This is a genomic window from Thermocrinis jamiesonii (assembly GCF_000702425.1).
GTDB classification, from domain to species: Bacteria; Aquificota; Aquificia; order Aquificales; family Aquificaceae; genus Thermocrinis; species Thermocrinis jamiesonii.
The window spans coordinates 224,167-280,725 of the sequence record NZ_JNIE01000002.1 but is presented as its reverse complement, the minus strand read 5'-3'; the positions used below and the strand labels follow the sequence as shown (position 1 = coordinate 280,725).

Below are 56,559 nucleotides of genomic sequence, written 5' to 3'. Positions count from 1 at the left end.
CGGAGGTAACCAGTATAATCCTTTTACATTTTAACCTTTGGCAAAGGGCTTTTACCTCCATCGCATTTTCCTCCGTATCCCTACTGTTTACCTCTGAATGTATGGCACCTTTGTCTACCCCCAAACTAACAAGCACAGACTTCATTATCTCTGCCTCTGGAAGAACGCTCACAGAGGTGCCACCAGAGAGGATTAGAGGCAGTCCGGTTTGCTTGTGAAGTGTAAAACCTGTAAGAAGTCTTTTCGTAGAATCCTCTTTAAGAATACCAGTCCTATACGCTCCGCCCCCCAGAATTACTATGGCATCTCCCTTTAGTTCCGAAGGTATAGCATAGGCAGTTTCCAAGGGCCTATAGAGCAGATCCTTTGTTGGCTCTATAGAAAGAATATAGATAAAAAGAGCAGAGCTTAGAGACAAGATCTTAACGGGTTTGTTCTTTTTACTTAAGATGGCTATTACCAAAAAGACTATCAGAAATATCCCAGGTGGAAGGATAAAGTAGGATAAGAGCTTTTTAAAGAAAAACATCAGAGCCTTTTTCTCGTTGCTATAAGCACTTCCTGAACTTCCTGAGCTTTTGCTGTGTCTATAAGCTGGACCACAAACTTATGGAGAGTTTCCTCATCCGCCTGTATGACCAACCTCTCTGGCTTTTTGTCTTTCAAAACCTGCACTATCTCTTCCAAGCTCTTTTTTTGACCCTCTACTAAGTAATCTCCATTTTTTAATACCTGAACAGTAAAAACTTTAGAAGTTTCCTTTCTTTCTCCCTCTTTTGCAAGGGGAAGTTTAACTGCAAGTAAAGTTATGGGAGATTGAAAGGCAAGCACTGCAAGGAAGAGAAAAACCGCCAAAAGTGTATCCACAAGTGGCACCACATCTATGTATGCCCTTTCGTCAAAGCTAAGCCTTCTTCTTCTCACGGAAGACCCCTTACAAATTCAATTGCTTCCTCTTCTAACTTGTTTATTATGCTATTGCCCCATATTCTAAATACCCAATAGAAGAAAAGAGCTGGAATAGCAACCGCCAGACCTGTGGCCGCTGCCACCAGTGCTTCCCCTATACCAGCAGAAAGAAGGTTTAGTGCGGTTTCTGACTGACTTAAGGAGAAGGATCTAAATACCTTTATAAGACCCGTAATTGTGCCAAAAAGACCTATTAAAGGAGATAAACTGGCAATTGTGGATAGTATGGCTAAGTTCTTTTCTACCTTTGACACCAAAAGGTCTATTTCTGACCTTACCAACTCCATAAGTTCCTTTTTTGATAATCCATGCTTTACATGGTTTTCCAGTAACCTTTGGAGGATTTTGCCAAGGAGCGTATGATCTAAGGAAAGAATCTTGTAGGCACTATCTAAATCCCCGTTTAGTATTAGATTTTTAATGTCTTTGAGGTTTTTTGGTATAAAGTTAGAGCTTCGCAGGTTTATAAGCCTTTCAACCACAATAGTCCAAGAAACTATGGATAAAAGCAAAAGGGGATACATGGCAAAACCGCCTGCCTTCAAAAGAAGAACAATCTCTTCCATCATCTCACCTCACACTTTGGAAGGCTCTCCCTCAAATGCTCAATCTTAATCCTTTCTTCTTCAGAAGAGCTTTTTAAATCAAACCTCTCCAGAAAACAGCTCGCATCTTTCTTCAAGCCAAGGTCCAAAAATAACCGCACACCTTCCATTATAGCAAAATTATAGACAGATGAGCCCTTGTGGTTGATGGATATATCCACCAAATACTCAAGAGCTTCCTTTGGTCTGTTCATAGCCTTTAAAGTTAAAGCCTTTTCCAATTTAGCCTTGGCGGACGTATCTATGTCTGCGCTTTCTATCAGGTAGTCAAGCAAGCTTTCATCCTTTATGTTTTGGTAGATCTTCATAAGATTGGCCTCAAAGGTTTGACTTCTGAAACCAACCTTCATAAGTTCTTTCGAAAGATTCAGAGCTTTTTGCCATTGGCTTAGCTTTACATAAAGCTCTATGGCTTTTTCCTTTTCCTGGAAGTCTCCACCCTCCAAAAGCTCCGCAGCGCTTAGCATGTCTCCCAGCTGAGTGTATAAAGCTATCAGTTCTTTTCTTGCCTGAGTGGATTCTTCCGTATTCCCCTCTTTATAAACCTTATACAAAAGCACCGCCTTGTTGTTTTTGTCTTCCTCAATGCTTGCGAGTTTAAGTAGTGCTTTGTATTTTAAATCTCCCCCCTCCTCGTAAAGCTCTACCAAAAGCTTTTGCGCTTCCTTTTTTTCTCCTCTGTTTATCAAGATATCTGCTAATTGATATTTCAGCTCCTTAGCGTATGGCGTGTTTGGATTTTTCGTCAGATATTCTCTTATAAGCTCTTCCTTCTTGGTATCTGGTAGGTCAGTGCCTACTTCCAAAAGGGCTAACACAGCCTGACTTGCCATCGGATCGTCGGGAAAGCTTCTTAGGATGTTCCAGTATGTAGCCTTTGCTTCCTCTACTTTTCCCAAGTTGTAAAGAGCATCGGCTATTTTCATCCAAGCTTTTGGACCAAAGGGACCTTCCTTTGAAACTTTACTAAAATATTCAATAGCTCTGTCGTAGTCTTCCTCCATAAAGAAACTTATGCCCAGAAGGTATAACTCTTCGTCCGAGTTTGGAGAAAGGAAGCTCCTTGCCAAAGAAGGGTTGTTCAAAAAGAGTGCGGACTTGGCTTTTAGGATGTTAGCTTTGCGGGATGAAACTTTCTGTAAGATGTTCAAAACTTCTTGGTATTTCTTAAGGTTAAAATAGCACAAAGCTTTGTGTTCTGGGTTGTCAAAGTATTTTAGGGCAGAAGACCAATCTCCCTTTTTAAAATAGCTCCATCCTAAGTATTCCCGATACAATTCCACATACTTATCCTTGATGGAGTTTAATACATCTTCCACAGGTATGTCTGCCCAATAGGCAGATTCCAAAAGCCATAGGTAATCTTCCCTGTCTTTTTCCTTTTTCTCCTTCAAAAGTTTGTAGGCGGTTTTATAGTCTCCTTTTCTGATAAGAGAATAAACCGCATACCTTAAATTTTTAGCTTCCAGAAAGTTTGAGAAGGCAAGCTGATAGTCTTTGTTGTTGTATGCAAGAATGCCTGCTACATTTAAAAATGCCTTATTTTTTGTTATGCCGTAGGTTAGCCGAGCCCAAAGCACACCCTTTGACGCAATGGAAGAGTATAAAGAGTAAGCGTAGTCTTTGTTGATGGTTTCCAGTAAGCTTGCGTATCTGTATGCTAATTGCGGGTCGTTTTCTTGTAGAGCTATAAGTCCCAAATAATAAAGAGCAATATCCCTGTAGGGCTTAGCCGGTTTTGAATACTCGTTAAGTATTTCCTTGGCTTTTTCCAATTGACCACTTTCAAAAAGTATGATAGCCTTTCTGATTTTTGTGCTGTCTTTGTAATCTGTGTTTATTTCACCCTTTACAAAGTCCCCTATGTAAGCGCAGTATTTGCCAAATACCACACCTTCACAAGACGGAACCTTATAATTGCCTTTGCTAACTTCATACACCACGCTCCAAAACTTATCTCGGTTTTTTGGAACTGTGCCTTCTAACTCAAAACTGAGGGCATAATAGAGTTCGCACGATGCTTTTTTGTATCTGTGCGAGTATTTGCAGGAGTTTTCAAAAAGGTTTTTGGCTTGAGCCTTTTGTCCTTGTCTTAGTTTTATCAAACCTAAAACGTATTCTGCCATAGGTCTGTAAGGGGACCCCATAACAAGAATTGTTTCCAACTCTTTCTCCGCTTGGTCAAAGTTTCCTGCAAGGTAGTGATCTACCCCTTTCTTATAGGCTATGGCGTCCTTAGGTTTTCCACAACTTAAGCCCTCTTCTTTGATGGATAAAACTGGCACAAATTCCATCTCTTTGGGTGGTTGCAAAAGCTTTGGGGAAAGGTCTAAAACCTTGGATTCCTCCAAAGGTAGTTTTTCCGGTGGATAAAGTTTTGGCTTTTCTTCAAGTTCCTTTGCGACTATCTCCACCTGAAGATCGAACTCTTTTTTTATTTGCGAAAAGCCAAACAGAAACGTAAAAAGGCTAAAGAGCGCTATGAGCTTCAACATACCATTCTCCCAAATGACAGGTTATGTTAAGCTTAACTATAACATTTCTTTCTTCCTGCATATGCACCAAAGTATAGCTTGCGTTGTCACAACCAAAGGCCCAAAACTTAGACAGATCTATATCCAAAAGGGCGCACAACATTGCCCTTATGGGAACTGTATGAGAAACCGCCACTACTGTTTGATTTTGGTGGTTTTCCTTTACAAACTTCAAAAACTCCCTTACCCTTTCATGAACTTCCTCTAAGGACTCTCCCCCTTCAAATTTAACCTTGTGCGGTTCTTCCAACCACCTTCTAAAATCCTCCGGATACTTTTCTTTTACTTCATCTACGAGCATGCCAGACCAAACACCGTGGTCTATCTCTATTATCCTTTTCTCTTTTATCACTTCCAGATTGTGCTTGCTTGCGATCTCTACAGCGGTTTGATAGGTCCTTTTTAAGGGGGAAGAATAAATAACGTCAATCTTTTCCTTTTCAAAGGCGCTTGCCAAAAGCTTAGCTTGTACTCTTCCCCTTTCGGAAAGTTCTGGGTCCAAAAGCCCCTGGTATCTACCTACGGGGTTCCACTCGCTTTCTGCATGCCTGACCAAAAATAGCTTTACCATAACCCACTTTCTATAAAAACTTCAGAGTATGCTTTTACACCCTCTCCCAATCTTTGGCAAATACCAAGCTTTTTAAGCACTACCTCCAGCATACCTATAAGCATCAAGCCATCCTTTGGATCCACTCCCATGTGGGAGATTCTAAAGATCTTTCCTTTTAACTCATCTTGACCACCAGCAGTTCTTATGCCGTATTTTAAAAGCTCTCTTCTTATATTTTCTGCTTGCTCGGAAGCTATAGCGGACACAGAAATGGATGGGTTTTGGGCAAACTGTTTTAAACCTAAAACCTTTATAGCGCTGAGAGTTGCCCTTGAAAGGGCTCTGTGTCTTTTTTCAACCTTTTCCATCCCCTCTTCCAAAAGCATGCTTAAGCTTTCCTTCATAGCCAGTATTAAGCTTATGGCTGGTGTCCAAGCGGTTTGACCTTCCAGCTGTTTTTTGAGCTCTTTCTTTATACTGAAATAAAAAGCCCTTTCCTTTAGACTCCTTTCTGCCCTCTGCGAAAACCAAAGCACAGAAAGTCCTGGAGGCAAAAGTAGTCCCTTTTGGGAACCTCCTACGAGAACGTCTATGCCCCATTCAGAGGGCACAATTTTATAAACTCCAAGGGCTGTTATTGCGTCTGCTACCAACAAAACATCCCTTTCCCTGCATATATAACCTATTTCCTTCGTGGGATGATAGGCACCTGTGGATGTTTCTGATATTTGCAAAAGCACTCCTTTACAGTCTGGATTTTTGTCCAAAAGTTCCTTTACCTTATCCGGATCAGCAGATTTACCCCACTCCACTTTATACTCCACAGGGTTTAATCCCCAATGCTTTGCCAGATTTAGCCACCGCTCCCCAAACTTTCCACCATTTACCACTATTACTTTGTCTCCTTCCTCAAAGAAGTTTAGAATACTTGCTTCCATAGCACCGGTGCCAGAGCTTGCAAAAAAGACAAAGTTTTCTGAGAGATCTTCTACCAACCTTTTGAAGAGCTCTCTAACTTCTAAAAAGGACCTTCTGAATTCCTCCGTTCTGTGGTGGATTATCTGATCCCCTAAGACCCTTCTGACCCTTTCTGGGATCTCCACAGGACCTGGTGTAAAAAGCCTCTCTTTCATCTTTCCCTTTCACCTCTTATAAACTCCTCCACCATCTTTCTTGCCTGCCAATCAGGATACTGTATGGGTGGATGTTTCATAGTATAAGCGCTTATGGAATACAGAGGACCACCAATGCCTCTATCCCTTGCAAGCTTACAACACCTTATGGCATCTATCATAGAACCTCCACTGTTTGGTGAATCTTCCACATCAAGCTTTAACTCCAAATACATGGGCACATCTCCAAAAAGCCTTCCCTCAATTCTTATGTATGCGATCTTTCTGTCTTTTAGCCAAGGCACCCAATCGGAAGGTCCTATGTGTATGTTCCCGTCCCCTATGTCGTAAGGGAGCAGGGATTCTACTGCAGAAGTTTTTGATATCTTCTTAGTTTTTAGCCTCTCTCTTTCAAGCATATTGAGAAAGTCTGTATTTCCACCGAAGTTTAGCTGGTAGGTTCTGTCTATTTTTACCCCCCTGTCTGTGAAAAGTTGGACCAAGGTTCTATGGACTATGGTTGCTCCCACCTGAGACTTTATGTCATCTCCTACCACTGGTATTCCCTCTTGTTCAAAACGCTTTGCCCACTCCGGGTCCGAAACTATAAAGGTGGGCATACCGTTTATGAAAGAAACGCCCGCCCTAAGGCAAGCTTCTGCGTAAAACCTTGCCGCTTGTTCTGAACCAACAGGAACGTAGTTTATAAGAATATCCGCCTCTGTTTCTTTTAGAACGCTTACCACATCCTCAAGCTCGTCTTCCTTTTCATCGGAAAGCACAAAGGTGCGGTCTGGTGGATAGTTAGCCATGTGTGGGGCAAAACCATCAAGCACTTTACCCTTCCTTACCTTCACACCCTTTTTTGGAATATCCGACTCAAATATGGTGGTGCAATTAGGTGGAGCAAAGATGGCTTCGGATATGTCCTTTCCAACCTTTCTTGCGTCAATGTCCCACGCAGCAACAACTTCTATATCCCATGGCTTGTATCCTCCAACATCTTCAAACATCAAACCACTTACATTATCAGTCCGATGTTTTTCATAGTAGTGAATTCCCTGAATCAAAGCGCTTGCGCAATTGCCCACACCCGCAATAGCAATCCTTATTTTCTTTCCCATTTTTATCCTCCGAAAAGCTTAATATCTATTATAGCTTGGGAATTTCTTGAACAAAACCACCGACTTATATTACAATTTAGCAAAAGCAGTTTTTGAATGAGCAAAGAAATTATGGAAAGCACAGCCTTAGTAACTGATCTTTATGAGCTAACTATGGCGCAGAGTTATTTGGAGCATGGGAAAACGGGGAAAGCGGTCTTTAGTCTTTTCGTCAGAAAGCTTCCAAAAGAGAGAAACTTTTTGGTAGCCTGCGGTCTTGAAACGCTAATTAAAAACTTAGAAAATTACAAATTCGGAGACAGAGAGTTAAAGTATCTAAAAAGCTTAGGCATATTCAAGGAGTGGTTTTTGGATTATTTAAGAGAGCTGGAGTTGGACATAGACCTGTATGTGATGGAAGAGGGGACGATCTTTTTTCAAAATGAGCCCATCGTTCAAGTAGAAGGCTCCCTCCCCAAAGCCCAACTTATAGAAACACTGGTTATTAACACCATACACTTTGAAACTGTCATAGCGTCAAAGGCTGTCAGAAGCTATCTTACAGCTAAAGGTAAGACTTTGGTAGATTTTGGTTTAAGAAGGGCCCATTCTCCTATGGCTGGGCTTTTGGGTGCAAGGGCTTGTTATGTGGGAGGCTTTAATGGAACTTCAAACCTTCAGGCTGGTATGCACTATGGAATACCGGTCTTTGGCACTATGGCACACTCTTACATAATGGTCTTTGATGAAGAGGAAGAAGCCTTTAGAGCTTTCGCAAAAAGCTTTCCAGACAAGGTTTTTCTTTTGATAGATACCTACGATACGGTTGAGGGGGCGCGCAAGGCTTTAAAGCTTATGAAGGAAGGGATAAAAGTTTTGGGTGTGAGAATAGATAGCGGAGAGATCCCTCAGCTTTGCAGGGAAGTTAGAAGACTTTTAGACGAGGAAGGTTTTAAGGATGTGAAAATTTTGGTCAGCGGTGGGGTAGATGAGTATGACATAGAGCGGTGGCTTTCGGAAGGTGTGCCGATAGATGCCTTCGGCGTCGGAACAAAAGTTTTGACATCCTCAGATGCTCCATACTTGGACATAGCCTACAAATTGGTGGAGTATGAAGGAAAGCCAAAATTTAAAGAAAGTCCAGGCAAAAAAACCTTTCCCTACAAAAGACAGGTATTAAGATACTTCAAGGATGGTAAATTTCACTACGACAGGGTAATTAGATATGAGGAAGGTGGTTTGGTAAAGAAGCTAACCTTTCCACTGCCTTCGTTAAAGGACATTAGAGAGAGGGTCCTTCAGCAGTTAAGCCAGCTACCGGATGAACTAAAAGAACTGAAAAAGGTAGAATACAGGGTAGAGGTGGAGTAGTTGATAGGGGTGGATATTGTTTCCAACAGGAGGATAAAGAATGCGGTGGATAAGTTTGGAGAGAGGTTTTTAAAGCGTATATACACACCTTCTGAGTTGGAATACTGCAAAGCTCAGGCAGACTACATAGCCTGTTTATCTGCCAGATGGGCTGGGAAGGAGGCAGTCCTGAAGGCAGTTTATCAGCATACTGGCATTCTTCTGAGGTTTTCTGAGATAGAAATACTGGGAGATTTTGGCAAACCCGCAAAGGTTAAACTCTTAAGGGAAGGGCTAAACAACCTTAACCTCTTGATCTCCCTCTCACACGAAAAAGAATACTCGGTAGCAGTTGCAATTATACTAAAGGTTTGCCCTCTTTCTGAACGTACTCCTTGCCTGTATTGATGTTTATCTATATGATAGCCATAGGGAATGTTCAAAAAAGACTTTTGCTTGCTGGTGCAAAGAATATAAAGGAAATTTTTGGTTTTGAGGTAAGAATATCTGATGTGCCTGTGTATTACCGTGATGCTTACGATCCAAAAAGGGGGCAATTCATAGCTAACAAAATTTTGGACCGTATGAGGGCTGTTGAACTACCAAGCATGCTAAAGCTGATAGGCATAACTGACGTTGATATCTACGAAGATAACTTAAACTTTGTCTTTGGCATTGGCGAGTTAGGTGGAAGGTGTGCCCTTGTTAGCACACACAGGCTTTTTCACAAGGACGAAAGGATTTTCTTTGAAAGGGTGTTTAAGGAGATAAACCACGAGCTTGGACATACCTTTGGCCTTTTGCATTGTAAAACTCCTGGGTGTGTGATGAACTTCTCCAATTCGGTTTTTGAAGTGGATAGGAAGGGTAGAGATTTTTGTTCAAAGTGCAAAAGTAAGCTCTAAGCGACGGGATACTTACCTTCTACAAATCCTTTCCAAACTTCTGGCATAAGCTCTAGCTCTTCTTGGGCTATACGCTTTGCCAACTCCTCTATGCTCTTTAGATCCTTTTTTGTCCTTACCTTTACATCCAAAACCTGAGGCTCGTTTATTGGCTTCCCAATTTGGGAAACTATATAACAGTAAGCTTCTTCTACCTCTTCAATTTCCTCAACAACCCTTTTGCTTATTTTGTTTGCCACTGTGTTGTAAATTTTGCCTATGTGGGATATAGGATTTTTGCCCGCTGCTGCCTCCAAGCTCATAGGCCTGTATGGAGTAATCAGTCCATTGACCCTGTTTCCTCTACCTACCTGTCCATCGTCTCCGTGCTCCGCAGAAGTCCCCGTTACTGTTATATAGACACTCTCGTTTTCCCTGCTGTCTGCAGTGTTTATGAAAAGCTCCACCTCCTTACCTATGACATCCTGAACATGGGCTTTCACCTTGCGCATTATCTCTTCCTTCCTTTGAAAGTATTCGTCAATGTCCTTTATGTATTTGCTTACAAAAGCAAGCGCAACCGTAAGCCTTATCCTTTCTCCTATTCTGACCCCCATAACCTTTATATCCTCTCCTATTTCTGGATGAACGCTTTTCATCTGTTCGGAGTTTAAAAAGGTTTCAGTTTCATAAACTGCCCTTTCTAAGGTATCCAAAGGTGCAAAGCCCACACCAAAGGATGTATCGTTTGCTAAGGGAATATCTCCCTTTTTCTGAAACCTTTCAAAAAGTTCAACCAAATCCTTACTACCCGGCCTTATTTTTGGATAGATTCTTATGTGTTTTTCTATGTCAATATTCCTCAGATGCTTTCCTATCCACTCCTTTGCGGTGTTTATTACAAACTCCTCCACATTATCAAGCTTTTTTCCGTCTTTTTCCAAAACCGCTCTACCCACTAAGTGTATTTCAATAGGCTCTACAATTTCCCCTCCACCAAAGCGCACGTTTGCTACCCCTCCAACTAACAAAGCCTTATCTACGTTGTGATGCATAACTGCGCCAAAGTTTTCTAAATACCATTTGCACAGTTCCTTAGATAGGTTTTCCGCCAAGTAGTCGCATATAGTATCCGGATGCCCTATCCCCTTCCTTTCCACTATTTCCGCCGGTTGAGCATAGACAGGCTCAAAGGTCATAGGTGTGATTACTATATTTTTCAACGCTCTACCTCCTAAGATTGTGGATGAACTATTATTATATTGGAAAAAATCTATTAAGATATTAGCTTATGCACATAGAGGACCTTAGGAATATCGCTTGGAAGTTTAACAGCAGGCTTAAGTTTGTAATGTCCCGAGGAGAAATCATTACCGAAGAATACGAGCCTGTTGTAAAAGAGATAATAAAGAAGGTTAAAGAGGAAGGCAACAAAGCACTTTTGGAATTCACCAAAAAGTTTGACGGGGAAGAGCTAAAAGAAGAAGACTTGGAAGTGCCATACGAAGAGCTTGAAAAAGCTTACGAGGAGATTGAGCCTGAAGTTAGGCAAGCTTTGGAGATTGCCCACGAAAGAATAAAGAGATTTCACGAAAAGCAGTTGGAAAACTCCTTTATAACAGAGGAAGAAGGCATACTTATTGGGATGAGAGTTATTCCTTTGGAGAGGGTGGGTTTGTATGTGCCGGGGGGAAAGGCGGTCTATCCATCTACCGTTCTTATGAATGCTGTGCCTGCGGTGGTAGCTGGAGTGAAGGAGATCATTATGGTATCTCCCAAGCCTAACAAATACACCTTAGCTGCAGGGTTTATAGCTGGCGTAAGCAGAGTTTTTAGAGTGGGAGGGGCGCAAGCCATAGCAGCCCTTGCTTATGGGACAGAAAGTTTGCCAAAGGTTGATAAGATTGTGGGTCCGGGCAACATATACGTTACCATTGCCAAAAAACTGCTTTTTGGTGTGGTGGATATAGACATGATCGCTGGACCTTCTGAGGTGCTCGTGATCTCCGATGGAACGGTAGATCCTAAGTGGATAGCTTGGGATTTGCTGTCTCAGGCAGAACACGACGAGCTGGCTGGAGCATTTTTGATTACTACAGATGAAAAGCATGCAGTCCAAGTTGTGGAAAAGCTAAAACAGATCATGGAGGACTTTCCAAGAAAGGACATAGCTCAAAAGTCCATAGGAAGGTTTGGGACGGTGTTTTTGGTGGAGGACCTTGATCAAGCCTGCGAAGTAGCCAACTATATAGCACCCGAGCATTTGGAGCTTATGGTAAAAGATCCCTTCTCTCTTTTACCTAAAATAAAACATGCGGGAGCTGTGTTTTTGGGTGCCTACAGCACCGAACCTTTGGGAGACTACCTTTTGGGACCAAACCACACACTTCCGACAGGGCGCACCGCAAGATTTTTTTCTCCCCTTGGTGTCTATGACTTTGTCAAAAGAAGCTCTTTTATGTATGTTTCTAAGGAAGGGTTTGAGAAACTAGCAGATCATGCCCAGCATATAGCCAAGGCAGAGGGCTTAATCGCACACTACGAAGCGGTGCGCATCAGAAAAGAATTACCATGAAAGTCTATTTATCCATGGCTCTGTGCTTTGTCCTTTCCTGCGCTCCCATGGTCTGCAGAATGGACCCAACTGTTGTGCTGAACTACTCAGAAGATAAAGCGCCAAAAAGATATTCAAGCTTTATATATGTATCCTACGGAGCATTGAAGATACCTTTTAAACTGGAAAAGGACAACAGCAAATATACCATTCAAGGTCCAAAAATCCCCAGCCTGTCCTTTGACAAAAAGGGCCTTTGTGCTAATAGTGTATGCTTTGATCTACCCTTTGGACCGGACGGAATAATCTTTGGTGCGCTACTGACTGGCGAAGAAAAGGTTTCCTGCTCTTCTGAAGGAGTAATCCTAAGTAGAGAAGTGGGGGATTATATGATAAGGCATTACTTTAAAGATGGAGATCTAAGTAAGGTGGAAATACTGGACAGGAAAAAGGAAAGGCTTATAACTTTGAACTACGGCATTAGAACTAAAGAAGGCTATTACAAAAGGGTGAAGGTAAGCATTGAAGACCTTAGCTTTACAATAAACATAGAGGAGGTTAGCTTTTAATGTTTCCCGTTTTGTTTGAAGTCTTTGGGATAAAGATATACACCTACGGCGTTTTGGTAGCAATGGGAGTATTTTTGGCTTATTTTCTGCTTTTGAGATTAGGGAAAAAGGAAGGGCTGAACGTCAATCATATAGAAAATACTTTGCTTTTGGCTTTGATCTTTGGCATAGTTATCTCAAGAATAACCTACATTATGGAACATCCGGAGCAAATAAAGAGCATAGCCGATGTCTTTGCCATATGGCAGGGAGGTCTTACCTTCTTTGGGGGTTTAATAGGGGGCATTGTGGGTGTTTTAATAGGCACATACAAATACAAACTTCCCATCTGGAAGATAGCAGACCTAAGCGTAATAGCGGTAGCAATAGCTCATAGCATAGGAAGGCTTGGTTGCACCTCTGCGGGCTGTTGTTATGGCAAACCCTTTTTGGCAGAAAACATAAATCCGGGCATACACTTTTCAGATAAGTTTCCCTTTTTCTACGTGGTATTTCCAGAAGGTGCGGTTGCACCACCATATATGCCCCTTTATCCCACACAGCTTATGGAATTCTTAGGACTGCTTGTTATATTTTTCATACTGCTTCTTTTCAGCAAGCGAAAGCCCTTTGACGGCTTTTTGTTTGCACTTTACATGCTACTTTATGGAGCTCTGAGGTTTTTCCTGGAATTCTACAGAGGCGTCACTCCACCCATACAGCCCATAGGACTTACTTGGAATCAGATAGTGTCAATTTTCATGGCGTTGAGCTCCCTAATACTAATGGTAGTGCTCAAGTATGAAAGAAAAGCTAAGAAAGCTTGAAGAGCTCCTTACTGACCCCTTCAATCCTGAAAAAGCATTGTCTGAGCTTCAGCAAATTTTAGATGAGCTCCCCAAGCTTGAAAAGGAGGATCTGGAAGAGCTTCATAAAGAACTTCCTAAGATTAAAAGGCTTGTAGAGAAAAACTTTGTCATAGCCCTTGGTTGGTTGGAGGAGCTTCCAAAAAGGCTAAGGTTTGAAAGGAAGGTATAAGATTAAATAAAATAAAAAGATGCTTCTTTTAAAGAGTCTTGAGGGCGAAAAGATAGAGAGGTTTCCTGTCTGGCTTATGCGTCAAGCGGGCAGATATATGCCCCAATACCGTCAGCTAAGGGAAAAGGAGAAGGACTTTTTAAGTTTTTGCAAAAACGTAGATCTTGCGGTAAAGGTGTCTTTGCTCCCTTTAGAACTTCTTGGAGTTGATGCAATAATCATATTTTCCGATATCTTGGTGCCTTTGGAACCTATGGGTATATTGGTAAGATTTGAAGAGGGTGAAGGTCCAAAGCTGGAGTGGGACCAAAGGGTAGATGGGCTTAAAAGGATAACAAGCAAAGATACGGAGTTTGTGAATGAGATAGTCAAAGGTGTTAAAGCAGTGCAAAAAGAAGTGCCAGTCATAGGCTTTTGTGGAGGTCCTTGGACTTTGTTTGTCTATACGGTGGAAGGAAAAGGTAATACAGACTTCAAAAAGGCAAAGCTATTTATGTGGCAAAGGGAAGAGGAGTATCGTAAATTTCTGAGCTTGCTGTCTGATAATTTGGTGGAATACCTTAAGGGACAGGTAAAAGCAGGTGCGGATTTGGTGCAAGTCTTTGACAGCTGGCTTATGCACATACCTTACGAAAACCTTAAAGACTATGCCCTCCTTTTGAAGGACTTTTTCCAAAGATTAAAGCAAGAACTAAAGGTTCCGGTGATATACTTTTATAGAGGGTCAGGGGAGTATTTGGAAATTCTAAAGGGACTGCCTGTTTCCGCCTTTTCAGTGGATTGGACCGTAGATATGCTTGGATGGATGGAGAGGGATGCAAGAACTTTTCAGGGCAATCTTGATCCATCGGTGCTATACTGCGAAGAGGAAGTATTGCAAAGAAAGGTTGTGGAGCTTTTGAAAAAAATTCCAAGAAGGACAAAATACATATTTAACTTAGGCCATGGGCTTTCTCCAGATATGGAGCTCAGTAAGGTAAAGCTTGTTGTAGATACGGTTAAAAAACACAGATTAGCATGATAAGAGAAGGGAAAGCCATAGTGAATGTTCAAGTGCCTGAAGTAGTCTCTTCAGACATGCCGGTTTTTTACAACCCGGCTATGGTCATAAACAGGGACATGAGCCTTCTGATAGTAAATGCGATGGAGGGGGAAAATCTGGTAGTATGCGATCCTATGGGTGCCAGTGGGATAAGGGCCTTGAGGTTTCTCTTAGAAGTACCCACAGTTTCTAAGGTTATATACAACGACATAAGTCAAAGGGCTGTGGAAAACTTTAAGGAGAACTTAAGGTTAAACCAAATAGACCCAAGCAAGGTGGATATATACTCAGAAGATGCTTCACTACTTCTGAGACGCCTCAGAAACTGTGATTATGTGGATATTGACCCATACGGTTCTTCAATTCCTTTTTTAGATTCTGCGGTATTCCCAGTAAAAAGGGGAGGCATACTTTCCGTTACCGCTACAGATACTTCCGTGCTTTCTGGGACATATCCTAACACTTGCATAAGAAGGTATGCCAGCAAACCCCTTTTGGACTGTGAATTCTACCATGAAGTGGGCATAAGAATCCTTATAAAAAAGATCGTAGAAGAAGGGGCAAAGCACGATTACGCCTTCAGACCCATCTTTTCCTACTCCTACAAGCATCACTTTAAGGTATTCTTAATGAAGGATATCGGAGCAAAAAGGACAGATCAGATAGTTAAAAACATTGGCTATCTCCTTTACTGCGATAAGTGCCTTTATAGGGAAAGTGTATCCATTGAGAGCATAAGGAGTTCCTGTCCTTTTTGCGGTAATAGACTTTTGATAGCTGGTCCTTTGTGGGTAGGTGAGCTTTGGGATGAGGACTTTTTACAAAGGGTTTGGGCTCTTAGGGGTAGTGTGGAACTTTCTCAAGAAACGATCAAAGTGTTAAAAACCATAAAGGAAGAGTCTAAAATAAAGTCCGTAGGATTTTACACTCTTTCTGCCTTGGCAAAGGCTTTTAAAATACCAAACCTTCCACCAAAGAACAAGATCCTAAGACTTTTTGAAGGAAAGCAAACCCACTTTAAACCCGAAGGCTTTAGGACTTCCATCAGCCACGAAGAACTTCTAAGGAGAATTCAAAATATCCTAACTCGGTAGTTAAAATATATATCGTGAGTTGTTTTGAGTATATCAAAGAAACTCTAAAAAATGGAATAGCTCTCCCTCAGGGCACATTGGTTTTGGTGTCTGTAACAGGAGGGAGGTTTGCAGAAGAGGAAAACTACACCATAAACTTAAACGAAAGGCGCCTTCTGTTTGCCAAAGCCTTCTATGGAAGAAAACCATACTACAAGGAATGGATAGAGCTCTTTCATATAGAAGAAGAATTTTTTGGCAGTCCTGCAGAGGATGTTTTGCTTTCTCTTATCAGTGAATGCTACAGAAGGCTCTTTGTTGAATACTACAACGATCCACAAACTCTTAAGGAACTAAAAGTAGGGATTCCGCCCGAGCAAACAAGGCTGGGAAGCAAGCTGAGGAGATTGGGATACACTTTCTTCAGAGATTGGTATTATCCGGAGGGGTGGATGGAAGGGGGATACAAACTGCAAGCAGAGAAGTCCTGAAATACCTTTTTGTGGTAAAATAAAAACTCAGGAGGGAAAAATGAAAGGAAGGATAGTTCAAGTAATAGGAGCTGTTGTGGACGTAGAATTTTCTGGAAAGGATCTGCCCCCAGTAAGGCATGGTTTAAAAACCATAAGGCGGTTTATAGACGACAGGGGCAATTGGACTCAAGAAGAACTGTTCCTTGAAGTTGCACAGCACATAGGAGAAAGCAGGGTTAGAAGCATAGCCTTAGGTCCTACCGATGGTTTGGTTAGAGGACAGGAGGTGGAATACTTGGGAGGACCCATCAAGGTGCCGGTAGGTAGAGCTACCCTTGGAAGGATATTCAACGTGGTGGGTAAGCCCATAGACGAAGCGGGACCTGTAAATGCGGAAGAGTATTGGCCCATGTTTAGAGAACCACCACCACTTGAAGAGCAATCTACAAAGGTAGAGATCCTGGAAACTGGTATAAAAGTAATAGACCTTCTGGAGCCTTACGTGAAAGGTGGAAAGGTAGGACTCTTTGGTGGTGCTGGAGTTGGAAAGACGGTCCTAATGCAAGAGCTTATACACAACATTGCCAAGTTCCACAAAGGTTTTTCTGTGGTTATAGGCGTGGGCGAAAGGACGAGGGAAGGAAATGACCTTTGGCACGAAATGAAAGAGTCAGGCGTTCTTCCCTATACGGTGATGGTTTATGGACAGATGAACGAGCCTCCGGGTGTTAGGTTTAGAGTTGCACAAACTGGCATAACCATGGCAGAATACTTCAGGGATGTAGAAGGTCAGGACGTGCTCGTTTTCATAGACAATATATTCCGCTTTGTGCAAGCAGGGTCTGAGGTCTCCACACTGCTTGGAAGGCTTCCTTCTGCAGTAGGATATCAACCCACACTAAACACAGACGTGGGTGAAGTGCAGGAGAGGATAACATCCACAAAGAAAGGTTCTCTGACTTCCATACAGGCGGTTTATGTGCCTGCAGACGACATAACGGATCCAGCACCCTATTCGGTCTTTGCACACTTGGATGCAACCACGGTGCTTGCAAGAAGGTTGGCAGAGCTTGGTATATATCCTGCGGTTGATCCACTGGAATCCACATCCAAATATTTAGCACCGGAGTTTGTAGGAACGGAACACTACGAAACTGCGATGGAAGTAAAGAGGATTTTACAAAGATACAAAGAGCTTCAGGAAATAATAGCCATACTTGGAATGGAGGAGCTATCTGAGGAGGACAAGGCAATTGTCAATAGGGCAAGGAGAATTCAAAGGTTCTTGGCTCAGCCTTTCCACGTAGCAGAGCAATTTACTGGCATGCCCGGAAAGTACGTAAGACTTGAGGACAACATAAGAAGCTTTAAAGAAATACTAAGTGGTAAGTATGATCATCTGCCTGAGATGGCGTTCTACATGGTTGGTACCATAGAGGAAGTGGTCGAAAAAGCTAAGGCTATGGGAGCTAAGGTTTGAGAAAGGACGGAAGAAAGCCCAACGAACTAAGGGTTGTAAGAATTCAAAGGGATTATCTTAAATACCCTGAAGGGTCTGTTTTGGTAGAGTTTGGAAATACAAAGGTTATATGCGCTGTCTCTGTTCAGGACGGTGTTCCTCCTTTTTTAAAGGGCAAAGGGCAGGGGTGGATAACTGCTGAATACTCTATGCTTCCGAGGGCTGGACAGACGAGAAACATAAGAGAATCGGTATCGGGAAGGATTGGGGGTAGGACGCACGAAATACAACGCATGATCGGCAGAGCTATGCGCACTGCCTTGGATCTTACAAAGGTTGGAGAAAGAACCTTCTGGATAGACTGCGATGTTTTACAAGCGGACGGCGGAACGAGAACTGCCTCAATAACTGGTGCCTTTGTTGCACTTGCGGATGCGGTGATAAAGCTATACAACGAAGGAATTTTAAACTCTACCCCCATAAAAAACTTTGTAGCGGCGGTGAGCGTGGGTATAGTGGGAGATGAAGTTTTTTTGGATCTTAACTTTGAGGAAGATTCAGAAGCTAAGGTTGATATGAACTTGGTAGCAACGGACGATGGCAAAATATCCGAAATTCAGGCAATGGGTGAGGAATACACCTTTACAAAAGAGCAGTTTGAAAAGATGTTTGCTTTAGCTATGGGTGGTATAAAACAGCTTATAGAGCTTCAAAAGAGATTTTTTGAGATCAGAGGAAACCTTTGGCTTAAGACCAACATAAAAGAAGCAAGGTTGGAATAGATTTCCCCTATGCATGGACGAACTTAATGGTTAAGAAGTTCTATGGATTTAGGGCACCTTTTAGCAGTTATAAACTGGGCTGATCAAAACACTAAAAGCAATAGAGGAAATCCTTGTAAACCTAAAGGCAGAAGCGGTATTCCTCTACTTCTATCAAACAACTAACTCAATCAGCTTGAGGTATTTTTCAACTATAAGTTTTACATCATACCTTTCCAAAATCATCTGCCTGCCTTTCATCCCCATAGACTTTCTCTTATCTTCTTCAAGCTCAACCATCCTTTTCATAGCCTCGTAAAGACTTTCCCAATTTCTCGGTTCAACCAAAAAGCCATTAAACTCATCAATACACACTTCCCTGCACCCAACACTGTCCGTGGTGATTATGGGCTTTCCCATAGCCATAGCTTCCAACAAAACCCTTGGAATCCCTTCTCTGTAGTAAGAAGGCAAAACTACGCAATCTGCAAGGCAGTAAAAGGGCCTGACATCTTTTTGAAAGCCTATCCAATTAACCAAACCCTTATCTAACCAGCTCTTTAACTCCTCCCTTTTGATAGATCGAGGATTTCCCTCATCCACATCACCGACCAAATAAAGTTCAACTTTTGGATTTTCAGATTTTAACCTCTCAAAAGCTTTCACGAGTTCCAAAAGTCCCTTATCCTTTAGAAATCTTCCAACATAAAGGAAGGTAAATTTTTCTTTTTTGTTTTCTTCGCAAAAAGAAGGAGAAAAGTAATCAATATCCACACCAGAGCTTTTTATTAGGTGTGCCTTTCTATCAGTTAAACCTTTTAGCTCTTCAAAGTCATCCTTATTTTGGAAAACTACAATTTTATTGACTCTAAAAGCTATTTTGTATAATAGCTTTACTAAGTTTGTAAGCCATGTTTTACTTATGAACACATACCCTAAACCAGTGACTACGCTTATAGATGGAATGCCCAGAATACCACCTGCAATGGAGCTGTAGATATTTGGCTTTATGGTAAAGTTTATTATCAAATGTGGTTTTAGTGTTTTGTATAGTCTTAAATATTCAAAAAGAAGCAAAAGGTCTTTAAAAGGATTTTTACCTTTACGGTCAAGATTTTTTATTGGGTAAAACTCAAACTCTTTCGCCAAAAAGGACGCATACTCACTTTCGTTTGGAGATACCGCTACTACACGAAATCCTTTGTTTTTTAACTCTCTCATCAAATGCAGTCTAAAGTTGTAAAGGCTAAATGCCGTGTTAGAGGAAAATACTATGATTTTTTCCACCTTTTAAAAACCTCTGTAAGAAATACGCTATAGCTTAAAGCGGAAAGAAACATAACATAGCCGTATCTTTTTCTTACAATGGGACCTACGTTGGGTTCTGCTACTGTGTGAAACCATATAAAACCAAGAGAGATTAAAAGTATAATCCAGAGCCAAGGTTTCCCTCTATGCTTCCAAAGGGCAAAGGGCAAAAGTATCCAGGCTATGTAAAGATAAACAGCTTCAAAGGGGGTTATGTATCTGGCAATAGTTCCACCCGTGGTAGAGCCCTTTGTAAACCAAAAACTTGGGAAAGGGGAAAACAATCCTACAACAAAAGCTCTTGGTGTATATTCTATAAAATCCCAAACACTGTAAAATCTTAAATCTTCATCAATAGCTCCCATATGTCCAGAAAGATGTTTAGGCCAAACTTCGTTTCTCCAGTAAGCTAACTGGTAAAAAAGGTATTCCACTTTATCTGGTATCCAAGGGTTCCAAAACCATTGCAGTTGTTGTAGTTGTTGTGGTTGTTGTGGTGGTGGTTGTTGTAGTTGTTGTGGTTGTTGTGGTTGTGGTGGTTGTGGTTGTGGTGGTTGTGGTTGTTGTGGTTGTGGTGGTTGTGGTTGTGGTGGTTGTGGTTGTGGTGGTTGTAAAAAGTCAAAGAAAAGAAAAATTAAAAATACTACTGACAGAGTTTTTAAGTATTGTAAGGTTTTTTCTTTGTTTTTCTTTATAAGTTGAAAAATTATGATAGCAAAGACCACTAAAACTGTAAAGCTGTGGAAATAAAAAAAGATCTTTACAGCGTATTCCCTACCGACGATAAAAAACGATAGACCGCTCAAAATTCCAAAGAATACTACAAGTAAATTATGGAAGGTTTTTTGCGAAAATGCTAAGGCAATTGCAAGAAAAGTAGAGTAGATTCCCAAAATATAAAGACCATCCTTGTGAATTTGAGAAACCCAGGTAAGGGATGTAGGGGAAACTACAAATAAAGCGGAAAAAATCAGAGCATACTTTTTTGGAACTTCGAAAAGCGTAAGTAGATAAAAAAGCATTACTCCCGCACTGGCATGTAAAAATGCATTGTAAAACAACATAACCCAAGGTTTGTGTATCCCAGTCAATGCATAAAACAGGGCAGTTATCCCTATCATAGATTGATAATAAGGTGGTGGTTTTAAACTCCAAACATCCCATCCTTCAAGCTCTATTTTCTTTGCCAATTCTACTGCTTCTGAATGAAAGAATATCCAATCTCCACCAACCATTAGACCATCCTTCCAATGGGCAGAAGGAAAAAGCACGGGCAAAACAAAGAATTGAACTAAAAAACCAACAAACAGGGAGTAAAGGTAAAACACCACCCATACTATCAAAAAATCAATAGACTTTAACTTACCCTCCATCAATTTAGACCACATCAAAGCCTCCAGTATATAAAACCCATTTTTTGGGCTTCTTCTCTATCAAAGACCCCCTTCACATCAAAAAGTATGGGCGGATCGTTGCAAAGCTTTCTTAGAGTTTCTAAATTAAACTTCTCTAAAAATATTTTATGTCTAACTGCAAACAGTATGGCATCGTATGGTGTATGAAGCGAAAAGTCTTCTTCAAGATCTACACCATACTCTTCCTTCACCTCCTCTTTGTTAGCTACCGGATCGTATAGGATCGTGGTTACTTGAAAATCCTTAAGCTCCTTTAAAATTTCAAACACTTTGCTGTTTCTTACATCTGGCACATTCTCCTTAAAAGAAGCTCCAAGCACCAAAACTCTGGCACCTTTTACTTTTTTCCCAGTCTTAATAAGGTATTTTACAAGCTCGTGAGCTATATAGATTGGTATAAATTCATTTATTCTTCTTCCTGCCAGTATGAGCTCTGGCACATAGCCAACTTCTAAGGATTTGTGAGCAAGATAGTATGGATCTACTGGTATGCAATGACCTCCCACCAATCCAGGTTCAAACTTCAAAAAGTTCCATTTTGTTCCAGCTGCCTTTAGCACCTCTTTTGTGTCAAGCCCAAGCCGGTGAAATATAAGGGCAAGCTCGTTTATCAAGGCTATATTTATATCCCTTTGAATATTTTCTATAACCTTTGCCGCTTCTGCGGTTCTTATATCTGGGGCTTTATAAACGCCAGCCTTAATTATCTTTCCGTATACCTCGGCTATAAGCTCAAGGGTTTCGGGAGTATCACCGGCTACCACTTTTACGATTTTTTCTAATGTATGCTCTTTGTCTCCGGGATTGACCCTCTCAGGAGAGTATCCTACAAAGAAATCTTTCTTCCACTTAAGACCGCTTTCCTTTTCCAATATTGGCACACACACCTCCTCTGTAGCTCCGGGATAAACAGTGGACTCGTATACCACCACACTACCAGGCTTCATATGCCTACCCACGGTTTCTGAAGCAGACTTGAGAAAAGAAAGGTCTGGATTTTTTAGCTTATCCACAGGTGTAGGCACAGCCACGATAATGAAATTGCACTCTCCAATGCGAGATGGGTCGCTTGTAAATTCTAAGTTTTCCTGAGTTAAATCCTCTGCATCTTCCACTTCACCCGTTCTATCCACACCGCTTAAAAGCTCCTCTATCCTCTTTTTGTTTATGTCAAAACCAATTACTCTAAAATGTCTTGCTAAACTTACAGCCAAAGGAAGCCCCACATACCCAAGTCCTACTACGCAGATTTTTAGCTTTTTAAACATAGCACACCCTACTATAGCGACTTTTTAAAAACAAACTCGTTGCAACCTGTATTTTTTGCTCTTAATTTATCAAATATACTGCTGGGAACACCTTTGCCACAGGGTAGTTTGGTAGGGCTTCCTATAAGACTAAATCCAAAGCTTTCCACAAATTCTTTTACTTCGTCAAAACACGCAAATTCATAAGGCAAACCACCTAACCAATCAATAGCATCGTAAAAAACATGCATTCCTCTTTCTCTCCTTAAACTTAGTGTTCTTCTTCTAATCATAAATCCCAAACTTGCGTAGGTTCCATATAAAAGTATTAAGATTGGTTGTATTATAGGATTAGCATTGTAAAACTTTTTAACCTTCAACCAAAATTCTGATGAGGGAGCATGATTGTATAGTGCAATAATTAAATAACCGTGGTCTTTTACTAAATGTGATGTATTTTCTATAGCTTTCCACATATTACCAGTATGATGCAACACACCCCAACTGTATACTATATCCCCTTGTCCCTTGAGAGTATTTACTAAGCCTTCATCAAGAATATTACCTAAAAATACATCCCATTTAGATGAGGAAGGTATAAGATACTTAAATTTTTCTTGAAGTAACTTAGTAGCTTCTATGCTCTCTGGGTCCAAATCAAAGCTGATAACCTGTTTACACCCTAATAAAAGGGCTGCTAACGAAAACAAACCTGAACCACAACCAACATCTATGAAAGTTTTATCCTTGTATGCATTTTCTGGTAAATATCTCAGAAGACTCAGCTTTGCCTCTTCAATAACTCTTTGGTCAACCGTTCTAACATAGTTTTTCCAATTTCTACCAAAGGAAAAAGTTATTTTCATCCTATCACCTCCATCCATTTTTCTATAACCTTCTCAATCCTAAAATCTTCTGCTCTTTTTTTACTTTTTGTGGAATATTCCATCCTTAAACTTTCATCCCTAAGCATTCTATCAAGTACCTCCACCCACATCCTCTCCTTTTCTTCCAACGGCTCCTTTGCTGATTTAAATTTTACATCAAACACAGGCATAAGCACACCATACTCTGCAAACTCTGGCTTTTCAGTCTGATACTCCACATCAGTGTTAGGTGCCAAAATCTCCCTTGGACCACTCCTGCAATCAGAAGAAACAACAGGCACACCACAAGCCATGGCTTCAACTAAAGCGTTAGGAAAACCCTCCCAAAGGGATGGAAAGACAAAAAGCTTTGACCTTGCAATAAACTTAAAGGGGTTTCTCTGAAAGCCAAGAAAATAAACGTCAAAATCTTCAGAAAATTTATCTCTGTCCCAAACAAAGGTCCTTAGCCCAAGCTCTTCCGAAAGCTTTACTAAATATCCCTTTAACTCACCCTCTCCAAGTATGACAAGCTTTAGATCTTTGTGGGTTTCTTTTAACTGCCTAAAAACTCTTAAAAGATACCACTGACCTTTTGGTTTGGTTAGTCTGCCAGCGGTGATGATTACTGGACCTTCAAATACACTTTCCCACTCCCCTAAATCCTCCTTTGCTAACTCCTCTATGTTTTCTATCGGAAAAGGATTGTAAATAACTTTTATTTTTCCTTCTTCTATACCAAGTGATATCAAGCTTTTTTTAACTCCTTCACTTACGGCGATTAAAAGGTCTGCTCTTGGATAAAATAGTTTAACAAGCAGTTTATTAAACTTTCTAAATCCCACATGTCCTTTATCTTGATCCGTACGAACGGAAATTACCGCTTTGTGTTTTTTGTATAGCTTAGAAAAGACATTTACAAAATTTGCCCTCTCTAAAAAGGATATTACCACGGAATTTTCTCCTATGTTTTTTGCTAATCTATAGGCATAGATTGGGATAAAAAAAGTCTTAAGTAAAGGATTTGTGTTCTTTGAATGAGAGCTTAGAAGTGTAGGTTCTTCTTCAACTTGATAGGCGATATCTTTTTCTAAAAGAAATAATTTCTCTGGCTTTAAATAATGCAGAAGTCTAACAAGAACTTTTTCTGCCCCACCCCCAGCTAAGGAGTTAATAAGAAAGAAAATATTTCTATTGGAACTTTTCATTTCATCACGCGCTTGATAATTTTAAACCAGTTCTTCTTATTATTGTCAAACCAAAAGTTGTGGTTAATAAACCTTTCTAAAGCAGTCCAACTTCTGTTTTTTAATTCAACTTGGGAGAAATTTACAAACTGTTCCCTGCTACTTTGAAGCCAAAGCTCCAATTTATTAAAATCATCTTTTGACATAGTATTTGGATGTAAGCAGATGGTCCATACACCGAATGGAAATCTTATAAATTTCCACAGCTGTTGTGGAACAAAGAAGAAATTATTATACTTAAATGGATAAAAAGCAAAACAATCTGAAACAATTCTTATTTCTGTAACTTTTTCCAAAGCTTTTAAAGTATTTAAATCAAAAGTATGTGCTGGTGCCACCCATACATCTGGCTTAATGCCCTGACTCAGGAAAATCTTCCAAGCCTTCTCAATTTTTTCCTTTTGAACTTCATAGGGCAAGCCTGCAAACTCAGTTCTGTTATGTATGGGAACTAAAGACTTTTTCTTGTCTTTCAATTCGACGTAGACATGCTGATACCCATGCATGCCAATAGTCCATCCTTTACTTTTCCATCTTTTTACAATCTGCCAAAAGTCTTTTACAGGTTCGTTAAAGTGTAAGCTCTCATCTTTACAGTCAGGAATAACTGCTACAAGAGGTTTAAGATTATGTTTATCCAAGCATTGCTCTATTAGGTTCCACTTCTCTATGTCCATAGTTGGACAAGCATCATCAAGCCTGATTAAGTATTTAGCGCTCATAATCTACTCTCCATAGAAAGAAATCTCTATATCCTTCTCCATCGTCAAATATCTCTAAGAGCGTAATGCGCTCATCGTAACTTTCCAAATTATGAGAGTAAGTTTTATTTTTGTATGGATAGCTCTCTTTGTAATTATCAGTAAGTATGTATTTAACTTTCTTTTTATCAATTATTGACTTTATGTAGTTTCTTAAATCATCTTGCGAAATGCCATGGATTACACCTACGGTAAGTAGGCAATCTATTCTATTAAATGGCAAAGAAAGAATTGTAGAAAAATCACCAACTATATACTCTGCTTCAGCGTTAACAATTTTAGCTAACTTAATCAAATCGCTGTTAATATCTATGCCTATTTTAGTGCTTGCATTAACTCTACTTATAATCTCTCCTATGCCACACCCAACTTCAACTACTATTTCTGGTTTAAGTGAGTTTACAATATTGACAACTATTCGTTTGTAATATCTGCAAAAGAAATTACCGTGTATATGCCAAGGATCAATATCTATACCTATATTTTCTACTAATCTCTTTAGCTTATGTCTATGATACAAACATTTAAAAACTCCAAAAGGACCTAATTTCATCAATCTTTTAATTTTTCCTTTAATAAAAATCAAATCCATTTTTCCCTCCACAATTCAAACACGAACAAAAGCCAAAGCTTGTTGTGATTTACTCCTCTATCCATAAAATAATCGTCAAGTAGTCTTTTTACTGCTAAAAAATCAAAAATACCTGCAGATCTTATTCTGTGCTCGCTTAGATATTCTATGTATAGCTCCTTCAAATCTCTTTTAAACCATTCATATATTGGCACGCCAAAACCTTGCTTTGGTCTATCCAAAAGCTCCCTTGGAACATATTTATACAAAACCTTTCTAAGGATGTATTTGCTGACTCCGTTTTTGTATTTGAATTCCGATGGCAATTGGCAGGTCCATTCTAAGATCATATGGTCCAAAAAAGGCTCTCTTCCTTCCAAAGCAACAGCCATGGTTGCTCTATCCACCTTTACTAGTATATCATCTGGCAGGTAAGTTTTTAGGTCTGTTAACATCATTGAGCTCAAAAGGTCAAGTTTTGGCTCTTTGCTCCAGTCTGTTAATCTTCTGTAAGAATTAAGCCCAAGCTCTTTAAGGTCCTCTTCCAAAAAATAGCTTACCGCAAGGTTATACATCTCCATGCTATCCCCAACCTTTAGAACATTTCTGAGCTTTATAAACTTGTCCCTGAAGTTTGTGTATTTTGGCAGTATTGGTTTTAAAGTATTGTAGATCTTTTGAGCAAAATCTGGATGGATAACATCAAGAAGCTTAGATATTAACCCTGAAAAAGGAATTTTTGAAAGTTTTTTTATTTTGTCTGAAATTAGCCAATAATTTGAATATCCGCAAAACTGTTCATCTCCTCCGTCTGCGGAAAGAGAAACTTTTACCTGGGACCTTGCAAGCTTAGAAACAAGGCAGGTCGGTATGGCTGAAGAATCTCCAAACGGTTCATCGTATATCTCAGGAAGCTTGGGAATAATCTCAAAGGCTTCTTTTGGAGTGCAGTAAAGCTCTGTGTGTTCTGTTCCAAGATACTCTGCAATCTTCTTTGCGTATTCTGCCTCGTTGTATTCTTTCTCGTAAAATCCTATGGTGAATGTCTTTAGTCTTATTCCTTCCTTTGCCAAAAGGGCACAAACGGTAGAGGAGTCTATGCCACCGCTGAGAAACATTCCCACAGGCACATCAGACACAAGCCTAAGCTTAAAGCTTTCCGTAAGAATGTCTTCAAGCTCTTGGGCAAGTTCATCTTCTCTCTTCTTTAGCCAAATATCTTTTTTAGACCTTCCCTCTTTAAAAAAGGTTTCAATGCTCCAGTAAGGGATCTCTTCTATCTCTCCATTTGGTTTTACGATCAAAAAATGGGCAGGTTTTAGTTTGAAGGTATTTTTAAATATGGTGTATGGTGCAGGAATGTAGCCATACTGTAGATAAAGCGATAGGCCTATAGGGTCTATCTCCTTTTCAAACTTTGGGTGTTTATGAAATGCCTTAAGCTCAGACGCAAACATAAACAGGCCATTTTTGTAGTAGTAAAAAAGAGGCTTAACACCAACCCTATCTCTACAAAGAATAAGCTCTTTCTTTTCTTTGTCCCACAGGGCAAAAGCAAACATTCCTCTAAACTTTTGAACCGCTTGCATACCCCATCTGTGGAAAGCCTTCAAGATTACTTCAGTGTCTGAATTTGAGAAAAATTTGTATCCTTCTTTTTCAAGCTCTTGCCTTATTTCCTTGAAGTTATACACCTCTCCATTGTATGTAATCACCAGATTTTCAAACTCCATAGGTTGGCGCCCAAGAGGGCTAAGGTCCAAAATGGAAAGTCTCCTGTGTCCAAAGGCTAAAGGTATGTCTTTATCTAAATAAACACCCGCATCGTCTGGACCACCGTGAGTGAGAGTATCTCGCATATTCAGAATGGTTTTATCCATTGGATAATCTTGCTTATAGTTAAGGTCTAAGAAGCCCACTATGCGACACATGGGTTAAGAACTCCTTTGAAAAACCCAATTTTCTCTGCCCTTCAAAACCACTCTATAATTTTTTTGAAATTCATAAGGAAGATCAGTAATAGAAAAAAAATGCATTTCTAAAACAATATACTTTGGATATAAATGTTTAGGTGCTTGAGAGAAGAATTTTGAGAGCACCCTGGGTTCAAACCCTTCTATATCAAGTTTTAAGATATCTATCTTTTCAATGTTAAATTCGTTGATGATCTTTAGCAATGGAGCCACTTTTACTTTAATTTTATCTCCATTAATAATAATTCCTTCTCTAAAAGTACTTCCTCCAAGATTTCCTGAAAGGTTTAAGTGTAAATAAAGCTCCTCTTCATTATCCGATAATCCCAAATTGATTGGAACAATATTTTTATAACCGTTGATTTTAATGTTAAATTTTAATACATCAAATACATAAGGATTAGGTTCAATGGCATAAATCATTGCATTTGGATATCTACACGCAAATTTTAAAGACCAGTAACCTTTGTATGCTCCAGCATCTATTAAAACTCCATCCTTAGGAAATCTTTTTAAGAGAAACAAAATCTCCTTGCGGTCATATAGATGAGCGCTAAAGTATAAATTCCCATCCACGCATTCTTCTGGAAGTAAGCACATATAAAACTCATCAATTTTAACTATATATGGGCCTCTAAATCCTAACAAACTATTTATAGGTTTAAGAATCCTATTGGGTATCGCTCTAATATATTTTATATTCGGAACTAATCTACCAATAAATCTTAAGCAATTAGATAGAAAAGGCGGCTTCTGAATGCTAAATAGGTGATTAGTGTTAATTTTCATCTTTTTCCTTCCTTAAGAAAAGAATAATTTTTTTAGGTAGTTTTTTATATTACTTGCCCATAATTTTCGCAGTAGATATTTTGGTGCTAAAAAACAAAAAATAGCCCAAGGTATGACAAATAAGAAAGTATATAGCTTTGATGCTTTAAAAGATTTAGTCAAAAACCATATTATTTTCCTTTTTTCTCCAGATAGATTTGAAAAAGTTATACCACTGATCGAGTACCTTATAATATTTTTGGGACAATATTTTTTATAATCTTCAAAAAAAAGGTCTATATAGTGTACATAAGTTAAAACCTGCCTTGAAGCTATATTGGGCAATACCGCTCTTTTGGTAACACTATCTTCTCCTTGTGCCCTGACTTTCCCCATAGTTCTATGAATGTAATAACCTTTCCCAGCTCTTTTGAATAATCTTAACCACAATATACCCTCGCCTCCCCAACACTCGTCTAAGTATCTATCTTTACCTAAAAGATCAGTCCTTACTATAAAACTATAGTCCCCGTCAAATACACTGCATAAAAAGGATGAATATTCTACTTCTTGATTTTTACCATAATGTTTTCCAGTATATTTACCATATTGATTAATATAATTTCCCAAAACAATCATGTAACCCTTTTCAATAGCTATATTAACCATGCTCTCAATGGCATCTGGAGATAAAGTATCATCATCGTCGCATATTGTAAAATATTCACCAGTTATATGGTCTAATCCATTGTTCTTGTTTCCTGCTGGTCCATGTCTGTATTTAGTATTAACTATGTATCTAATCCTATTATCTTTTTCTAAATATGGAGAAACTAACTGAAATGCTTTTCTTTCTTCTGTGTCGTCTGTTATTATAATTTCTAAATTTTTATACGTTTGATTAATTACGCTTTCCAGTGCTTTAGGTAAAGTATCTCGTCCTATTGTTGGAATTATAACTGTTACTTTAGGATTACGATTTACATTCATGCGTTATAAACTCCTTCTATCAATCTTTTCCATTTGTCCACAATTTTTTCCAAGCTGAAATCTTCAGCTCTTTGTTTCCCCTTGATTGAATAAGCTTTTCTAAGCTCCTCATCCTCTATCAGCTTTTCTAAAATTTCCACCCACATCCTCTCCTTTTCTTCCAACGGCTTCTTTGCTGATTTAAATTTTACATCAAACACAGGCATAAGCACACCATACTCTGCAAACTCTGGCTTTTCAGTCTGATACTCCACATCAGTGTTGGGTGCCAGTATCTCCCTTGGACCACTCCTGCAATCAGAAGAAACAACCGGCACACCACAAGCCATAGCTTCAACTAAAGCGTTAGGAAAACCCTCCCAAAGGGATGGAAAGACAAAAAGCTTTGACCTTGCAATAAACTTAAAGGGATTTTTCTGAAAGCCAAGAAAATAAACGTCAAAATCTTCGGAAAGCTTATCTCTGTCCCAAACGAAGGTCCTTAGCCCAAGCTCTTCCGAAAGCTTTACTAAGTATTCCTTTAGCTCGCCTTCCCCAAGTATGACAAGCTTTAGATCTTTGTGGGTTTCTTTTAACTGCCTAAAAACTCTTAAAAGATACCACTGACCTTTTGGTTTGGTTAGTCTGCCAGCGGTGATGATTACTGGACCTTCAAATACACTTTCCCACTCCCTTAAATCCTCCTTTGCTAACTCCTCTATGTCTTCTATTGGATAAGGATTGTAAATAACTACCACTTTTTCTGAGTTCATCCCAAAACTTCTTACCGCATCCAAAGCTACACCTTTTGATATTGCAACTATGTAATCTGCTTTGTTGTAGAAAATTTTAAAAACAAGCTTGTAGGCAAAAAATAAGATTTTTCTTGTTATTTTATCTCCGAAAAAAGGATCTTCTTTAAAGGTGATTGTATAGTTTGAGCGTAGGGATAATATTACTTTTTGGTTTTTGAGTTTAGTTATGGCGTTGTAGAAGTTGGCAGGCTCAAGCAGGCTCACTACTGCATATGGTTTTATTTCCTTTTTTAGCTTTCTTATTTTGTAGTATCTAATGGGAAGATTGATAAGTTTTTTGACAAGATTTTTTGATGCTGGACTATTTAGAATTACTAATTCTCCATTTACATTATACTTAACAACATTTTCAAATAGAACTATGTAATTTTCGTAATCCCTAAGTCCATCTGTAAGATTTTTTAAAACTCTCTCTGCTCCTCCGCTCCCTAAATGCGGTATTAAAAACATTAGCTTTCTCATGACTTTTTAGCCTTTAGCCTGAAAATAAAGATGCATCCCATTCCCTTTAAGCTTACCCAAGTATAGGAGAGCTAAAGGTAAAAGAACCAGATTTCTTCCAAGCTTTAATGCTTTCAATACTGTAGCAAGAGCTTTCTTTTCAGATACTTTGTCAAAATCCTCTACCGCATACACTCTTGCCCTTCTTTCGCTTCCAACCACCATAGCCTTAAGCTTATGCTTTAGCCCGTCTAATAAGTTGCCAAAGAACCTCTTTTCTAAATAAGGAAAAAACTCCTTAAAAGGAAAATCCAACCTTCTTACGCTTACTTCCGAAAAGCCAGAAAGCTTTAAAACTTTTTCCAAACATTCCTTTGAAAAACGGAGAAAATGATTCGGTGGATAATCACCATGAAAATATTTCCAATCAATATCTTTAGCAAAAAGCCTCTCCCTGTTTGGCACGCTTCCAGCTATGTAGCCTCCTTCCTTTAAAAGCCCCTTAACCATCTCCAAAAACTCCCTCGGCTTATCCTGATGCTCAAGGACTTCAAAGAAGGTTATTACATCAAACTTAAGCCCTTCTTTACTTGCATACTCGTAAAACTCCTCAAGGCTCATGGCATAGATGGTGTCTGTGTTTAATGCTTTCCTTGCGACTTCTACAGACTTTCTGTCAAAATCTATCCCCCACACTTCAAAACCCGCTTGCTTTGCATGTTTTAAAAACAAACCATTACCACATCCAACGTCAAGTAGCCTGCCACGGATATTCTGCGGAAAATACTCAAAAAAAGCTTCGTGATTTTGTCCTAATCTTAATCCAATTCCTTCATGCAGAGCTATATAACTTTCAATTACTTCACTTTCATAAAACTCTGGGATAATCTTTAACGGCTCCCACCAATGAACATCGCAGTTTGGACACTCATAACGCTTGTATTCTTGGTTGTTGTAAGGACTTATGTAGGTTTCACTGTAGTTCTCTTTTGCTACCTCTGTCAGACAAATGGGACACTGAGTGTTGTTCATGATACTTATTATACCACTCATACCTCACACCTCAACATAATCTTCCTTAATAAAATTTTTCCACCAATTTTTAAATTCTTCAGTAGTTGCTAAGTGTATCTGAAAAGGAGAAAAGGGACTTATTCTTTTTTTAATTTCAGTTCTTAACCATCTATTTTCCTCCCAATTTTTTGAAAGATTGTCTGAAATAATCAAAACGTCTATGTCGCTTACTGGCGTCCAGTCCTTTCTAACAACAGAGCCAAAGACTATAACTTTTACATCTTCACCGATCAATTCACGAGTGGTTTCTTTTATTCTCTTTGCCCACTCTAAATAATTTTCAAAGTATTCCTTTCTTTCTTCCCAAAACTTTTTATATATCAAACTCAAACTCTTCATTTAGCACTCTCTCTAAAAATTTTACAAAATTCTTAAAGCTTTTTAACAGCTTTTCAGCCAAACTTTTAGTAAAGATCTTAGGAAAATATCGGGTAGTAAAGTATGCATCTGTTAAGTCGTCAAAAAAGAGCTCATTATCAAGATAGTATTGGTATATTTCTGGAATCTCATAAACCTCACTTAAAGTTCTAAGAAGTTGTTCTAAGTAATGAGTTTTGGGCCAGTCACCAGTGCGCTTAGCGATAAGATATTTCAGCAAAAGCTGGCAGGCCTGCTCCAAGTTAAAAGCACATAAGTCGTAATCTCCTTTCTCAAAAAGATACAAAGCATTTGCGTAAAATTTTCTACTCTTTTCCTTTAGAAATTCTATATCCTTTAAGCTCATACTTGTTCTAAGTCTATTCTATATTGTAATTCCTCGAGGAAGTGCTATTAGAACCAGAAACTATCTTTTCTCTTCTGTAGAGCAAAAGGTAAGAAGTCAATGAAATAAAAGCATAAGCCAAAAAGGTCCCAAGACAGATCCCGGCAATTCCGAGCCTGAAGACCAACACAAAAACATAGTTAGCAAGACCATTGATTATTACCCCAATTATAGCCACAAAAAATACAGGTTTGAGCCAACTTAAAACCTGAAAGGCGCGATAAAGCACTTGCCAAAAGAAGTAGAAAAAAAGACTTAGGGAATAATACTTTAATGCGGTAGCTGTCAAACCAACATCCATTTTGGTGAATTTTCCATGTCCAAAGAGGATATCCACTGGAAGGTGAGAGAAGAAGAACAGAAAAAGAGTGGTAGGAAGCGATATAAAAAGAGAAAATTTAGCAAACTTGTTTATGGTTTTTAGGCTTCCTTTTGTTTCTGCAAGGGTTGTGATAGACATGAGGGGGAGTTTGATTATTGCGCCGACGGCAAAGGCTAGCATTGATCCGTAAGTTAGAGCAGAAATGCCCTTTTCCCCAAGAAGGGATGCAAAGATTCTATCCACGACTATGAATAGATGAAAAACTCCATACAGGGCAAGAAGGTAGAAGAAGTGTTTTATGATACTCTTGGTTTGTTCATCTATATAAAACTTAAAGTGCAAAAATTCTTTCCCTGTGTAGATCATATAAACAGTGGCTATAGCCTGAGAGAGGCTAAGGCTTATAGGCAAAACTACGAAACTATTAAAGTGATAAAGCCCTAAAAAAGTGGTCAAAAAAGCAGACAAGGAAAAGATAAGCTCTCCTACAAAGTATGCGGTGAACCTTCTTAGACTTCTTAGCACTGCACTAAAGTGATGGAAGAAAAAATTAAAGAAAAGGTATGGTATTAAAAAAAGAATAGCAGTTTCTAAGCTTTCTTTTGCTTTTTGGTCAAAGCCTATTGGAATTCTTATAAGTATTGGAATTAAAACCAAGCAGAGCATAGTAAGGCTAACAGAGAGAATAGTGGTAAAAGTAAAAAGCAAGCCTGCAAGCCTTTTGAACTCTTCTTCACCTTTTTGTCTTGTAAAGACCAAGTTAGGGACCCCCAAAGAATCAAAGACGTCAGCAAAAATGAGAAAAAGGCCAATCAGTGAAAGGGCCATAAAGAAAGCGTCCGTGTGATAGTTAAAACCAAAGAGAATGGCTATTGAGAGTTGTCTCAAGTATCCAAAAATTCTTGCGAATAAGTTTATAAGAGACGTTCTGAAAATTGCTTCTCTTATTGATTCTGCTTTCTTGTGGGAGAAGAAAAATAAGATATAGCTTTTAGCTAAATTGAACATCTTTCCAGTCTATTATACTAACTGAGGTTGCTTTTCAAAACCCCTCATTGAAACGTCCCCCAACCTCTAAGGGAACTAACCTATTCCTCTTAGCTGAAAGAGCTTTTTTCTGCCTGGACTGTTCAGCTGGAGTTTGAACTGCAAGCTTAAATACATCAGGTTTTTATTATAACTACTCAGCACTGCAAAGAAAGTTTGACACGAAGGTTTATATTCAGAAAGTTAGTGGTTTATAATTGGAATAGGAGGTTGTTATGAGGAATAAGGTAGCCGTATTGACAATGGTTTTGGTCGCCTTTGGTGGGTTAGCAAGCTGTCAGCAAACCAAAGCATGCCCTACTGAGGATAAAATAAAGACTGAAGTAAAGGATCTTATTCCGCAGGAGTTCAAAGTAGAGTCTGTGCAAGCTTTGAAAGACATTCAAGGTCTTTGTGAGGTGGTTATCAAAGTAGGAGCTCAACCTTTGGTCTTTTACACGGACAAAGAAATGAAGTATATAATGGCTGGGAATCTGATAAGCTTAGCAGACAAAAAAAATATAACAAGGGAAAGACAGCAAGAGTTTATGAAGGTAAGCCAAGAAGAGTTAAAAGAGCTTGAAAAACACACAGACTTTGTCTTTGGGGAAAAGTCTTCTGGTAAGTTCATATACATGTTCACAGACCCAGACTGTCCTTTCTGTAAGAGGTCTGAGCCTATAGTAGAAAAGTGGGCACAGGAGAAAGGTGTGGAGGTAAGGGTTATCTTATTCCCACTTCCTATACATCCAGATGCCTTTCCAAAGTCCGTGTCTTTGATATGCGACAAGAAAGGTTGGGAAGAATACAAAAGTAGGTATAAATCCGACAATCAGTGTGAAGAAGGGAAAAGAAAGGTGGAAAGCAACTTAGCACTGGCCGAAAAGCTTGGAATAAACGGCACTCCCACTTTTATAGGTTCCAATGGTAGGATACACTCAGGTTTGCCTACAGAAGAGGACTTAAACAAGCTGATTAACTAAGTATGAAAAGGGAGACTTGGAAGACTAAGGTAGGCTTGATATTCGCCGCTGCTGGAAATGCAGTAGGTCTTGGTAACTTGCTACGTTTTCCATCTAAGGTAGCTTTATACGGTGGCGGAGCCTTTATGATCCCTTACTTTGTAGCCCTCTTTCTTCTTGGAATACCTCTCATGCTCATAGAGTGGGTAATAGGTAGGTATGCTGGAGCAAAAGGACATGGTTCCATGACGGGAATAATCGGATCCTTCTTCAATCACTCCTATGGCTCAAGAGTCCTGGGATCCATAGGGGTATCAATACCCACACTCATAGTTTGCTATTACATATACATAGAATCTTGGACTTTGGGTTTTGCGTTTATGTCTTTGCTTGGTCAAATGCCAGAACCTGTGGTTTCTGACGATCCCAGAATCGCTATGGAACCTTTTGTTTCTTTCTACAAAGACTATACCAAACCCTCACCTATAGCGGTGGTTTTTCTGATAATAACCCTTATCATCAATTGGGTGATCCTTCAAAGGGGCATTGTTAAGGGTATAGAGCTCACAGCCAAGTATGGTCTTCCCATTCTTATAGCTATGGGACTCTTCCTTGGTATAGTCTCCTTAAGCATGAACGGTTGGAAGGGCTTAGAAGGACTTCTGTTTATATACAAGCCGGATTTTTCAAAACTGACTGATCCTCAGGTATGGTTAGAAGCTTCTGGGCAGATATTCTTTACCCTCTCCTTAGGTATGGGTGCAATAGCTACCTATGCAAGCTATGTGAAGAAAAATGAGGATGTAGTAAAAGCCGGGCTATATACCGCAGGTATAAATGAGTTTGTGGAAGTTGTTATAGGTGCAAGTATAGCCATACCTGCAGCCTTTGCAGTTTTTGGAGCTATGAGCGTGCCAGAGCTGGCAAAGGAAGGAACCTTTAGGCTTGGCTTTATAACGATGCCTGCCATACTGATGTCTTTGCCAATAGGAAGCTTGCTTTCTGCAGTATGGTTCTTTCTTCTTTTTATAGCAGCTCTTACATCATCCCTTGCCTTGACTCAACCACTGGTGGCACTTTTGGAAGACGAAATGAGGTGGAGTCATGCTAAAGCGGTGAATGTGTCTATGATTATAGTGAGCTTCGGTGCCTTTTTATCCGCTTATGTGAAGGGCTTTATAGACGATGTGGATTTTTGGGCTGGTACATTTATGCTGTTGTTCTTTGGATTGTTGGAAATCATAGTGTTTGTCTGGATCTTCGGCGTTCATAACTTCTATAAAGAAATAAACACAAATAGTTTCATAAAAATACCTAAGGGACTGATTTATTTCTACGCTGTGGTTTCTCCTTTGTTTTTGGTGCTTCTGCTATACTTCTGGGGCATAGTTCAACTACCTAAGGTGCTTTCTCAAACAGATCCAAATGTGCTCATATCGCGGGCTTTTGTAATCTTCATTATTTTGCTTATAGCCTTCTTTTCCATAGAAAGCAGAAGAAGATACCTTTCAGGTCCGCATATGTAATTTTAGCCACCACCTACTATATGGACTATTTCTACTCTATCACCCTCAGAAAGCCTGTATTCTCCATACCTTGATTTTGGAATTACTTCTTCATTTACAGAAATCGCAAAACCTATTTCTCTCACTTTTATACCTTTCAGCTCTATCAGCTGTGCAAGGGTAATACCCTCTGGAACGTCTGTTTCTTCACCGTTTATGTAAATCTTCATGGTTAATAGCTCTGTCCAAAATTATGGAGCTTGTTAACAAGTTAAGAGTATACATTAAAAAATTCAAAAAGTCAATAAGGATCTAAGGCTGTTTGAAAAATCCACCGAATACCTTAAGAATAGGTTAAAGCATAAGGCAGTGGATAAGGCAAACAAAAATAAATAGATTACAAGTAGCCAAAAGTTCCAAAGAATAGCACAGGCAATAGCCGTCTTCCTTGCTAAGTCCTCTCTCAAAAGATTAAAGCTTGAGCCAACCTTTTTACCACTTCAAGCCTAACGTGAGCCTGAACAGTTTTTATTTGCGTTCCTCTTTTCCAGTTAATGTTGTATTTGCCTCCAAAGCCAAAGCCTTCCGTATCAGCTATTTAACATTTGATTTGTTTATCTTCAAGGAGCAGTTTGGCACGTTCTTTCAGGATGAGCCTTAGGAGCTTTTCATCTAACTGTTTAACTCTATAGTGGTAGTTGCTAAGAGATGGGACATCAAAGTTTTCATTTTTAGCGGTTTCAAAGGTTTCTCTGTAAGATCTTTTGTTGAGTATTTGGAAAAGCCACAGGGCAATTATAAACCGCTCTTCGTATTTTTTAGGTCTTCCTTTCTTTTTTACTTGGTTTAGGTTTATATTTTCAAGTATGTGTTTGGTAAGGGCATAAAGTTTTTTCAAAGGTAACCTGCTTCTTCTCATAAGGATTTTTTTATACCATAACTCTCCTAAAGTGGCTTTTTTCGAACAACCTCGATCCTTATGAGATTGTTCTAAAAACCCCTCAAGGTAGTTATAATAAAAGCCTAAGATGTATGTAGGCGTGCAGTTTAAACTTCAGTTGAACAGTTCCGACAGAAAAAAGCTTTTGGAATTAATGCGTAAGCAATCATCCGCTATAAGGTCAGCTTATAAACTACTGAAAGACAAAAACTCCCATAACCAAATATACCAAAAGCTAAGACAGCTTTTTCCTGACCTGCCTACCAAGTACATAGACTCTGCTATCTACAAAGCAAAGCAATATCCAACAGACAAAAAAGTGGTGTTTGGCGGTAAAGCCCTTTTTGAAAAGCTCTGTAAAAACAGAGACAAGAAAAGTAGGGAAAAGTTAAAAAGAATGTGGAAAGAGTTAAGACAAGGGACTTTAATAAGCGTAGGTTCAAAGGCAGATAAAGGAAACAGACTTTTAAGGTTTGAAAGCATAAACGGAGAGCTTCTTTTAAGGATTACGGTAGGTGAGAGAAAGTTCATTTACGCAAAGGTGTTAAGGGAACCAAGCAACGCAAAGGATAAGTGGAACACATTTTTGACTATGCTTCAAACGAGCTGGCAAAGTAAAGTTTATTTCCCTTACACAGTAGAGCTAAAGCTAAGGGATGGAGAGATTTATGGAAGTGTTTCTTTTGAAGTTCCCACACCTGAAGTATGGCTAACCAAAGAGTATGGAGTAATAGCCATAGACACAAACGCAAGCCCACTGCATTTAGCTTTAGCAGAGGTTAGCCCTGATGGAAATCTTTTGAGCTATCAAAATATTAGCTTGCACGAGTTGATAGGACTTTCAAAGAATAAAAAGGAATATCAGGAATGGCTAATAGCTCATAAGGTAGTAGAAATAGCAAAAGAGAAAGGAAAAGCAATAGCTATAGAAAACTTAAAGAAAATCAATCGTGGTTATCGTGGGGATGGGAAGGCTAAGCTAAGGAAGAGACTACACCATTGGAACTTTAAGAGCTTGCTTTCAAAGATTGAAAGAACTGCAAAGCTAAGTGGAATAGAAGTTATCAAGGTAAATCCCGCTTTCACTTCTGTTATAGGAGCACTAAAATATGCACCACAGTTTGGGATAGACAAAGACATAGCATCCGCTTACGTGATAGGAAGAAGGGCTTTAGGCTTTAAGGAAGAAGTCCCTGAGAATTACCTTAAACTTCTTTCAGACAGGGAATACTTAGAGTATGCAATCTACACTTACCAAGAGAAAGAAAAAGAGCTAAAAGAACAGTTTAAGAAAGAGACTAACCAATACAAAAGAAATGCTATAAACTCTGAGTTAAAGCAAGTTCAAAAAGCAAAGGACTTGCTTTTAGAAAAGCTTAAAAGCCTTCAGGGCGAGCCAAGTTCCTGTGAGGCCGTCAACGGAAGGAATCCCAAGCAGGGAGAAGTAGCTAAAACTACTTCTCAAAGTGCTTGGCAAGTTCTGAAGTCCGCCTTCCTCTTCCCTGTTCTTGGAAAGGTTCTACCAAGGGACCTTTCTCCTCTGAAGCCTTTATTGGTGGAAGGGGCGTGGAACAGGGTGAGGAGAAGGTTAGTTCCCTTAGAGGTTGGGGGGACGCCCCGATGAGGGATTTTTAGAACAACCTCATAAGGATCTTTTTTATACCATCACTCTCCTAAGGTGGCATTTTTCGAACAGCTCATATACATTGAGTGAGAAATTGGTAAAGCGTTGAGTTGCCTTATTAGAAAGTCCTTTGGAGGATAGGGATTTATAATATCTCTGCGTGTTAGAATTAGAGATTAAAATAAAACCTATGGAGTTTGAACCAGTTATAGGACTTGAGATACACGTTCAGCTTGATACGAAAACTAAAATGTTCTGTTCCTGTCCTGTGGAGTTTGGAGCTGAGCCCAATACCCTTGTGTGTCCAGTGTGTCTTGGTTTGCCGGGAAGCTTGCCAGTGGTAAACAAAAAGGCTGTAGAGTATGCCATAAGAGCAGCATTAGCCCTTAATTGCAAAGTTCATGAGTTTTCCGTATTTGCAAGGAAAAATTACTTCTACCCAGACCTTCCAAAGGGATACCAGATATCTCAGTATGAAAAACCCTTAGCGACAGACGGATGGATTGAGATAAACGGAAAAAAGGTAAGGATAAGGAGACTGCACCTTGAGGAGGACGCCGGAAAGAACATCCACGAAGGAAATAAAACTTATGTAGATCTAAACAGAGCTGGAACTCCTTTAATAGAGATCGTTACCGAGCCAGACATAGATTCGCCAGAAATGGCAAGAGAGTTTTTAGAAACGCTCAGAAACATCCTCCGGTACGCTGGTGTTTCCAAGGCAGATATGGAAAAGGGACAGCTCAGGTGCGATATAAACCTGTCTTTAAGACCAAAGGGCTCAAAAGAGTTGGGCACAAAAGTAGAAATAAAGAACGTAAATTCCTTTAGGTTTGTGCAAAAGGCTATAGAGAGTGAAATAGAAAGACAAAAAAAGATCCTATCTTCTGGTGGGAAGATCATACAAGAGACGAGAACCTTTGATCCATCTACCGGACTAACCCATCCCATGCGCACAAAAGAGGAAGCGGAGGACTACAGATACTTTCCAGACCCAGACCTATTACCTTTGGTGATAAGTAAAGACTGGATAGAGCAAATAAAAAACAGCATGCCCGAGCTTCCTCACGAAAGAATTGAAAGGTTTATAAAAGCATACGCTTTAACTCCATACGAAGCCAAAGTATTAACGGACATAAAAGAATTGGGAGATTTCTTTGAAGCTTCTCTTAAATTCTACGACAAGGATCCAAAGCTAACTTCCAATTGGATACTTAACGACTTTTTAGGTCTTTTGAGAGAAAATAATCTGAGCGTAGATCAATCTCCCGTAAGCCCAGAGAAATTGGCTCAGCTTGTAAAGCTAATAAAGGAAGGTGTTTTATCATCAAAGCTTGCAAAGGAAGTGCTTGCAGAGATGTTTGCAACCGGTGAAGACCCACAGACTATAGTGGAAAAGAAAGGTCTGAAACAAATAAGTGACGAAAGCGCCATTATGGAAATAGTCCAACAGGTGTTCAATGCCTACCCTAACGAATACCAAAGGTTAAAATCGGGAGAAAGCAAGCTCATAGGCTTTTTTGTAGGCCAGGTTATGAAGGCTACGAAAGGTAAAGCTAATCCTCAATTGGTAAATAAATTAATATCTGAGGTGATATCCAAATGAAAATAGCCATAGGTTCGGACCACGCAGGCTTTAGATTAAAGGAAAAGATAAAGCAATTTCTCCTTTCAAAAGGCTATGAGGTTTTGGACTTTGGCACCAACTCTACAGACTCAACCCACTATCCCCTCTTTGCAAAAGAAGTGGCTAAGGCTGTTCAGGAAAAGAGGGCAGATTATGGAATTCTCATATGTGGAAGTGGAATAGGTATGTCCATAACCGCGAACAAGTTTCCGGGCATACGAGCAGCCCTTTGTCTGAACGAATATATGGCTCGGATGAGTAGAATGCACAACGATGCTAACGTGTTGTGCTTAGGAGACAGAGTTGTGGGAGATGAATTGGCGCTTTCCATAGTGGAAGCTTGGCTAAGCACAAGCTTTGAAGGTGGAAGACATCAGGAAAGGATAAAGCTAATAGAAGAAATAGAAAAAGGCTTGTGTTAAAATTTTAAAAAGGAGGAAGTTATGGAGATACAGCAAGCCCTATATCCAAATATAACCCTCTTTATTCAAGCATTCTTGTTTTTAATCTTTATGTTCATCATCAGACAAATACTTACCAAACCCTACGGCGAAGTTATAGAAAGTAGAGAAAATATTGTCCGTAAAAATTACGAAGAAGCAAGCAAGCTTCAAGAGGAAGCAAACAAACTGCTCGCATTAGCCAAAGAGGAAATAGAAAAGGCAAGCATAGCTTCCAAGGAGATCCTGGAAAAAGCAAAGAAAGAGGTGGAAAGAATAAAAGCGGAAAAAATAGCTCAGGCTGAAGAGGAAGCTCAGAAGGAAATAGAAAAGAGCGTGGAAGAGATCCGCAAAGCTTTAAATGTTGAAAAGGCAAAGCTTGAAGAGAAAATAGAAGAAATAGCAAAAAGCATAGTGCAAAGAATAGAGGAGGCGGCGTAACATGGCAGAAGGGCATCACACCTTGGAGCTTGTGTGGAAAGGTCTAAACATTTTACTCTTTTTGGCAATAGTCTATTATTTTGGAAGAAAACCCGTAGGTGAAGCCTTCAGGTCTTTCTTTTTAAAACTTACGGAAAACTTAGAAGAATCGGAAAAAGAGCTAAGGAGAGCAAAGGAAGCTTTAGAAAAAGCAAAGTTTGAATACGAAGATGCAAAAAGACGTCACGCAGAACAAATAAAACTTGCGGAGCAAACCGCACAACAGATAAAAGAGGAGGAAATAAAGAAAATAGATGAGGTCGTAAGAAGGATCAAAGAAAAGGCAAGGGAAAGCATAGAGTTAGAAACAAAGAAAGCAAAGGAAGAGCTGTTAAAGTATGGCATACAAAAAGCTAAGGAGCTTGCTATAAAAAGGCTTATGGAAGACTTCCAAAACCCAGATGTGCAAAGACGATATGTAGAAAAGACTATTAAGAAAATGGAGGCTAGCCAATGAACAAAGAGTTAGCAAAAAAATTGGCAAAGGTGTTTATTAGCAAACTTCCCAAAGATAAAACTACTTTAGTTTTAGGCTCAAACTTTTTAGCTTTTGTCTATGACCTTTACAAAAGAGAAAAATTATTTAGAGACTTTGTTCTTAACCCAAAGGTGCCCAACGAAAAGAAAACAGCATATTTAACTGAACTTTCAGAAAAATTCTCTATGCCCTCTGAAGTTAAGGAATTTATAAATTACTTGGTGGAACTAAACGCCATCCCAATGCTTGGCGAAATAAAAAGGCTTTATGACTATGAGGTAGAAAAACTCCTGAAGGTTTCAAAAGCCTTTCTGATATTGGCAAAGAAGGTGGATGAAGACATTCTTCAATCTCTTAAGGCAAAGATAAAGCAGTTGATTAACAGAGAGCTTGAGTTTGAGATTTTAGAAGATCCGTCCCTAATAGGTGGGTTTGTGGTTAAAACTTCCGGTATGGTCATAGATGCTTCTGTTAAGCGTATTTTAGAAAGGCTTGGATGATGAGAAATTTTAAAAATTCCATAAGGAGGTAAAAATGGCAAAGGAAAGGACGTTAATTATCATCAAGCCGGATGCCTTTGAAAAGGGAGCGACGGGTAAAATACTTGATAGGTTTATCTCAGAAGGTTTTAAAATTTTAGCCATGAAGCTTTTCCGATTTACTGAAGAAAAAGCCAAAGGATTTTACATAGTCCATAAGGAAAGGCCGTTCTACAAAGAACTTGTGGAGTTTATGAGCTCTGGTCCCGTGGTTGCCTGTGTTTTGGAAGGTGAAGATGCTATAAGAAGAGTGAGGGAGATAATAGGACCAACCGATAGCGAGGAAGCCAGAAGGATAGCTCCAAACTCCATCAGAGCGCTCTTTGGTACAGATAAAGGGAAAAATGCCATACACGCTTCTGACTCCCCAGAATCCGCTCAGTATGAAATAAGCTTCATCTTTTCCCAACTGGAAATAGTTGAAGATGTTTAACTGGAGAAATTATGAGGACAAACTTTTGACGATAAAGACATACTTTGAAAACGAGGGACTTTTTGGCCCAGAGGTGGAGGTTGAGCTTGTATTGCCCGACCAAGAAGATTTTGAGTTAAAGAAAGAAATCCCTTACATAAGAGTACATTTTTACATAGACGAGCAACGTAACCGGACAAGGATAATAGAACTTTTTGAGTATTATCTGGAGAAGGACATTACAGAGCTTACCAAACTTATCAAAGATATGATAGAGGAGTTTGTAGCAGAGTCGGAAAGCACTGAATATGGTGGGGGTTAAAAGTGCGCAGTATGACAGGAGTAGGGAAGGGGGTTTCGGAAAACGAGAACTGGAGGGCAGTGGTATTTATTAGAACACTCAACTCAAAGGGTCTTGAAATTTCCATAAAGTCAAACATGCCCCTATATGAATTTGAACTTGATATAAGGAATTTTCTAAAAGACTACATCAAAAGAGGTACTGTAAGTCTAATAATACAGATTGAGCCTAAGCTGGAAAAGAGCCCTTTAGATTTGCAGAGTTTGATAAGAACCTTCCAAACCTTTAAATCTCTATCTCAAGAGTTAAACATAAACCTATCGGATGATATGGCTTTTTATGCGTCCCTAAGATACGCTGAAAAAAAGGAGGAAGAACTAAGCGAAGAGATAAAGTCCCTTGTAAATCAGGCACTCTTTCAAGCTTTAAGGGAGTTAGTTCAAAGCAGAGAGGAAGAAGGTAGAAAACTCAAAGAAGACTTCACAGAAAGAATAAAGATCATAAAGGCAAATTTAACCCAGATTTTGGAAAGAAAAGAAGAGGTTTTGGAAAGGCTAAGGCACAGGGTTTTGGAAAGGGCTAAAGAGCTGGGTCTCCCGGAAGAAAACCCTACGGTGCTAAATGAGATAGTGTTTTTACTCTCAAAGATGGACATAGAGGAGGAACTAACAAGGTTTAAGGTTCACCTTGAAAGATTTGAAAATCTTTTAAATTCGGAAGAGGAAGTAGGAAGGAGATTAGACTTTTTGCTTCAGGAGATGCACAGAGAGATAAACACCCTCGGCAACAAGATGCCAGAACTATCCAAGTGGGCAGTGGAAATAAAGGTTGAAATAGATAGGCTAAAACAGCAGGTAGCCAATGTGGAGTAAGTAGTATAATATTATATATCAGCGGGCGTAGCTCAGAGGTGGAGCGGCTGCTTGCCATGCAGCAGGTCGCGGGTTCGAGTCCCGTCGCCCGCTTTTTGAAGGCAACGTGGCCGAGTGGTTAGGCGAGGGACTGCAAATCCCTTCTACGGCGGTTCGAATCCGCCCGTTGCCTTTTTGACAAAGGTTCCATAAAAATCCTCAAAACTTTTGGATTTTTGATGCAATTTTAAAATCTTTCCTGAGAAAAGTATTCAAAATATATAGATTTAACACCGTCTTTAATCAAAGATTTGGCAATGCTTGCGGTAATTGGTGCGTGAAGTATGCCATTTCTGTAGTGTCCTGAAAACAGGCAGTAGTTTTCTCCTAACAAAAAGATAGGTTTTTCGTCAGGTGTGGCAGGTCTGAAACCATAAATGGTGGACATAACTTCTGCTTTGGCAATAGAAGGAACAACTCTTATAGCATTACCACACAAAAAGTTAAGCCCACCTACTGTGTTTCCACCTAAGAAGGACACATCCTCTGATGTTGCACCTACATAGGTATATCTGCTTCTGGGAATTATGTAGGAAATAGTGGAATAATTTACCACATCAACGGGCTTAGCCTTTATCTTTATAGCTTGCCCTTTTATGGGATACACTGGTACGTCAAAGAGCTCTTTTGTCCAAGCACCCGTGCAAAAAACATAGTAATCTGCCCTGTAGTTTCCTTTTATACCCTTCAAAGACTCAACCCTTTCATCCTTGAGCTCTATCTTGTTGATTTCGTCTATTTCTATTTTTACTCCCGAGTTTTCCATAGCCAAAAGCAAGGCATCCATCAAGTGTTCCGTATCTACCCATCCCTCTTCCGCATATCTGATTACAGACACCACCTCTTCAGAATGATAGTCCATCCTTTCAAGAATTTCCACAGAAAAGCCCCTTTCTCTGTATTGCTCAGCCTTTTTTATAAGTCCTTCCTCCCCTTTTAGAACCACCCTGAGTATTCCATTTTTCCAAAAGTCTATTTTGGACCTTGAAACTTCCTCCACAAGCTTTACATAATCTGAATACATCTTAAGGCTTTCGTAGGAAAATTCAAAGAGTTCCCCCTCTAACCCTTCGGAAAAGGGAGCCAACATGCCACCGGCGAACCAAGAAGCCCCCTCCTGAGGATTCCTTGTTATTAGCATCACCTTGAAACCTTCCAAGCTAAGGTAAAGCGCAACGCTAAGTCCTATAACCCCACTTCCTACTATAGCTATTCTCATGATTGTTTTGGGAATAATATAAGCTTACCTTTTGTAGAGTAGGAGCCAAAGATATAAGGTTTAATCTCTTTTGGCAACTCTTCAATGTGGAGATTTTCAAACACAAGCGATGTTTTTGAGGGCATAAAAGGATTTAAAAGGTAAGCTATTACGAAAAGTCCATCTGTTAGAGCGTATAGAACCTTTTTGAGAGCTTCTTCATCTGTTTTTGCCAAACTCCACGGTGCCTTGCTGTCTATGTATTTGTTTAAAAACGAAGATAGCCTGAGCACCTCTTCCAAAGCACGATAAAAATCTACATCCCTCATAAACTTCTCGTATCTTTCTATAACCTCTGTGCATAAATTCAAATACTCCTGATCCTTATTACCTTCCACTTTTGCTCCAAGATATTTCACAACCATAGCCAAAACTCTGCTGTATAGGTTGCCAATCTCGTTGGATAGCTCTCCAACTATTCGGTTTTTCAAAGCTTCCTTTGTTATGTCCCCGTCTTGCCCAAAGGGCACCTCCCTCAAAAGGAAATACCTTACCTCATCTAAACCATACTCCCTTACTAAATCGTAAGGATTCACCACGTTACCCAAAGATTTGGACATCTTTTTACCCTCTACCTTCCACCAACCGTGGGCAAATATAGTCTTTGGCAGTTCATATCCCACAGACATTAAAAAGGCGGGCCAATAAACTGCGTGAAACCTTAGAATGTCCTTTCCCACAAGATGAAGGTCCGGAGGCCAAAACTCCATCTTTTCATACACTGCAGAGAGATAATTGAATAAAGCGTCAAACCAAACGTATATGGTATGCTCCTGATCAAAAGGCACAGGAATACCCCACTTTACCCTGCTTCTTGGTCTGGTAATTGAAAGATCCTTCAAACCCTCTTTTACAAAACTGATAACCTCGTTTCTCCTGTATGAAGGAAGAACAAAGCTTTGTTCTTTTTCCAACAGTTCTTTTATAACCTTTTGATACTTAGAAAGTCTAAAAAAATAGGAAGGTTCTTTTACGTAATCGCAAGGCTTTAAGTGTATGGGGCATTTGTTCCCTTCTATAAGATCACTCTCTGACTTGAACTCCTCACAACCCACGCAGTACCAACCTTCATATTCTCCCAAGTAGATATCTCCTGCTTCGTAACTTTTTACAAACATCTCTTGCACGAGTTTGATGTGATAGGGGTCTGTGGTTCGGATAAAGTGATCATAGCTTATGTTAAGAAATTCCCACAGTTTTTTGAAGTTTTCTGAATTTCTGTCTGCCAGCTCTTTTGGAGACAGCGCCTTTTCTTCCGCAGACTTTTGTATTTTTAACCCATGTTCGTCAGTTCCCGTTAGAAAAAAGACGTTGTATCCCCTTAGTCTGTAAAAGCGTGCTAAGGTATCGGCAGCTATATTGGTGTATGCATGGCCCACATGTGGAACATCATTAACGTAGTATATGGGTGTTGTGATGTAGAACTTCATAGCTTTTTTATAATTATAAATACCCTCGCAACGGGACAGGGTGAACCCCGCCAGGCCCGAAAGGGAGCAACGGTAAGCCTGCCGTCCCGGGTGCGAGGGTCTTGCAATGAAAAAGCTCATATATCTTGTCAGACACGCCCAAAGTGAGTTTAACGAAAAGGGAATCTTTCAAGGAAGGCTTGATAGTGATCTAACTCCCTTAGGTTTTGTTCAAGCAAGGATGTGCGCAGAGTTTCTAAAAGACAAGGGAATACAACTAATAATTAGCTCTCCACAGAGGAGGGCATACAAAACTGCACAAACCATAAGCGATGTTTTGGATATTCCCCTCAAGGTTGATGAAAGAATAAGGGAGATGTCCTTTGGAGTTTTTGAAGGAAAACATTTTTGGAGTTTGGTAGAAGAAAATAAAGAGACTTTCCTTAATTGGCTAAAGGATCCAATAACCTATCCTTTACCAACGCAAGAAAATATGAAGGAGTTTGAAAACAGGGTTAAAAGCTTTTTGGAGGATCTTATCAGCTTACCGCAAAATAGATTGTGCGTGGTAGCCCATGGTGGCACGTTGCACGCTATTGTATGCCTGACTGTTGGATTGAGCCTGAATAACTTATGGAATATTCACATGGACAACACAGGAATAAGCCTTTTGGAATTTGACGGAGATAGATTCCATCTAAGATTACTCAACAGCCTTTGCCACTTAAAACTATGAGTATTTATAAACGATTTTCCCCCTTTCTACAGTTTCTGGTATTAGGGTAAGCTTTTGATCGCTCATGAAGGAAACGAAACCCTCTATAAGCCCGGCAAAAAAGTATATTATGGGAGATTCTGCCACATTTTCTCCTACTATAGCATCGGTAAATATGTCTTCTTCTATAGTGATTTTCCCATCTTCTTTACTTATAACCTTCGCAAATCCCAAGTCTTCTAGTATAATGCACGCCCTTCTTAAAGCTTCTTCCTTATCAAGCACTTCTGGGAAATGTCCAATTAAGCTTTCAAGAAGCTTTGGTCCAGATTGCCTTCCCGCATCCCTAAGGACCGCCTTAGCTCCCTTGTCCCCTATAAGAGCCTTAACACCTTCTGACATATTAACTATGGCAAGAAGCAGTATATCTGGATCAACCATTATGACCCTCCTTAAAGGTTTATTTTAATCTCAATCTATCCAACAGATTCGTATATTCTTGCCCTCCACTTAGCACCCAAACTTGTAGCAAGTTCTTCAGTCTTCTTCATATCAACACCCGGAAAATCCACCGCAGTGGCAATTACTTCAAAGCCCAAATTTTTAGCCTCTTTTATGAATTCTACTACCATTTCAAAGGCATTTGGCTGGACAGGTTTGCAAACCCTGTTATAGGTTTCTTCGTCAGGAGCATTGAGACTTACAGACCAAACATCTACCAAACCTTTTAGCTGTTTTAGACTTTCCTTTGGCATGAAGGTAAATAAAAGGCCGTTGGTATCTACTCTCACTTTACCGCCTTGCGATTTTACCCAACTTGCTATTTCCTTTAAGGCAGAAAACCTTAAGGTAGGCTCGCCATAGCCACAAAAAACAATTTCGTCGTATTTTTTCGGATCACCTATTTCCCTTATTACTTCCTCTACAGACGGATCTTTTGAAACCCAAACCCAATAGCCCTTTACCATAAAGTTTCTTTCTCTTTCCCTCTGACAGAACACGCAATGAAGGTTGCACTTGTTCGTAAGGTTTATGTAAAGTTTGTTATTTATGACGTATGTTATGGACTCCTTTTTGCTATTATTGCCTATGTTGAAGATGAGTTTTGCATTTTCGGAAGTCATCCTATCTACATCCTCTAAGTTTGTGTTGGGTATAATCTGGGCTAAAGTTTCTGCAACATAGCGGATGTGAGGTGGTTTGTTAGGTTTTCCTCTTACAGGTTGCGGTGCAAGGAAAGGACTATCGGTTTCTATAAGTATCCTTTGGGTTGGAGTTCTTTTTACCACCTCCCTAAGAGAGTATGCGTTAGGATAAGTAATAATGCCAGAGTAAGATATGTAAAAGCCAAGGTCTATGCATTTTTTCATAAATTCGTAGCTTCCAGTAAAACAGTGCATCACACCACCCACTTCATAAGCTTTTTCTTCTCTCAGTATTCTGTAAGTTTCTTCCTCTGCGTTCCTTGAATGAACCACGATCGGAAGACCCAGCTCCCTTGCTATCTGAATCTGCTTTCTAAAAATGTCCTCTTGTTTTTTTCTATCGGAGTAGTTTTTGTAAAAATCTAATCCTATTTCTCCCAAAGCCTTAACCTTTGGGTGACTAAGCGCCAAACTTTTTAACCATTCAAGGTCCTGATCCTTGACTTTGTCCGCTTCGTGTGGATGAAAACCTATTGCACAATAAACCTTATCCTCCTGCTCAGATATCCTAAGAGCGTTTTCAATAGTTTTTCTGTCGTAACCGACTGTTATCAAGTATTCTAAGGAGCCATCCTTTATGGACTCTTCGTAATCTTCCTTTTTCAACAGATCTAAATGGCAGTGTGTGTCTATCATGGCTATTCAGAGTTCAACATCAGCGCCTTTTTCAAAATCCTCAATAGTTAAGCTCTCACAGGCTCTTTTTACCTTCTCAACCGCATCGTAAAAGTCATCGGAAATTACTCTAACTCTTGCTCCATAAACTTTTTGAATGGCTTCCTTGATTATTTCCCCCTTCAAGAGGGCGTTGTCCCAACCAAATTCTGCGTATTTTTGATTAACAATCTGGTTTAGCTCTGCAAGCGCCTTTGCTCTTTTTCTCCTTTCCTCAACCGCAGATTTAAGTGGTGTATAAAGAAACCTGTCTATTTTTGAAACAAAGTTTTCGTAAAAGCTGGCTGGAAACTTAGGTTCTACTTCCTCTATAGCAAAGCCAAGGGTTATGTATTCGGGCTTTTCAAAGTAGTCTATCAAATCTTCCTCAATCTGTTCTGGGTTTTCCTTTAGGAGATCCATATAAAGCCTGTAAGCTTGTTTTGACTTTTCTTTTACGTTTGGTGGCTTTTCCGTGTTCAACTCTAAAAAGTATCTATAAAGCTCTTCATCAACAAGTATGGCTAATATTTCTTTGCCTCCAATATCTTTTAAAGCTTCAAGCCTGTGCTGTCCATCTATCACATAAAGTTTTTCTCCCCGCTTTACAAGTATTATCGGCACCAAAAAACCTAACTTTTCTATGGCGGTCATTAGGCGCTTTTTTAAGGCAGGGGATATATCCCTTTGAAAGTTGGGGATTTCTATTTCATTCACATCCACAAGCACCAAAGAAACCTTCCTTTTCTTTACCGGTTCTTCAAAAACCGCTATCTCCCTCATTCTAATAGTTAAATTATAATCCTAATCTGGAATGATATACTTATTTAGATCATGAAAGAAACGCGGATTATCAAGTATATAAAAGGTATAATAAGAAATCACAAGTTTCTTACTTCGGAAGAAATCATGCTTCTTTTGGAGCGTTATTATGGATTGCCTATTAAGATACCTTCCGTGTATTACAAATACAAAACCATCATAAAACAGTGCAGAAAGGAAGTTTATAAAGAAAGAAGGAGGAGAAAAGGGAATGGAGTTTGATCTTGTGATCTTAGGTGCGGGCAGTGGGGGCTATGAAGCTGGGCTTTATGCACACCGCAGGGGCATGAAGGTAGCCTTTGTAGAGCTATCTCCGGAAACAGTGGGAGGCTCTTGCCTAAACAGAGGATGCATTCCTTCCAAATACATGAGACACGGAGCCTATCTTTTGGAAAAGATTAAGAAAGGAAAAAACTACGGCATAATTTTTGATGAGCCAAGGCTTGATCCTAAAAAGCTGGCGGAAGGTAGGGATAGAGTGGTAACTACCATAAGGGAAAACTTTAAAAAATTTGCAGAAAAGCTCGGCATCAGAATCTTTTATGGTAAGGGTGTTCTCAAAGATCCGAACACGGTTTATGTGGAAGGAGAAGAGCGGGAAATAAAGACAAAATTTATACTTTTGGCAACGGGTTCTTCCTGTGTATCCTTAGACAACTTAAAGCCAGATGGCAGGAAGATTTTTAACACGGACCAAATATGGAGCTTAAAGGAATTCCCAAGGCGTATGCTCATTGTAGGTGGGGGTGCGGTAGGTGTAGAATTTGCCTACATATATCGGATGTACGGGGTAGAAGTGATTTTGGTGGAAATGAAAGATAGAATTCTTCCTTATCCAAGCATACCGGAGGAATCTTCAAGATATCTCGCAAGGAAGCTTAAAAGATTGGGAATAGACATAAGGCTAAAGACTTATGTTTTAAATTATTCGGAAGATGAAGTGCTAAAGGTAGCTCTGTCTGATGGTTCTGTGGTGGAGGTAGATTGCATCCTTTTAGGTGTTGGAAGGAAACCGAACACAGAAGGGATAGGTTTGGAAGAGGTGGGCGTAGAAAAGGATGAAAAGGGCTTTGTCCAGGTAAATCAGTATTGTCAAACCTCTGTAAAAAACATCTATGCCTGTGGAGATATAACCTCATCCTTGATGCTTGCCCACAAATCTATGTATGAAGGAAAAGTTGCAGTAAGCCACATCTTAGGAGATAACAATTGGAAAAGGAACGAAAGCTTAATGCCAAAGGTTATTTACAGTGCTTACGAGGTCGCATCTGTGGGTTTAACGGAGGATCAGGCAGAGGAAGAGGGCTATGATTATAAGGTGGGTGTAGTGTCCTTTATGTCTAACCCTAAGGCTATGGACGACGGAGAGGATGAAGGGTTTGTTAGGTTGGTAGTGGATGAACATACAGGTAAAATACTGGGATGTCACATCTTAGGACCTCATGCAGGAGAACTTCTGCATCAGGTGATCCATCTTATAAAAGCTGATATAGGCATAAAGTCCCTTGCGGAATCTATTTTTTCCCATCCATCCTTATCTGAATCTATAGTTCAAGCTGCTATGGAGGTTTATTATGGTCCAATAACATGGATAAGAAAAGGATGATGTCTTATATTTAAATTTCTTTGGAGGTATGAGGACATGAGATTGGAAACCATACCTTTGGTTGATTTGCTAAAAGAGGAAAAGGGTTCTATACTTATAGCGAGCCATGAAAGTCCGGATGCGGATACCCTTGGAAGTGCGTTGGCGCTTTATCTTTTTCTTAAGAAGAAGGGGAAAAACGTAAAGGTTGGATGTAAGGACAAGGTGCCCCACTTTCTTGATTTTTTGCCCCATGCAGATGAAGTTATAAGACTTCCAACAGATGAAGTTTTTGATCTTGGCATAGTCGTTGATGCTTCTGGTTTCTATAGAGTCGGTGCGGAAGTGAAGGTGGTCAGAAAGGTTAGGATAGATCATCACATAGGTGGTGAATTTTACGGGGAGTTTGATTACATAGATCATTCTGCCCCTGCTACCGCAAGTTTAGTATACAACCTTTTAAAATATTGGGATAAAGACTGCATTGACGCAGAGATTGCTCAATGTCTTTACGCTGGTTTGGCAACAGATACGGGATTTTTTAGGTATTCAAACACTTCTGCAGAAGTGTTTGAGATGGCTAAGGAACTTGTTATGTTGGGTGCAGATCCTCACCAAACCTACGTTATGTTCAGTGAAAGGGAGTCGCTAAACAAGATGAAGCTCATATCTAAAGTCCTTGATACGCTGACTTGCTACGAGGATGGTCTGATAGCTGGCATAACTATATTTGATAGATTCTTTAAAGAAACCGCCACAGAGTATTCAGACAGTGAAGGTTTGGTAAATTATCCCAGGTCCATAGAAGGTGTGGAAGTAGCCTTTGCTTTGATAGAAAAACCGGATGAGGGAGTTTTTAAAGTTTCTTTGAGATCCAAGGGAAAAGTTGATGTAGCAAAGATTGCGGAAAAACTTGGTGGTGGAGGACACAAATACGCAAGCGGGTGTAAGATAAAAACCTTGGATTACCAACAGGCCTTGGATATGCTTCTGTCAGCAATTAAGGAAGAGCTTTACTCCACTAAAGGATTTGAAAAAGTTTTGCAGTAAATTAAATCTTGCTATTTACTTTTTGGTAGTATATATTTAAAAACAGTGATGCACGAAGGGTTCAGAGAACGGGTTGAGGAGTATGAAAAATCGGGGGCAGAACACGGACCTGAGCTATCTGCTATATACACTGGATCTCAAGCTTTAGAGGAAGCTCCGGAAATATACGGTGTAGAAACGGGTGTGGAAGGTTTAGATGATCTTTTCTTTATAGTAAGGGAAAGAAACGGAAAGTTAGTAAAAGAATCACTGAAAGGTATCCCCGCATATTCAGTTATGAACTTGACCGGTGTTGCGGACACTGGAAAATCCTTAATGGCAGAGCAGTTTACGGTTTACAGAGCCAGCAAGGGGGACAAGATAGCTTTTGTAACTGTTGAAACGCCCGCTAACTTTTTGGTTGCCTCTCTTAAGCTAAGAGCTATTGCTATGGGTTTGGACTTTAACAAGTTTCAGGACAACATAATCCTTATAGATGCTGCGTCTTCTACCAGACTGAGAGAAAATATACCAGACCTTTTGGATACTTTGGCCTACGTAATAAAGACCTACAAAGTAAAGTTTACTGTAATAGATTCTGTGACGGGGCTATTTGAAAACAAGGAGATGATGGCTCGCGCGGTGGTAAGGAGGCTTTACAACTTTATGAAAAAGTGGTATCAGACCGCTATATTCATATCTCAGAAGAGGAGTGGGCATGAAGAGCTTACCGCAGAAGCTGCAGGTGGTTATGCAGTAAGCCACATACTGGACGGCACTATGGTGGTAGCTAAAGAGCTTATAGATTCTTCTTTTAAATCAAAGCTTTATAAAAAACCCTTAGGAGACATAGTTAGACTTTTTAGGATAGACGGTTGTAGAATGTCCGGACACGACACAAGGACGCACTTTTTAGAAATTACCGAGACCGGTTTGATAAAGATAAAAGAACCCATAGGAGGTTAAGCTATGGTAATTGAAATTACTGAAGTCCAAGCACAGCAGATGGACGTGAAAAGCTTGGAAAACCTAACAGCCAGAGTATTTCTAAAGGCTATTGATTTATTGGGGGGACTGTCAAAGCTGACTGAGTATAGGACCCTTACTTGGCTTCCCAGTATGGCAAGGGCTGCTTTTGTGGTTGTCCTAAAGAACGAGTATCTGAAAACGGATGAGGAAATAGCTCAGATAGTAGGCATTACAAAGAATACAGTAAGGGGTATTCTTAGAGCGGATCCCGCGTTGGCTTTGGAAAAGATAAAGAAACTGGAAGAGTTAACAAAGGAAGAGTCAAAGGAGTTAAAGGTCCATACAGCGGGTGGAATAGTAAAGCTTGCTTATAAATTAGTTTCAGAAGGGCAGGAAGCAGATGTTTTCGTAAGCTTCTGTAATGCGGTTGCAGAGGATGTATGCAAAGTCCTTGATATACCGTGGGCTTATATGGTACTGAAATACACAAAGGGCGTAAAATATCCAATCCAAGAAAGCTCTGTGCTTCAGGAAAAGCTAAAAGGTTTGAAAATAAAAGATAATCCTGCAGAGGAAGTGGTGAAAAAGCTTCACTATCCTATTAAAACACCCGCCATGCTATTACACGAAATAAAGCTTGCAATTTCAGAAATAAGTCAGTAAGCTTTATAATTAAATACTCATGGTAAGGGTAGCCATAAACGGTTTTGGTAGGATAGGAAGGTCTTTTTTAAGGGCTTGTTTGCTAAGTAAAGACATTGAAGTGGTAGCTATTAACGACCTGGGGGATACGAAAACCTTAGCCCATCTTTTCAAATATGACTCTGTCCATGGTGTATTCAAGGGTGTGGTTGAAGCTAAGGATGGGGAATTGATAATAAACGGGAAAAGTATAAAGGTTTTTTCTGAAAAGGATCCTGCCTTAATACCCTGGGGGGATGTGGGTGTGGAAATAGTTGTAGAATCTACTGGAGCTTTTACGTCAAGGGAAAAAGCAGAGCTTCACCTTAGGGATACTGTGAAGAGAGTTATCATATCTGCACCTGCAAAGAACCCAGACATCACAGTGGTGCTTGGAGTTAATCATCAGCAGTATGACCCACAGAAACACTTTATAATCTCCAACGCCAGTTGCACTACAAACTGCTTGGCTCCTGTGGTTAAGGTCCTTCACGAGAACTTTGGAATAAAGAAGGGTTACATGATTACGGTTCATGCATACACCAACGACCAAAGGGTGCTGGATTTACCACATAAAGATTTGAGGAGGGCAAGGGCTGCTGGTATAAACATAATTCCCACAACCACCGGCGCAGCAAAGGCTATAGGAGAGGTTATCCCAGAGCTCAAAGGTAAGCTTGATGGTACTGCAAGGAGAGTGCCGGTAGCAGATGGTTCTCTTGTGGACCTAACCGTCATAGTTGAAAGACCACCTTCTAATGCGCAAGAAGTAAACCAAGTATTTAAAAGAGCGTCAGAAAACGAGCTTAAAGGCATACTTCAATATACAGAGGATCCAATAGTATCTCAGGATATCGTGGGAAATGAGCACTCTTCTATATTTGATGCGGGATTAACACAAGTTATAGAAGATATGGTCCATGTAGGTGCTTGGTATGATAACGAGTGGGGCTATTCGTGCAGGCTCAGGGACTTGGTGCTGTATATAGCCAGCAGATCCTAATTTTCTATGTTCTGTAGGGTAAAGAGCGGAGGGGTTCTTGGAATTGATGGCTTTCTGGTTGATGTGGAAGTAGATATAGCGCCCGGTCTTCCCCAATTTAACATAGTTGGGCTTCCGGACAAGGCTATAAATGAGGCAAAGGATAGGGTTAGGTCTGCTCTTAAAAATATTGGTTTTCAGCTTCCAGCCAAAAGAATAACGGTAAATTTGTCTCCGTCTAACCTAAGAAAGCAAGGCACACTGTATGATCTTCCTATAGCGATTGGCATACTAAAGCTTACCGGAGTTTTGGACGTTGATGAGGATGCGGTTTTTGTTGGGGAACTTTCCTTAGATGGAAAGGTTAATCCTGTAAATGGTGTCCTTCCCATAGTCTTGTCTCTAAAGCAGAAAGGTTTTAGAAAATTTTTTGTGCCAAAGGAAAATGCAAAGGAGGGAGCAATAGCCCAAGGTGTTGAGGTGTTTGGCGTAAGCTCTTTGGAACAGTTAATTAGGTTTTTTAGAGGAGAAGAAAACATAGAATCAGAAAAGGTTGATGTTAATGCACTTCTTTCTAAGGCTTTTGACTACAGCATAGACCTTGCGGACGTAAAGGGACAGTATCAGGCAAAGAGGGCTTTGGAAATATCCGCCGCAGGCATGCATAACCTGTTGTTGATAGGACCTCCTGGAGCTGGAAAAAGTATGTTGGCAAAACGTATAGTTACCATACTTCCTCCTTTGACTTTGGAAGAGGCGTTGGAAGTAAGCAAGATATACAGCGTAGCGGGAATACTAAAGGAAGGACTGATGGTTCATAGACCCTTCAGGTCACCTCACTATACCGCATCAGAGGTGGCGCTGATAGGAGGTGGTAGCAATCCTATGCCCGGAGAAATTTCTTTAGCTCACAGAGGTGTGCTGTTCTTAGACGAGATGGTAGAGTTTAGCAGAAGGGCGCTTGAATCCTTGAGACAACCTATTGAGGACGGATACGTGACAGTATCAAGAGTGGGTGGAAGGATAACCTTTCCAGCCAGTTTTATACTCATAGGAGCAACAAATCCATGTCCCTGTGGAAACTACGGCAACCCATACAAAGCTTGCACATGTTCCCTTTCCCAAATAAGAACATACCAAGCCAAACTCTCTGGACCAATACTGGATAGAATAGACCTAAAGGTATGGGTGGAACCCGTCGAAGTCCAAGACCTTATAAATCCAAACGTTGGTGAAAGTTCAAAAGAGGTAAGGGAGAGGGTTATAAAGGCTTATCAAATTCAAAGAGAAAGGTTTAAGGATTCAAAGACAAAATTTAATGCCCAGATGACGGAAAAGGAAATAGAAAAATACTGTGTGCTTACCGCAAGTGCAAAGACTCTTCTTGAAAGAATCATGAACAAGCTT

At 39.8% G+C, this 56,559-nt stretch carries 61 protein-coding genes, 2 tRNA genes and 1 other RNA gene (2 of these 64 cut by a window edge); 34 read left to right on the top strand and 30 right to left on the bottom strand.

Annotated elements, in window-relative coordinates; all coding sequences use genetic code 11:
* The 7 genes in view from K217_RS0101570 to K217_RS0101540 are tightly spaced (each overlapping or abutting the next) and all read right to left on the bottom strand, a layout consistent with a single transcriptional unit that may run on beyond the window.
* On the bottom strand, positions 1–529 hold the 5' portion of the coding sequence (locus tag K217_RS0101570) for a YdcF family protein (protein ID WP_029551386.1). Its footprint begins 197 nt before the window's first position; the window shows 529 of its 726 coding nt (coding positions 1–529); its start codon is at positions 527–529; the stop codon falls past the left edge of the window.
* Positions 529–924 (bottom strand): ExbD/TolR family protein, encoded by a 396-nt coding sequence (locus K217_RS0101565; protein WP_029551385.1) that lies wholly within the window; start codon positions 922–924, stop codon positions 529–531. Before K217_RS0101565 ends, K217_RS0101570 begins: the two co-directional genes overlap by 1 nt.
* Entirely contained in the window at positions 921–1,535 is a 615-nt protein-coding gene (locus K217_RS0101560; RefSeq protein ID WP_029551384.1) for a MotA/TolQ/ExbB proton channel family protein, read from the bottom strand. Before K217_RS0101560 ends, K217_RS0101565 begins: the two co-directional genes overlap by 4 nt.
* Complete coding sequence (locus K217_RS0101555) at positions 1,535–4,069, bottom strand: tetratricopeptide repeat protein (protein WP_029551383.1); 2,535 nt, start codon at positions 4,067–4,069, stop codon at positions 1,535–1,537. Before K217_RS0101555 ends, K217_RS0101560 begins: the two co-directional genes overlap by 1 nt.
* Positions 4,044–4,679 carry a phosphoserine phosphatase PspA gene (pspA, locus tag K217_RS0101550; RefSeq protein ID WP_029551382.1) on the bottom strand — a complete coding sequence of 212 codons (636 nt, stop codon included), beginning with the start codon at positions 4,677–4,679 and terminating at the stop codon, positions 4,044–4,046. Before pspA ends, K217_RS0101555 begins: the two co-directional genes overlap by 26 nt.
* Positions 4,673–5,794 carry a pyridoxal-phosphate-dependent aminotransferase family protein gene (locus K217_RS0101545; RefSeq protein WP_029551381.1) on the bottom strand — a complete coding sequence of 374 codons (1,122 nt, stop codon included), beginning with the start codon at positions 5,792–5,794 and terminating at the stop codon, positions 4,673–4,675. Before K217_RS0101545 ends, pspA begins: the two co-directional genes overlap by 7 nt.
* The gene (locus K217_RS0101540) at positions 5,791–6,897 is read right to left on the bottom strand and encodes an inositol-3-phosphate synthase (RefSeq protein WP_029551380.1); all 1,107 of its coding nucleotides are present in this window, start codon (positions 6,895–6,897) and stop codon (positions 5,791–5,793) included. Before K217_RS0101540 ends, K217_RS0101545 begins: the two co-directional genes overlap by 4 nt.
* 96 nt (positions 6,898–6,993) lie before the next feature.
* Between K217_RS0101540 and K217_RS0101535 the strand changes: the two genes are divergently transcribed.
* Genes K217_RS0101535 through K217_RS0101525 form a run of 3 tightly spaced genes read left to right on the top strand, consistent with a single transcriptional unit; the run spans position 6,994 to position 9,131 of the window.
* Positions 6,994–8,247, top strand: coding sequence for a nicotinate phosphoribosyltransferase (locus K217_RS0101535; RefSeq protein WP_231476967.1), 1,254 nt, complete (start codon positions 6,994–6,996; stop codon positions 8,245–8,247).
* A 9-nt stretch (positions 8,248–8,256) separates the two neighbouring features.
* Positions 8,257–8,634: a holo-ACP synthase gene (acpS, locus tag K217_RS0101530; protein ID WP_231476979.1), complete on the top strand. Its 378-nt coding sequence runs from the start codon at positions 8,257–8,259 to the stop codon at positions 8,632–8,634.
* On the top strand, positions 8,634–9,131 hold the full coding sequence (locus K217_RS0101525) for an archaemetzincin family Zn-dependent metalloprotease (RefSeq protein WP_029551377.1): 498 nt from the start codon (positions 8,634–8,636) through the stop codon (positions 9,129–9,131). Before acpS ends, K217_RS0101525 begins: the two co-directional genes overlap by 1 nt.
* On the opposite strand, the gene K217_RS0101520 is transcribed toward K217_RS0101525, so the two are convergent.
* Complete coding sequence (locus K217_RS0101520; protein WP_029551376.1) at positions 9,128–10,333, bottom strand: methionine adenosyltransferase; 1,206 nt, start codon at positions 10,331–10,333, stop codon at positions 9,128–9,130. The two genes, K217_RS0101525 and K217_RS0101520, sit on opposite strands and share 4 nt — an antisense overlap.
* A gap of 68 nt (positions 10,334–10,401) precedes the next feature.
* Between K217_RS0101520 and hisD the strand changes: the two genes are divergently transcribed.
* The 9 genes from hisD to rph are packed head-to-tail and all read left to right on the top strand — an operon-like array spanning position 10,402 to position 18,079.
* The gene (hisD, locus tag K217_RS0101515) at positions 10,402–11,685 is read left to right on the top strand and encodes a histidinol dehydrogenase (protein WP_029551375.1); all 1,284 of its coding nucleotides are present in this window, start codon (positions 10,402–10,404) and stop codon (positions 11,683–11,685) included.
* On the top strand, positions 11,682–12,233 hold the full coding sequence (locus tag K217_RS0101510) for a hypothetical protein (protein ID WP_029551374.1): 552 nt from the start codon (positions 11,682–11,684) through the stop codon (positions 12,231–12,233). The genes hisD and K217_RS0101510 overlap by 4 nt, the downstream gene beginning before the upstream one ends.
* Positions 12,233–13,039 (top strand): prolipoprotein diacylglyceryl transferase, encoded by an 807-nt coding sequence (gene lgt / locus K217_RS0101505; RefSeq protein ID WP_029551373.1) that lies wholly within the window; start codon positions 12,233–12,235, stop codon positions 13,037–13,039. Before K217_RS0101510 ends, lgt begins: the two co-directional genes overlap by 1 nt.
* Positions 13,014–13,250, top strand: coding sequence for a hypothetical protein (locus K217_RS0101500; protein WP_029551372.1), 237 nt, complete (start codon positions 13,014–13,016; stop codon positions 13,248–13,250). Before lgt ends, K217_RS0101500 begins: the two co-directional genes overlap by 26 nt.
* A 19-nt stretch (positions 13,251–13,269) precedes the next feature.
* Complete coding sequence (hemE, locus tag K217_RS0101495) at positions 13,270–14,271, top strand: uroporphyrinogen decarboxylase (RefSeq protein ID WP_029551371.1); 1,002 nt, start codon at positions 13,270–13,272, stop codon at positions 14,269–14,271.
* Positions 14,268–15,386, top strand: a complete 1,119-nt coding sequence (locus K217_RS0101490; protein WP_029551370.1) for a tRNA (guanine(10)-N(2))-dimethyltransferase — start codon at positions 14,268–14,270, stop codon at positions 15,384–15,386. The genes hemE and K217_RS0101490 overlap by 4 nt, the downstream gene beginning before the upstream one ends.
* 14 nt (positions 15,387–15,400) lie before the next feature.
* Positions 15,401–15,856: a DUF1122 family protein gene (locus K217_RS0101485; protein WP_029551369.1), complete on the top strand. Its 456-nt coding sequence runs from the start codon at positions 15,401–15,403 to the stop codon at positions 15,854–15,856.
* Positions 15,857–15,896: 40 nt separating this feature from the next.
* Positions 15,897–17,318: a F0F1 ATP synthase subunit beta gene (gene atpD / locus K217_RS0101480; RefSeq protein ID WP_029551368.1), complete on the top strand. Its 1,422-nt coding sequence runs from the start codon at positions 15,897–15,899 to the stop codon at positions 17,316–17,318.
* A complete protein-coding gene (rph, locus tag K217_RS0101475) occupies positions 17,315–18,079 on the top strand; it encodes a ribonuclease PH (RefSeq protein ID WP_029551367.1) in 765 nt (254 codons plus the stop codon). Before atpD ends, rph begins: the two co-directional genes overlap by 4 nt.
* A gap of 153 nt (positions 18,080–18,232) precedes the next feature.
* Here rph and K217_RS0101470 read toward each other — a convergent pair whose 3' ends face one another.
* The 15 genes from K217_RS0101470 to K217_RS0101400 are packed head-to-tail and all read right to left on the bottom strand — an operon-like array spanning position 18,233 to position 33,486.
* Positions 18,233–19,345, bottom strand: a complete 1,113-nt coding sequence (locus K217_RS0101470) for a glycosyltransferase family 4 protein (protein ID WP_029551366.1) — start codon at positions 19,343–19,345, stop codon at positions 18,233–18,235.
* Positions 19,330–20,754, bottom strand: coding sequence for a hypothetical protein (locus K217_RS07755; protein ID WP_029551365.1), 1,425 nt, complete (start codon positions 20,752–20,754; stop codon positions 19,330–19,332). The genes K217_RS0101470 and K217_RS07755 overlap by 16 nt, the downstream gene beginning before the upstream one ends.
* Positions 20,754–22,049 carry a nucleotide sugar dehydrogenase gene (locus K217_RS0101460; protein WP_029551364.1) on the bottom strand — a complete coding sequence of 432 codons (1,296 nt, stop codon included), beginning with the start codon at positions 22,047–22,049 and terminating at the stop codon, positions 20,754–20,756. The genes K217_RS07755 and K217_RS0101460 overlap by 1 nt, the downstream gene beginning before the upstream one ends.
* Before the next feature lie 11 nt (positions 22,050–22,060).
* Positions 22,061–22,894 (bottom strand): class I SAM-dependent methyltransferase, encoded by an 834-nt coding sequence (locus tag K217_RS0101455; protein ID WP_052178023.1) that lies wholly within the window; start codon positions 22,892–22,894, stop codon positions 22,061–22,063.
* Positions 22,891–24,102 (bottom strand): glycosyltransferase, encoded by a 1,212-nt coding sequence (locus K217_RS0101450; protein WP_029551362.1) that lies wholly within the window; start codon positions 24,100–24,102, stop codon positions 22,891–22,893. Before K217_RS0101450 ends, K217_RS0101455 begins: the two co-directional genes overlap by 4 nt.
* The gene (locus K217_RS0101445) at positions 24,099–24,863 is read right to left on the bottom strand and encodes a DUF2334 domain-containing protein (protein WP_029551361.1); all 765 of its coding nucleotides are present in this window, start codon (positions 24,861–24,863) and stop codon (positions 24,099–24,101) included. The genes K217_RS0101450 and K217_RS0101445 overlap by 4 nt, the downstream gene beginning before the upstream one ends.
* A complete protein-coding gene (locus tag K217_RS0101440; protein WP_029551360.1) occupies positions 24,853–25,494 on the bottom strand; it encodes a class I SAM-dependent methyltransferase in 642 nt (213 codons plus the stop codon). Before K217_RS0101440 ends, K217_RS0101445 begins: the two co-directional genes overlap by 11 nt.
* Positions 25,485–27,404, bottom strand: a complete 1,920-nt coding sequence (gene asnB / locus K217_RS0101435; protein WP_029551359.1) for an asparagine synthase (glutamine-hydrolyzing) — start codon at positions 27,402–27,404, stop codon at positions 25,485–25,487. Before asnB ends, K217_RS0101440 begins: the two co-directional genes overlap by 10 nt.
* Positions 27,405–27,407: 3 nt before the next feature.
* Complete coding sequence (locus K217_RS0101430) at positions 27,408–28,235, bottom strand: FkbM family methyltransferase (RefSeq protein WP_029551358.1); 828 nt, start codon at positions 28,233–28,235, stop codon at positions 27,408–27,410.
* Between the two features lie 12 nt (positions 28,236–28,247).
* A complete protein-coding gene (locus K217_RS0101425) occupies positions 28,248–29,204 on the bottom strand; it encodes a glycosyltransferase family 2 protein (protein WP_029551357.1) in 957 nt (318 codons plus the stop codon).
* The gene (locus K217_RS0101420) at positions 29,201–30,460 is read right to left on the bottom strand and encodes a glycosyltransferase (protein ID WP_029551356.1); all 1,260 of its coding nucleotides are present in this window, start codon (positions 30,458–30,460) and stop codon (positions 29,201–29,203) included. The genes K217_RS0101425 and K217_RS0101420 overlap by 4 nt, the downstream gene beginning before the upstream one ends.
* 6 nt (positions 30,461–30,466) lie before the next feature.
* Complete coding sequence (locus K217_RS0101415; RefSeq protein ID WP_029551355.1) at positions 30,467–31,492, bottom strand: class I SAM-dependent methyltransferase; 1,026 nt, start codon at positions 31,490–31,492, stop codon at positions 30,467–30,469.
* 3 nt (positions 31,493–31,495) lie between these two features.
* On the bottom strand, positions 31,496–31,837 hold the full coding sequence (locus tag K217_RS0101410) for a nucleotidyltransferase domain-containing protein (protein ID WP_052178021.1): 342 nt from the start codon (positions 31,835–31,837) through the stop codon (positions 31,496–31,498).
* Positions 31,827–32,237, bottom strand: coding sequence for a HEPN domain-containing protein (locus K217_RS0101405; RefSeq protein ID WP_052178018.1), 411 nt, complete (start codon positions 32,235–32,237; stop codon positions 31,827–31,829). The genes K217_RS0101410 and K217_RS0101405 overlap by 11 nt, the downstream gene beginning before the upstream one ends.
* Positions 32,238–32,250: 13 nt before the next feature.
* Entirely contained in the window at positions 32,251–33,486 is a 1,236-nt protein-coding gene (locus tag K217_RS0101400; RefSeq protein ID WP_231476966.1) for a lipid II flippase MurJ, read from the bottom strand.
* A gap of 374 nt (positions 33,487–33,860) precedes the next feature.
* On the opposite strand from K217_RS0101400, the gene K217_RS0101395 reads away from it, so the two are divergent.
* Both K217_RS0101395 and K217_RS0101390 read left to right on the top strand, forming a co-directional pair.
* Positions 33,861–34,607, top strand: a complete 747-nt coding sequence (locus K217_RS0101395) for a DsbC family protein (protein WP_029551351.1) — start codon at positions 33,861–33,863, stop codon at positions 34,605–34,607.
* A gap of 2 nt (positions 34,608–34,609) precedes the next feature.
* Complete coding sequence (locus K217_RS0101390; RefSeq protein WP_029551350.1) at positions 34,610–36,112, top strand: sodium-dependent transporter; 1,503 nt, start codon at positions 34,610–34,612, stop codon at positions 36,110–36,112.
* A gap of 2 nt (positions 36,113–36,114) precedes the next feature.
* Here the strand turns inward: K217_RS0101390 and thiS are convergent, their stop codons facing one another.
* Both thiS and K217_RS0101380 read right to left on the bottom strand, forming a co-directional pair.
* Positions 36,115–36,321, bottom strand: a complete 207-nt coding sequence (gene thiS, locus K217_RS0101385) for a sulfur carrier protein ThiS (protein WP_029551349.1) — start codon at positions 36,319–36,321, stop codon at positions 36,115–36,117.
* Between the two features lie 368 nt (positions 36,322–36,689).
* On the bottom strand, positions 36,690–37,010 hold the full coding sequence (locus tag K217_RS0101380; RefSeq protein WP_029551348.1) for a hypothetical protein: 321 nt from the start codon (positions 37,008–37,010) through the stop codon (positions 36,690–36,692).
* 109 nt (positions 37,011–37,119) lie between these two features.
* On the opposite strand from K217_RS0101380, the gene K217_RS0101375 reads away from it, so the two are divergent.
* The 11 genes from K217_RS0101375 to K217_RS0101325 all read left to right on the top strand — a co-directional run bounded on the left by K217_RS0101375 (position 37,120) and on the right by K217_RS0101325 (position 43,976).
* Positions 37,120–38,655, top strand: a complete 1,536-nt coding sequence (locus K217_RS0101375) for an IS200/IS605 family accessory protein TnpB-related protein (RefSeq protein WP_029551347.1) — start codon at positions 37,120–37,122, stop codon at positions 38,653–38,655.
* 160 nt (positions 38,656–38,815) lie between these two features.
* Positions 38,816–40,261, top strand: a complete 1,446-nt coding sequence (gene gatB / locus K217_RS0101370) for an Asp-tRNA(Asn)/Glu-tRNA(Gln) amidotransferase subunit GatB (protein ID WP_255326807.1) — start codon at positions 38,816–38,818, stop codon at positions 40,259–40,261.
* A complete protein-coding gene (rpiB, locus tag K217_RS0101365; protein ID WP_029551345.1) occupies positions 40,258–40,704 on the top strand; it encodes a ribose 5-phosphate isomerase B in 447 nt (148 codons plus the stop codon). The genes gatB and rpiB overlap by 4 nt, the downstream gene beginning before the upstream one ends.
* Positions 40,705–40,725: 21 nt before the next feature.
* Positions 40,726–41,163 (top strand): F0F1 ATP synthase subunit B family protein, encoded by a 438-nt coding sequence (locus K217_RS0101360; protein ID WP_029551344.1) that lies wholly within the window; start codon positions 40,726–40,728, stop codon positions 41,161–41,163.
* A gap of 1 nt (position 41,164) precedes the next feature.
* Positions 41,165–41,659, top strand: a complete 495-nt coding sequence (locus tag K217_RS0101355) for a F0F1 ATP synthase subunit B (RefSeq protein WP_029551343.1) — start codon at positions 41,165–41,167, stop codon at positions 41,657–41,659.
* Positions 41,656–42,180 carry an ATP synthase F1 subunit delta gene (atpH, locus tag K217_RS0101350; RefSeq protein WP_029551342.1) on the top strand — a complete coding sequence of 175 codons (525 nt, stop codon included), beginning with the start codon at positions 41,656–41,658 and terminating at the stop codon, positions 42,178–42,180. The genes K217_RS0101355 and atpH overlap by 4 nt, the downstream gene beginning before the upstream one ends.
* Before the next feature lie 34 nt (positions 42,181–42,214).
* Positions 42,215–42,652: a nucleoside-diphosphate kinase gene (gene ndk, locus K217_RS0101345; RefSeq protein WP_029551341.1), complete on the top strand. Its 438-nt coding sequence runs from the start codon at positions 42,215–42,217 to the stop codon at positions 42,650–42,652.
* Positions 42,645–42,953, top strand: a complete 309-nt coding sequence (locus K217_RS0101340; RefSeq protein ID WP_029551340.1) for a hypothetical protein — start codon at positions 42,645–42,647, stop codon at positions 42,951–42,953. The genes ndk and K217_RS0101340 overlap by 8 nt, the downstream gene beginning before the upstream one ends.
* Positions 42,954–42,964: 11 nt before the next feature.
* Positions 42,965–43,804 (top strand): YicC family protein, encoded by an 840-nt coding sequence (locus tag K217_RS0101335; protein ID WP_029551339.1) that lies wholly within the window; start codon positions 42,965–42,967, stop codon positions 43,802–43,804.
* Between the two features lie 21 nt (positions 43,805–43,825).
* A tRNA-Gly gene (locus tag K217_RS0101330) sits at positions 43,826–43,897 on the top strand.
* 7 nt (positions 43,898–43,904) lie between these two features.
* Positions 43,905–43,976 (top strand) — tRNA-Cys (locus K217_RS0101325).
* Positions 43,977–44,030: 54 nt separating this feature from the next.
* Here K217_RS0101325 and thiO read toward each other — a convergent pair.
* Positions 44,031–45,062 carry a glycine oxidase ThiO gene (gene thiO, locus K217_RS0101320; RefSeq protein WP_029551338.1) on the bottom strand — a complete coding sequence of 344 codons (1,032 nt, stop codon included), beginning with the start codon at positions 45,060–45,062 and terminating at the stop codon, positions 44,031–44,033.
* Entirely contained in the window at positions 45,059–46,531 is a 1,473-nt protein-coding gene (metG, locus tag K217_RS0101315) for a methionine--tRNA ligase (protein ID WP_029551337.1), read from the bottom strand. The genes thiO and metG overlap by 4 nt, the downstream gene beginning before the upstream one ends.
* A gap of 19 nt (positions 46,532–46,550) precedes the next feature.
* On the opposite strand from metG, the gene ffs reads away from it, so the two are divergent.
* Both ffs and K217_RS0101310 read left to right on the top strand, forming a co-directional pair.
* An RNA gene (ffs, locus tag K217_RS07590) (signal recognition particle sRNA small type) lies at positions 46,551–46,636 on the top strand.
* Position 46,637: 1 nt separating this feature from the next.
* Positions 46,638–47,246, top strand: a complete 609-nt coding sequence (locus tag K217_RS0101310) for a histidine phosphatase family protein (protein ID WP_029551336.1) — start codon at positions 46,638–46,640, stop codon at positions 47,244–47,246.
* On the opposite strand, the gene K217_RS0101305 is transcribed toward K217_RS0101310, so the two are convergent.
* From K217_RS0101305 to K217_RS0101295, 3 genes are read right to left on the bottom strand one after another with little or no spacing between them, the layout of a single operon-like run.
* The gene (locus tag K217_RS0101305) at positions 47,241–47,666 is read right to left on the bottom strand and encodes a hypothetical protein (RefSeq protein ID WP_029551335.1); all 426 of its coding nucleotides are present in this window, start codon (positions 47,664–47,666) and stop codon (positions 47,241–47,243) included. The genes K217_RS0101310 and K217_RS0101305 overlap by 6 nt on opposite strands.
* 35 nt (positions 47,667–47,701) lie before the next feature.
* The gene (locus K217_RS0101300; RefSeq protein WP_029551334.1) at positions 47,702–49,066 is read right to left on the bottom strand and encodes a YchF/TatD family DNA exonuclease; all 1,365 of its coding nucleotides are present in this window, start codon (positions 49,064–49,066) and stop codon (positions 47,702–47,704) included.
* Between the two features lie 6 nt (positions 49,067–49,072).
* On the bottom strand, positions 49,073–49,867 hold the full coding sequence (locus tag K217_RS0101295; RefSeq protein WP_029551333.1) for a ParB/RepB/Spo0J family partition protein: 795 nt from the start codon (positions 49,865–49,867) through the stop codon (positions 49,073–49,075).
* 51 nt (positions 49,868–49,918) lie between these two features.
* Between K217_RS0101295 and K217_RS0101290 the strand changes: the two genes are divergently transcribed.
* The 7 genes in view from K217_RS0101290 to K217_RS0101260 are tightly spaced (at most 48 nt apart) and all read left to right on the top strand, a layout consistent with a single transcriptional unit that may run on beyond the window.
* Positions 49,919–50,128 carry a hypothetical protein gene (locus K217_RS0101290; RefSeq protein ID WP_029551332.1) on the top strand — a complete coding sequence of 70 codons (210 nt, stop codon included), beginning with the start codon at positions 49,919–49,921 and terminating at the stop codon, positions 50,126–50,128.
* Positions 50,118–51,512, top strand: a complete 1,395-nt coding sequence (gene lpdA, locus K217_RS0101285; RefSeq protein ID WP_029551331.1) for a dihydrolipoyl dehydrogenase — start codon at positions 50,118–50,120, stop codon at positions 51,510–51,512. The genes K217_RS0101290 and lpdA overlap by 11 nt, the downstream gene beginning before the upstream one ends.
* A 36-nt stretch (positions 51,513–51,548) precedes the next feature.
* Positions 51,549–52,541, top strand: a complete 993-nt coding sequence (locus tag K217_RS0101280) for a DHH family phosphoesterase (RefSeq protein WP_029551330.1) — start codon at positions 51,549–51,551, stop codon at positions 52,539–52,541.
* A gap of 48 nt (positions 52,542–52,589) precedes the next feature.
* Positions 52,590–53,486: a KaiC domain-containing protein gene (locus tag K217_RS0101275; protein ID WP_029551329.1), complete on the top strand. Its 897-nt coding sequence runs from the start codon at positions 52,590–52,592 to the stop codon at positions 53,484–53,486.
* Positions 53,487–53,489: 3 nt separating this feature from the next.
* A complete protein-coding gene (locus K217_RS0101270; RefSeq protein WP_029551328.1) occupies positions 53,490–54,152 on the top strand; it encodes a bacterio-opsin activator in 663 nt (220 codons plus the stop codon).
* A gap of 19 nt (positions 54,153–54,171) precedes the next feature.
* Positions 54,172–55,173 carry a type I glyceraldehyde-3-phosphate dehydrogenase gene (gene gap / locus K217_RS0101265; protein ID WP_029551327.1) on the top strand — a complete coding sequence of 334 codons (1,002 nt, stop codon included), beginning with the start codon at positions 54,172–54,174 and terminating at the stop codon, positions 55,171–55,173.
* Positions 55,174–55,179: 6 nt separating this feature from the next.
* On the top strand, positions 55,180–56,559 hold the 5' portion of the coding sequence (locus K217_RS0101260) for a YifB family Mg chelatase-like AAA ATPase (protein WP_029551326.1). The gene runs 153 nt beyond the window's last position; the window shows 1,380 of its 1,533 coding nt (coding positions 1–1,380); it begins with the start codon at positions 55,180–55,182; the stop codon falls past the right edge of the window.

Coding starts and splice junctions, on each gene's coding strand:
- K217_RS0101395 (WP_029551351.1), top strand. CDS start 33,861: ATGAGGAATAAGGTAGCCGTATTGACAATGGTTTTGGTCGCCTTTGGT.
- gap (WP_029551327.1), top strand. CDS start 54,172: ATGGTAAGGGTAGCCATAAACGGTTTTGGTAGGATAGGAAGGTCTTTT.
- K217_RS0101295 (WP_029551333.1), bottom strand. CDS start 49,867: ATGAGGGAGATAGCGGTTTTTGAAGAACCGGTAAAGAAAAGGAAGGTT.
- thiO (WP_029551338.1), bottom strand. CDS start 45,062: ATGAGAATAGCTATAGTAGGAAGTGGGGTTATAGGACTTAGCGTTGCG.
- K217_RS0101390 (WP_029551350.1), top strand. CDS start 34,610: ATGAAAAGGGAGACTTGGAAGACTAAGGTAGGCTTGATATTCGCCGCT.
- K217_RS0101290 (WP_029551332.1), top strand. CDS start 49,919: ATGAAAGAAACGCGGATTATCAAGTATATAAAAGGTATAATAAGAAAT.
- K217_RS0101525 (WP_029551377.1), top strand. CDS start 8,634: ATGTTTATCTATATGATAGCCATAGGGAATGTTCAAAAAAGACTTTTG.
- K217_RS0101280 (WP_029551330.1), top strand. CDS start 51,549: ATGAGATTGGAAACCATACCTTTGGTTGATTTGCTAAAAGAGGAAAAG.
- K217_RS07755 (WP_029551365.1), bottom strand. CDS start 20,754: ATGTGGTCTAAATTGATGGAGGGTAAGTTAAAGTCTATTGATTTTTTG.
- atpH (WP_029551342.1), top strand. CDS start 41,656: ATGAACAAAGAGTTAGCAAAAAAATTGGCAAAGGTGTTTATTAGCAAA.
- lpdA (WP_029551331.1), top strand. CDS start 50,118: ATGGAGTTTGATCTTGTGATCTTAGGTGCGGGCAGTGGGGGCTATGAA.
- K217_RS0101460 (WP_029551364.1), bottom strand. CDS start 22,049: ATGTTTAAAAAGCTAAAAATCTGCGTAGTAGGACTTGGGTATGTGGGG.
- asnB (WP_029551359.1), bottom strand. CDS start 27,404: ATGTGTCGCATAGTGGGCTTCTTAGACCTTAACTATAAGCAAGATTAT.
- K217_RS0101310 (WP_029551336.1), top strand. CDS start 46,638: ATGAAAAAGCTCATATATCTTGTCAGACACGCCCAAAGTGAGTTTAAC.
- K217_RS0101380 (WP_029551348.1), bottom strand. CDS start 37,010: ATGAGAAGAAGCAGGTTACCTTTGAAAAAACTTTATGCCCTTACCAAA.
- K217_RS0101450 (WP_029551362.1), bottom strand. CDS start 24,102: ATGAAAAGTTCCAATAGAAATATTTTCTTTCTTATTAACTCCTTAGCT.
- atpD (WP_029551368.1), top strand. CDS start 15,897: ATGAAAGGAAGGATAGTTCAAGTAATAGGAGCTGTTGTGGACGTAGAA.
- rpiB (WP_029551345.1), top strand. CDS start 40,258: ATGAAAATAGCCATAGGTTCGGACCACGCAGGCTTTAGATTAAAGGAA.
- K217_RS0101560 (WP_029551384.1), bottom strand. CDS start 1,535: ATGGAAGAGATTGTTCTTCTTTTGAAGGCAGGCGGTTTTGCCATGTAT.
- metG (WP_029551337.1), bottom strand. CDS start 46,531: ATGAAGTTCTACATCACAACACCCATATACTACGTTAATGATGTTCCA.
- K217_RS0101545 (WP_029551381.1), bottom strand. CDS start 5,794: ATGAAAGAGAGGCTTTTTACACCAGGTCCTGTGGAGATCCCAGAAAGG.
- K217_RS0101415 (WP_029551355.1), bottom strand. CDS start 31,492: ATGAGTGGTATAATAAGTATCATGAACAACACTCAGTGTCCCATTTGT.
- K217_RS0101375 (WP_029551347.1), top strand. CDS start 37,120: ATGTATGTAGGCGTGCAGTTTAAACTTCAGTTGAACAGTTCCGACAGA.
- K217_RS0101535 (WP_231476967.1), top strand. CDS start 6,994: ATGAGCAAAGAAATTATGGAAAGCACAGCCTTAGTAACTGATCTTTAT.
- K217_RS0101440 (WP_029551360.1), bottom strand. CDS start 25,494: ATGGATTTGATTTTTATTAAAGGAAAAATTAAAAGATTGATGAAATTA.
- K217_RS0101455 (WP_052178023.1), bottom strand. CDS start 22,894: ATGAAAATAACTTTTTCCTTTGGTAGAAATTGGAAAAACTATGTTAGA.
- K217_RS0101335 (WP_029551339.1), top strand. CDS start 42,965: ATGACAGGAGTAGGGAAGGGGGTTTCGGAAAACGAGAACTGGAGGGCA.
- K217_RS0101555 (WP_029551383.1), bottom strand. CDS start 4,069: ATGTTGAAGCTCATAGCGCTCTTTAGCCTTTTTACGTTTCTGTTTGGC.
- K217_RS0101355 (WP_029551343.1), top strand. CDS start 41,165: ATGGCAGAAGGGCATCACACCTTGGAGCTTGTGTGGAAAGGTCTAAAC.
- K217_RS0101510 (WP_029551374.1), top strand. CDS start 11,682: ATGAAAGTCTATTTATCCATGGCTCTGTGCTTTGTCCTTTCCTGCGCT.
- K217_RS0101275 (WP_029551329.1), top strand. CDS start 52,590: ATGCACGAAGGGTTCAGAGAACGGGTTGAGGAGTATGAAAAATCGGGG.
- hisD (WP_029551375.1), top strand. CDS start 10,402: ATGCACATAGAGGACCTTAGGAATATCGCTTGGAAGTTTAACAGCAGG.
- K217_RS0101540 (WP_029551380.1), bottom strand. CDS start 6,897: ATGGGAAAGAAAATAAGGATTGCTATTGCGGGTGTGGGCAATTGCGCA.
- K217_RS0101420 (WP_029551356.1), bottom strand. CDS start 30,460: ATGAGAAAGCTAATGTTTTTAATACCGCATTTAGGGAGCGGAGGAGCA.
- K217_RS0101425 (WP_029551357.1), bottom strand. CDS start 29,204: ATGAATGTAAATCGTAATCCTAAAGTAACAGTTATAATTCCAACAATA.
- K217_RS0101270 (WP_029551328.1), top strand. CDS start 53,490: ATGGTAATTGAAATTACTGAAGTCCAAGCACAGCAGATGGACGTGAAA.
- K217_RS0101300 (WP_029551334.1), bottom strand. CDS start 49,066: ATGATAGACACACACTGCCATTTAGATCTGTTGAAAAAGGAAGATTAC.
- hemE (WP_029551371.1), top strand. CDS start 13,270: ATGCTTCTTTTAAAGAGTCTTGAGGGCGAAAAGATAGAGAGGTTTCCT.
- K217_RS0101490 (WP_029551370.1), top strand. CDS start 14,268: ATGATAAGAGAAGGGAAAGCCATAGTGAATGTTCAAGTGCCTGAAGTA.
- K217_RS0101500 (WP_029551372.1), top strand. CDS start 13,014: ATGAAAGAAAAGCTAAGAAAGCTTGAAGAGCTCCTTACTGACCCCTTC.
- K217_RS0101340 (WP_029551340.1), top strand. CDS start 42,645: ATGTTTAACTGGAGAAATTATGAGGACAAACTTTTGACGATAAAGACA.
- K217_RS0101430 (WP_029551358.1), bottom strand. CDS start 28,235: ATGAAAATTAACACTAATCACCTATTTAGCATTCAGAAGCCGCCTTTT.
- K217_RS0101360 (WP_029551344.1), top strand. CDS start 40,726: ATGGAGATACAGCAAGCCCTATATCCAAATATAACCCTCTTTATTCAA.
- K217_RS0101305 (WP_029551335.1), bottom strand. CDS start 47,666: ATGGTTGATCCAGATATACTGCTTCTTGCCATAGTTAATATGTCAGAA.
- pspA (WP_029551382.1), bottom strand. CDS start 4,679: ATGGTAAAGCTATTTTTGGTCAGGCATGCAGAAAGCGAGTGGAACCCC.
- ndk (WP_029551341.1), top strand. CDS start 42,215: ATGGCAAAGGAAAGGACGTTAATTATCATCAAGCCGGATGCCTTTGAA.
- K217_RS0101445 (WP_029551361.1), bottom strand. CDS start 24,863: ATGAGCGCTAAATACTTAATCAGGCTTGATGATGCTTGTCCAACTATG.
- K217_RS0101405 (WP_052178018.1), bottom strand. CDS start 32,237: ATGAGCTTAAAGGATATAGAATTTCTAAAGGAAAAGAGTAGAAAATTT.
- thiS (WP_029551349.1), bottom strand. CDS start 36,321: ATGAAGATTTACATAAACGGTGAAGAAACAGACGTTCCAGAGGGTATT.
- lgt (WP_029551373.1), top strand. CDS start 12,233: ATGTTTCCCGTTTTGTTTGAAGTCTTTGGGATAAAGATATACACCTAC.